We start from the raw sequence: 56,843 nt of genomic DNA on the forward strand, positions 1-56,843 counted from the left end.
GGCCGCGGGCTGGCGATGGGCGCTTCGCTGGCGGCCGGGCCGGCGGCCCCCAGGTCGGTGGCAATGGCCTCGCCCTGCTCCTGCCAGAGTTGCCGTTCCTCCTCGCTGGCCCGGGGCGAGAACAGGCCGGTCTGCGCATAGACCAGGCCGATCACCGGGGACAGCCAGCAGGCGAAGGCCAGCGGGATGTACAGCAGGTTCTCGACATTGCCGTCGGCGATGCCGAGCGCCAGGGCGCTGATCACGAAGGCCCCGCCGGCGTTCCACGGAATCAGCGGCGAGATGAGGGTCCCGCCTTCCTCGATGGCGCGGGACAGGTTGAGGGTCGAATAGCCCATGCCGCGGTAGGTGGGGGCGTACATGCGGCCGGGCAGGGCGATGGAGAGGTAGGGGTCGCCGGCGACCAGGTTGGTGGACACCGAGGTCAGCACCGCCGAGGTCTGCAGCCCGGCGAAGCTACGCACCTTGGTCATGATCGCGCGGATGATCGCCTCCAGGCAGCCGGTCTTCTCCAGTGCGCCGCCGAAGCCCAGCGCGATGAGCACCAGCGAGATGGTCCACATCATCGACTGGATGCCGCCGCGGTTGAGCAGGCTGTCGATGGCGGCGACGCCGGTGTCGATGGAATAGCCGCTGTTGGCATAGGTCAGCACATCGTGCACGCCGACCCCCTGCACGAGCATGGCGGTGACCGCCCCGGCCAGGGCGCCGGCGAACAGCGACGGGATGGGTGGCATGCGCTTGACCGCGAGCGCGATCACCAGCACCGCCGGCAGCAGCAGCCAGGCCGAGATGGTGAAGTTCGCCTGCAGCGCGGCGGTGATGGCATCGATCCGCTCGAAGGAGGCGTTATCGTCGTCGATCAGGGTGAAGCCCGCCACCAGGTAGATGACGAAGGCGATCAGCATCGCCGGGATCGTCGTCGGCATCATGTTCTTGATATGCGAGAAGACGTCCGTGCCGGTGACCGCCGGAGCGAGGTTCGTGGTGTCGGAGAGCGGCGAGATCTTGTCGCCGAAGAAGGCGCCCGACACCACCGCGCCGGCGGTCCAGTACATCGGGATATCGAAGCCCGCGCCGATGCCCATCAGCGCCAGGCCCACCGTGCCGACCGTGCCCCAGGAGGTGCCCAGCGCCAGCGAGACGACCGAGCAGAGCAGCATGGCCGCCGCCAGGAAGATGGCCGGCGAGAGGATCGTCAGGCCGTAGTAGATCAGGGTCGGCACGGTGCCGCTGGCGATCCACACGCCGATGATCATGCCGACGCAGATCAACACCGAGACGGAGGGCAGGGACACGTGGATGACGTGAAAGATGCCCTCTTCGATCTGTTTCCAGCGGAAACCGAGTTTGACGCCGACCAGGGCCGTGATCGCCAGGCCGATGGCCAGGGGAATGTGGGGAGTGAAGTCGCCGAAATAGAACAGTTGTACCGCCAGTACCAGCAACGTCAGGACGACGGGCGTGAGCGCCAGCAACAGGCCTGGCTTTTGATAGTCGATCGGACCTTCTGGAGTTGTCATGTCGATTACCTTGGGGTTGGTATGTATTGTTTTTGTGGCTGGGCCAGACTCAACTCAGTACGCGAAGGCACTGGCCCGTGTGGTAGAGCGTGAAGCCACTTTCGTAGCTCGAGCTCCGGAGGGACTTGGCCCGTATCGGCCGGGGGGAGCGTATCGGCAAGGGCAGCGAGGCGTCATCGCCGGTCGCCAAGTATCTGGCAAAACCCTTGCCCACCACGGTGCCGGTGGTGACGCCGCGTCCGTTGTAGCCCGAGACTCCCAATACGCCGGGCGCGACCTCGAAGAGACGCAGCGTATGGTCGGGTGTGAAGGCAATCCGTCCCGTCCAGGTGCATTCCCAATCGACCCTGCCCAGTTGGGGGAAGTAATGACGCTGGATGCGGTTGGCCCAGCAGCGGAGATAGGACATCGGCCTGCCATCTCCACGGCCCAGGCTGCCGAGTATCAGGCGCCCTTCGGCATCGCGTCGCATGCTGCTCAGCACCAGGCGGGTATCCCAGGCACCCTGACGCTCGGGCAGGATGTCTCCGGCGAGTTCCGCGGGTAGCGGCCGGGAGGCGACCTGGAAGAAGTGGCCGGGAAAGAAGTGATGGCGGACTTCGTTCCAGCGATCCTCGGTATAGGCGTTCGTGGCGAGCACCAGGCGCTGGACCTTGACGCTGCCGTTGTCGGTCGTCACCCGCCAGTCATCCCCCTCTCTGGTGACGGCGGTGGCGGCACTGTGGGTATGCAGGTGTGCGCCGGCCTCCTTGGCGGCACGCGCCAGGCCCCGAGTGTAGGCGGTGGGGTTCAGGGTGCCGGCCCGGTGGTCGAGCAGGGCGCGGCGGATGCGCCGGGTGCCCACGCGTTGTCGGCAGGCGTCTTCCTCGAGCAGCTCCACGGGGGCGCCGCGTCGCAGCCACTGCTCGGCGCGGCGCACGAGTTCCTGCTCGCCCTTGCCATTGTGGGCCAGGTGCAGGGAACCGGTGCGGGTCGCCTGGCAATCGATGCCGTGGCGCTCGATCAGCGAAAAGACTTCCGCGGGCGCGCCGCCGAGCACCGCGTTGGCGCGCTCGCCGATCTCCTCGCCCAGTGCCTCGAGGATGTCATCAGGCGGAATCCACAGTCCCGCGTTGACCAGGCCGACGTTGCGTCCCGAGGCACCGGTGGGGATGTCGCCTGCCTCGATCAGGGTCACACCGACGCCCATCTCGGCGAGGTGCAGCGCGGTACTGAGCCCGGTGATGCCGCCACCGATGACCGCCACCTCGGCGGTGTGGTCGCCCAGCAGCGGGGCCAGGTTCAAGGGGGGTTCCGGCGACGTGTCATACCAAAGACAACGCTCCTTCATGATGACTCCCGTGCCTGGACCGGTTGCCGAAGGCCTCGGCGAGCGGCGACTCCATTGCTCTCTTGCCAGCGGCTCTGACATTGTTCTTTTCCCCGAGAGGATGTGTGTCCGCCAATAGGCCGCCGCCAGGGCGGCGGCCTGTTCGCCCCGGTGGTATCAGTCGAACTTGATGCCCTGGGCCAGGGGCAGCTCGCGGGAGTAGTTGACGGTGTTGGTCTGGCGACGCATGTAGGTCTTCCACACATCGGAGCCCGACTCGCGGCCGCCACCGGTCTCCTTCTCGCCACCGAAGGCGCCGCCGATCTCGGCGCCACTGGGGCCGATGTTGACGTTGGCGATGCCGCAGTCGCTGCCGACGGCGGAGACGAAGGTCTCGGCCTCGCGGACGTCGGTGGTGAAGATGCACGACGACAGCCCCTGGGGCACGTCGTTGTTCAGGGCGATGGCCTCATCGAGGTCGCTGTAGCCGAGCACGTAGAGGATCGGCGCGAAGGTCTCGTTCCTGACCAGCTCGTCCTGGGCCTCGACTTCGACGATGGCCGGTGCCACGTAATACCCCTCGGGGTGTTGCTCGCCCAGCCGGCGCTCGCCGCCGAACACCCTGGCGCCCTGCTCGCGGGCCTGGGTCAGCACCGCCTGCATGGCATCGAAGGCCTGGCGGTCGATCAGCGGGCCGATCAGGCTGCCCTCCAGGGGGTTGCCGATGGAGATGCCGGCGTAGGCCTGCTTCAGGCGCTCGACGACCTCCGCCCGAATGGACTCATGAACCACCAGTCGGCGCAGGGTGGTGCAGCGCTGGCCGGCGGTGCCCACCGCCGAGAACAGGATGGCACGCACCGCCATGTCGAGGTCGGCGCTGGGCGTCAGGATCATGGCGTTGTTGCCGCCCAGCTCGAGGATGCTGCGCCCGAAGCGCGCGGCGACACGGGGACCGATTTCGCGGCCCATGCGGGTGCTGCCGGTGGCGCTGATCAGGGGCACGCGGGGGTCGTTGACCAGCCGTTCACCCGGCTCACGCTCGCCGATGATCACCTGGCTGAGATGCGCGGGGGCGTCATCGCCGAACTCGGCCATGGCGCGCTCCAGCAGCGCCTGGCAGGCCAGCGCGGTGAGCGGGGTCTTCTCGGAAGGCTTCCACAGCAGGCTGTCGCCGCAGACCAGCGCCAGGGCCGCGTTCCAGGCCCAGGGGGCGACCGGGAAGTTGAAGGCGGTGATCAGGCCGACCGGGCCCAGCGGATGCCAGGACTCGCGCATGTGGTGGCCGGGGCGCTCGGAGGCGATGGTCAAGCCGAAGAGCTGACGCGACTGGCCCACGGCCAGGTCGCAGATGTCGATCATCTCCTGAACTTCGCCGAGGCCCTCCTGGAGGATCTTGCCGCACTCCCAGGTGACCAGCGCCCCGAGGTCCTCCTTGTGGCGGCGCAGTTGGTCGCCGAATAGCCGGACCAGCTCGCCGCGGCGCGGGGCGGGGACCTCGCGCCAAGCCAGGAAGGCCTGCTGGGCGGCGTCGATGGCGGCATCGACCTGGTCGGGGGTGGCGGGCGTGAGGCGGCCGATGACGCTGCCGTCGATGGGAGTGGTGACCACCAGGTCGCCCTGCTGATACTGCTCGGCGGCAACGCCGAGGCGCTGCATGATAGCGTTAATCATTCTTTCTCCTATCGTTGTCGTCAGTGGATCATATGAACGCAGTATCACCAGGGTGGTGAAGCGCCAGCAAACGATGTTTAATCCAAACATCATTCCTTATTTTCGTGACCCAGGGTGGCCAGCATGAGTCGACCGCACCTTCCTTCCCTTGCCGGGCTGCAGTGTTTCGAAGCGGCCGCCAGGCACCTGAGCTTCACGCGGGCCGCCGACGAGCTGAGCCTGACCCAGAGCGCGGTGAGCAAGCAGGTCGCCCAGCTGGAGTCGATGCTCCAGCATCCGCTCTTCAGGCGCATACGGCGGCGCCTGCAGCTGACGCCGGAAGGGGCGGTGTATCTCAACGAGGCGCGCAAGATCCTCGCCCATGTGGAGATGTCGACGCGCTACATGCAGTCCTATGGTGGCAAGTCCGATGTCCTGAACGTGGCCACCCTGCCGACCTTCGGGGCCCGCTGGCTGATTCCGCGTCTCAATGGCTTTCGCTATCGCCATCCCGATATCAACCTGAACATCATCAATCGCTCCGAGCCCTTCGACATGGAGGAAGAGCGGGTCGAGGTGGTGTTCTTCTTCGGTCATGGCGCCTGGCCGAGAACGGAGTGCATCAAGATACGCGATGAGGAGATGGTGCCGGTCTGCGCTCCCGCCATCCTGGATGGGTTGGCGATCGATGAGCCGCTGGACCTGACCCGGCTGGTGCTGCTGCAGAGCGCGACTCGCCCGGAGGCCTGGCATGACTGGTTCGAGGCCCAGCAGCAGTATACCGAGCACAGCTACCATGGCCCGCGGTTCGATTCGTTCTACATGGCCTTGCGCGCCGCCCAGGCCGGTTGTGGCGTCGCCTTGCTGCCGCACTTTCTCGCCCAGGAGGAGCTCGAGGAGGGCAAGCTGGTCATTCCCTGGGGCTTCCGCTTGAGGAGCCGCGACGCCTATTACATGGCCTACCCGGAGCACATGGCGGAAGTGGGCAAGGTCCGCTCATTCGTGGATTGGATCCATGATAAAATTCAAGGGGTTCAGTGACGATCCAGGGAGTCGAGGATGCGCATCACCCAGCTCAACATCTATCCGGTCAAGTCGCTGCGCGGCATCGCCCTCGAGCAGGCGACGCTGGGCCCACGCGGGCTCGCCTTCGATCGTCACTGGATGGTCGTCGACGATGTCGGCCGCTTCGTCACCCAGCGCCAGCTGCCGCGCATGGCCCAGGTGGCGGTGCGCCTCGACGCCGAGGCGCTGGTGCTGGAACACCCCGAGGTCCCGCCGCTGCGGATCGCGCTGGCGCGGGACGACCAGCCGCGGGTCACCACCCATGTCTGGGAGGACCAGTGCCAGGGGCTCGATGAGGGCGCCGAGGCCGCCGACTGGCTGGGCCGGGTGCTGGGCGACTGGAAGGGCAGCGGCCTGCGGCTGGTGCGCTTCGCGCCGGATCAGCAGCGTCGCGTGGACCCGCGCTACCAGCAGGGCGAGCAGGCGCATACCGCCTACGCCGATGGTTTCCCGTTCCTGGTGACGGCCGAGTCGTCGCTGGCGGTCCTCAACGAGGTGCTCGTGGCCAAGGGGGAGGACGCGGTCCCCATGGCCCGCTTCCGGCCCAACATCGTCGTCGAGGGCAGCGCTCCCTTCGCCGAGCACGGCTGGGACGCCCTGGCCGGCGATGGTTATCGGCTGGGCATGCGCAAGCCCTGCCAGCGCTGCAAGATCATCACCCTCGACCAGCAGACCGGCGAGGCCCCGGCACCGAAGGAGCCGCTACGGACCCTGGCCGGCATGAGCCTGGCGACGGGGGCCTATTTCGGCCACAACGCCACCCTGCTGGACGGCGAGGACCGGACGATCCGGGTGGGCGATACGCTGGAAGCGGAAACCTCGGCCGGTTGAGGTCGACCCGGCGATGGATTACCGGCGCTGGGAGGCCCTGAGGAACTCCCAGGATTCTTGCTGGAAACATCAGTATGTTGAGGGTGTTTTGGCGGTGGACTGCCAGCGCTGCCGGTGCCTATGGGGTCAGACCCCGGCGGCGTCGAATCCGCTCGCAAGGCGCACCATGACGGGCTTCGTGACCTGGTTGGGGTCTGACCCCATAGGGGCAGCCTCGGCGCCTTTTCCGGCGGATATGCCGCCATCGTCGAGAAGTTTGTGAGGAGACCCCAGGAGGTACGCCAGTGAGCATCCTGCTGAAACGCACCGTCGATGCGTGACCGGCTCGAGAAGTACCAGGTCTTCCTCTACCTGGCGGCGGTCCTCGCCGGCCTGGCGGTGGGCACTCACTCACCCGGCAGGGTCGGCGTGCTCGAGGCCCTGCTCTGGCCGCTGCTGGGTCTGCTGCTCTATGCGACCTTCACCCAGGTGCCCCTGGTGGGGCTGCATCGGCGGTTGGCGAATGCGCGCTTTCTGGCCGCGGCGGTGCTCGGCAACTTCGTGGTGATTCCGCCGGTCGTGTGGGGCCTGGTGCAGTGGCTGCCGGCGGACCCGGCGCTGCGGCTCGGGGTGCTGCTGGTACTGCTGGTGCCCTGTACCGACTGGTTTCTCTCCTTCACCCACCTCGGCGGGGGCGACACCCCGACCGCCATCGCCTTCACCCCGCTGAGCCTGCTGCTGCAGCTCGTCCTGCTGCCGCTCTACCTCTGGCTGTTCCTGGGCCAGGCGGGGCTGGCCGGCCTGATCCAGCGGGAGCTGCTGCTGGCCTTCGGCGGACTGATCCTGCTGCCGCTGGCGGCGGCCTTCATCTCCGAGCACTGGGCCGGCCGGGCGCCGAGGCGCCGGCGGCTGATCGAGGGGCTGGGCTGGCTGCCGATCCCGCTGCTGGCGCTGGTGCTGTTCGCGGTGGCGGCAGGGCAGGTCGATCAGGTGGTCGGTGCCCCGGGGCTGATCGGCTGGCTGCTGCCGGTGTTCGTGGCCTTCCTGATCATCGCGGCGCTGCTGGCGCGTCTCATGGCCTGGGCCTTCCGGCTGCCGGCCGCCCAGGGCCGGGTGCTGGCCTTCAGCTTCGGCTCGCGCAACTCCTTCGTGGTGTTGCCGCTGGCCCTGGCGCTACCGGCCGGCCTCGAGGCGGCGGTGATCGTGGTGGTCGTTCAGTCGCTGGTGGAGCTGTTCGGCATGCTGCTCTTCCTGTGGCTGGTGCCGAGGCGGCTGTTTCCAATGCTGGACGGGCGAGACCATTGAGCCAGGGCTTGATACTTCGCTCGACGGGTTCGCCCTGCCTTCCGGATCAAATGCGTGAGGGAAGCCAGGTGACCAGGGCCGGGAAGCTGTAGGTCAGGACCATCGTCAAGACGATCAGGCCGATGAACGGCCAGGCCGCGGCATAGATGTCCTTCAGACTCACCTCGCGTGGGCTCGAGGCGCTGAGGGCGAACAGGGCGTAGCCGAAGGGCGGCGTGATTGCACCGAGGGTGAGGTTCAGGAGGAAAAGCGTCCAGAAGACCAGTGGGTCGAACCCGAAGATGGCAAGCAACGGCTTGTAGATCGGGATGAGGATCAACATCAGCGCGATCTGATCCAGGAACATGCACAGCACGAAGGGAATCAGCATCAGCAGGATCAGGACCGCCAGCGTCGAGAGGTCCAGGGCCGTGAGGAAGGCCACCAGCTCGTGAGTGAATCCCGAGAACGCCATCAGCTGAGTGAGAATCTTCGAGGCCGCCATGATCAGCAGGATCATCGATGACATCAGCATGGCCCCCTTCAGGGCTTCGACCACCATCTTCACCGTGAGCTTGCGATAGATCGCGGCGATGACCAGGGCACCCACGACGCCACTGGCGGCGGACTCGCTGGGGGTGGCGATGCCGAGCAGGATCAGCCCCAGGACCGAGAAGATCACGATGGAAAACGGCATCAGCGATATCACGGCCATCCAGATGGGCCGCCGTGACCGGGTCTCCGGGCGCTCGAGGTCCCGGGTGGGATCGAGGTGGAGCGTTATCTGGACATAGAGAAAGAAGAGTGCCCCCGCGACGAGGCCTGGTAGCACGCCGGCCGCGAGCAGTGCCGAAATCGAGGTGCCCGAGAGCATGCCGATCAGCACGACGAGGAAACTCGGCGGGATGATCGGGGCGAGGCAGGAGCCCCCGAGAATGAGACCCGCGAGCAGCTTGCGATCACCGCCGCGCTTGATACCTTCGACCATGACGGTGCGGCCGAGCATGGCGGCCACGGCGACGGCCGAGCCAGAGAGCGCGCCCAGGAGAACCGAGATCACCACGACGATGACATATTGCCGGCCGCGGATGCGGCCAATGATGTCGTCGACAGCGTCGAACAGGATCGCAATGCAGCCCGAGCGGAAGAGCAGCTCCCCCATGAGAATGAACAGCGGCACCGTGACCAGCTCCGCGGTGGTGACCGTATCGAGGATCGAGGCCGAGAAGATCGACAGCATCTGCGGCCCCATCAGCAGGACGGCGGCGATGATGTTGAAGCCGAAGAAGGCAGCAAAGACGGGGACGCCAAGCAGGAAGAGCCCGGCCAGAGTGAGGAAACCGGCATAGATCGCCATGGGTCAGGCTCCTTCGCTAGGCCCGGAGGCATAGACGGCGGGATCGACGAAGAGGGCGGCGAGGCCTGCCCGCAGGACGTGGAGTCCCGAGGAGGCGAAGCCGTACAGTAGGACCGCGAGCAGCCACCAGCGCGGGATCGGGTAGGCGGCAGCGGTGGTCGTGCCGGAGGCCCAGGCGTCGGTGAGGCTACGCAGCAGGAGCCAGCTCATCACGGCGAGAATCGCGAAGGTAAAGGCCGCGGCAATGGCGGTCACCACCTTGCGCAGGATGGACGCCTCCAGGAGCGAAGGCAGCATGTCCATGCTGACATGCAGCCCGCGTTTGGTGACCGCGGGGGCGGTGACGAAGATGGATCCCGCCAGCAGGTAGGTCGACCAGTCCGGTATCCATCCGATCGGTGCGCCGATGAAATAACGCGACATCGTGCCGATGAAGGTGAGCAGGGCGATCAGGGCCAGGGCGAGCAGCCCGGTATAGAGCCCGAGTTCGCTGGTGGCGTCGTGGGCTTTCGTGAGCAGGGGTAGCATGTGTTGTCCTCCCGTTGACATGCCGGGTCATTCTTCTTGGGCGGAACGATCCCGGCACATCATCGCTTCAGTTGCTGAGCAGCCCGGCCGCTTCGACGATGGCGCGAAGTTCTTCGGCGGCATCCGGGTTGCGGCTCGCGGCGAAGCTCCAGGCACCGCTGACGATGGCCTCGGACAGCGTGTCGGCGACCTCGCCGTTGAGCGTCAGTCGTTCCATGCCGGCGGCGGCCATCTTGTCGTGCTCCTCGGCATTCAGGCGGTCATAGGTCGCGGGAACCTCGTGCTCGAGCACTTCCGCCTGCGCTTCGAAGATCGCCCGCACCTCCTCGGGCAAGGCGTTCCAGAAGGCGGCATTGGCCACGATGATATGGGGGGCGGTAGCTCCAGCATCGAAGTATTGGTGGGTGACCTCGGCGAAGCCGTAACCCGCCGCTCCCGCGGCCGGAAAGAGCGCGCCGTCCACCACACCACGTTCCAGCGCACTGAACATCTCGGCCGGGGACATCACCACTGGCGTGCCACCGATCGCGCTGATGTAGGGGTGCTGCGGAGGAAGCGCGCGTATCTGCAGCCCGCTCAGGTCGTCGCGGCTCGACAGGTCGCGGTTGAGATAGATCCAGTAGCCATGTCCCAGCGGTACCGAGATGGCGTGCACGCCGAGGCTGGCATAGGTCTCCTGGATCACGTCCATCGCCCCGCTTTCACGGAAGGCCTCGGCGTCGGGGCGGATGCTCTCCAGTCCGGTCAACAGGGTGGCGGAGCCGGTGTGAAACCCGGGATAGGTGCAGAGGACCTGGAAGAGGCCGTTGCGCGTGGGTTCCAGTTGCTCGAGTGGCGGGATGGTCTCGGGGCCCATCATCTGGACCTTGATCTCGCCATTCGAGGCTTCCTCGAGCAGTTCGGCGTAGCGATCGCAGATCACCGTTGAGCCGGGATAGCGATCGTCCCAGGTCTTGAGCATCCGGACCTGGGTCATGGCCTGAACCGTGCCCGCGGAAAGCGTGAGCAGCGCGGCGGCGAGAACTGTTGTGATTGTTTTCATGGGGGCTTTCCTCTGAGTTGGCAGCCGGGACGACCGGCTGCGGGTAGTGATACGGGGCTTGTCGACCGGTCAGTGGGTCGGTGCCAAGGCGCCGGACAACAGGGCGCCTGCCTTGGGGGCCACCGGCTCCAGGCGCATGGCCTTGAGCATCGAACGGACCGTGCAGGCCGCGGCCGAGGTCACTGGGATGCCCAGCCGCGCCTCGACCGGTGCCAGTGCCGCCAGCGACGGCATCTGCACGCAGGCCGAGAGGACCACGGCGTCGACGCCCTTGGTGTTGAGCCGTTTCACGTCTTCGGTGAGGGCCATCGGGTCGCGCGCGGCCACAGCGAGGTTGTCTTCGATCTCCAGTGCCAGGCTGTCCTGGATCTCGAATCCCTCGCTCTCGATGTACTCGGTGACCTTGGCGGCCAGCGGCTTCATGTAGGGCATGAGCAGGCTGACCCGCTTGATGCCCAGCTCCTTGAGTCCTTCCACCAGCGCACCGGCCGAGGAGATGACGGGAATCGATTTCCCCTCTTCGGCGACCGCGCCTTCCAGGTTCGCTCTGGCGGTGCGGTGATAGCCGAGCCCCTGGCTCATGATCGCCACCAGACAGGCGTAACCCATCACGTCGACGTCGGCATCCGCCAGCTCGCGCGCGCAGCGCAGGGAGTCGCGGTCCATCGCGGCCAGTTCCTCCGGCGTCACCTTCTTCATGCGCATCCGGCTGGAATGAAAGGTGAAGCGCTCCGGGCGGATGGCCTCCCGCTGCCGGAGCATGGCGGGGATCTCGGTCTCCATGGTGATGTTGGAGGAGGGCACGATCTGCCCGATCCGGTAGGTCTTCATAGCGATGTCTCCGGGTGCAGGGGGTAGGCGTCGGCATAGGCCGCGATCCGGGATCTCAGCGCGTTCGGCAGGGGCACGGCGGTCCAGCTGGCGCCATCCACGGTGACCGGGCTGATGCGGGCGAGGAAGGCGACCGGCCCCTGGTGCGCTGGCTCGGCGGCGACCCTTGTGGCCGTGACGTGGAGGTCGAAGGTGTGCGAGCGGATCTCGCCCACCCGAACCTCCATGTCGAACTGGGTGTCGACCGGCAGCGGTGAGCGAAAGTCGAGCTCGACGCCCCGCACCGGGAAGTTCACCCCGAGGTTCGCCTTGGTACTGTGGAGCGGCCCGCCCAGCATCAGACCGATGAAGGCTTCGTGGGCCGAGATCGTGTAGTCGAGGAAGCGCGGCGTGTAGACGATGCCGGCGGGATCGCAGTCACCCCAGCGCACCACGCGCCGGATGATCAGCGGGGCCTCGCCGATGACGGCCTCCGTCGAGGGGAAGAAGGCACAGGGCGTCATTGGGTCATCCTCACGCGTTCGGCCGCGAGGGCTTTCATGAAGGCGGGGTAGTCGGACGCGACGCGCGTCGAATCGACCCGGCTGGTGCGGGTCAGGTAATCGAGGGCGAAGGCGTGGGGGCTGTCGGCTTGCATATGCTGGCCCATGTCCTCGTACCAGGCGTAGCTCTCCTGGGCCGCGCCGATCAGCTTGTCGGCGGCCGGCTTGCGGGTGGCCACATAGGTGGCGAGTGCCGTCGGGATGTCGCGCTTCGCCGCCAGGGCCTTGACCAGGGCGATGGAGTCCTCCATCGCGATCCGTGTGCCCGAGCCGATGGAGAAGTGCGCCCGCCGGACGGCGTCGCCGATCAGCACCCGGTGGCCGTAGGTCCAGTGATCGTTCCAGACCGGCTGGAAGTTCCGCCATTCGGACTTGTTGGAGATGAGCGGGGCACCCTGCAGCTCTTCCGCATAGAGTTCTTCGACGAAGGCTTGCCGTTGCTCCTCGGTCATCTCGCCGAAGCCACAGCCTTCCCAGGCGGCGCGATCGCACTCCATGACGAAGGTGCACCGGCGATCCGTGTAGGGGTAGTAATGCGCACAGAAGGCGCCTCCTCCGGCGTTGCGGAAGCTGAGTGTCGGGCAGTCGTGCACTCGCTCGGCGCCGTACCAGGCGAAGGCGTTGGAGAGCTGGCTGCCATGGGTGCCGAAGGCGTGGGAATAGGTGCGGCGCAGGGTCGAGTTAGCGCCGTCCGCGCCGACCAGCAGGTCGGCATCCTCCAGTGCCTCGATGTCGGTGATGTCGTCATGGTGGGTGACATGCACGCCGACCTCGGCGCAGAGTTCCTGCAGCACCTTCAGCAATTGCAGCCTTTCGACCGCACCGCCGTACTCCTCCCCCTCGATGGAGACGGCCTGCCCGTTCAGGATGATCTCCTGGTTGCCGAGCCGCTTGGTGATGCTGCGCAGCCGGGCGAAACTCTCGGCATCCGCCTTCTCCAGCCGGGCCAGGCCCGCGCCGGCCAGGACAACGCCGAAGCCGAAGGTGGCGTCGGGCGCATTACGCTCGTGGACGTGGATGTCCACCTCGCCGAGGCGCTTGCGGGCGAGATAGGCGAAGTAGAGACCCGCGGGGCCGCCACCGAGAACGTTGATCTTCATATTGATACCTCGTCAATTTTTGGCAATGCTTGAGCCGTTTACATCGACTCGGGGGTCAGGTGTTCTCGGGTGCCGCGGCGTCCTCGGCATTCAAAGTCGTTTCGATGCGCTGGCGCAGGATGGCCTTGTCGAGCTTGCCGACCTTGGTCAGGGGCAGCGCGTCGATCAGCTCGATGCGTTCGGGCCATTTGAAGACTGCAAGGCCCGCTTGCTTGAGAAAGGCACCGAGTTCCTCGACGCTGGGCGGGGTCTCGCCGGGTTCCGCCACGGCGTAGAGGCAGATGCGCTCCCCGTGGGTGGGCGAGGGCATGCCCACTACCGCCACGTCGGTGAAGGCAGGGTGGGCCATGACGGCGCGCTCGACTTCTTCGCAGTTCACTTTCTCGCCGGCACGGTCCACCACGTCCTTGATGCGGCCTTCGAAGGAGTAGTAGTCCTGGCCATCGATCCGATGCCGCCGCATCAGATCGCCGGAGCGGTAGAAGCCGTCGCGGGTGAAGGCCTCCGCATTGCGCTCCGGGGCATGGTAATAACCACGGATCGTGTAGGGACCGCGCACGGCCAGCTCACCGATCTGGCCCTCGGCGACCTCGTCCTCGGTACCGGGCTCGAGCAGCCTGACTTCGTCGTGCTCCGATATCGGGCGCCCGCAGGTGCCGAAGCGAATCGTTTCGCTGTCGCCTCGTCGGGTAAACATGATGGTGCCCTCGGTCATCCCGAAGATGTGATGACCCTCCACCCCCATCGTGCGGGTGACGATCTCGGCGGCGTCGGTAGAGAAGATCTCGCGCAGGGTCTCCGTGGGGAGGTGCCCCTGGGCGATCTCCGCCTTCATGCGCATGATGATCGGCTTGGCGGCGCCCATGATCGTGGGCCGCAGGACGTTGTGCACCTCGCGCATCGCCTCCTGGTCGACCCGAGGCGTGGCGATGACCGTGCCGCCGTTCATGAGGAAGGGCCCCCAGCCGCAGCCCATGTTGAGGTTGTGCGCAAAGGGCATCGGGATGAACAGCCGGTCTGACGTGTTCCAGCCCTTGAAGGTCCAGACCTGGCGCATGTTGTAGAGGTATTCCGCATGTATCCGCGGGATGATCTTGGGCACCCCGGTCGTGCCGCCCGAGAGCTGAAAGGCGGCGACCTGCCAGGGATCCTGGGGCACGGCCTCGAGGGCTGCGCGCGCCTCGTCCGGGTCGCTCGCCATCAGCGCGGCCAGGTCGACGGCGCCTTCCCTGGGGGTGCCGCGGGTCGAGACGATCAGCTCGAGCCCGGGCACCTCGCCCTGCATCTTCCTGGCGAAGGCATGGAAGTCGAACCTGGTCTCGTCGCTCTCGATGAAGTGGGCCTTGGCGCCACCGAACGCCGCGAGATAGCCGATCTCCGCCTCGCGGTGGGCGGCCAGGGTGCAGATCGGAATGATCCCGGCCTTCCAGCAGGCGAGGAAGACAATGAGCGTCTCCGGCTTGTTGGTGAGCTGAAAGATCACTCGGTCGAGCGGCTTCAGCCCGAGTGTCAGGAGCCCGTGCGCGACCCTGTCGGTCATCGCATCCAGCTCGGCGTAGCGGTACTGGCCGTCTAGCCAGAGGATGGCGGGCCGCTCGGCATGCCGCCGGGCCGTGGCGCGGAAGCCGTCGGCCAGTGTCTCGGCAGTGAGGGCTCCGGCCTCGTGCCAGCGCTCGATGTCGGCGGCGGGCGGATAGACGACACCGGCGATGGGGTATTGCGGTTGGTAGGTCATGATCTCTTCCTCCGGGGCGACTCAGATGACGAGCCGGCCGTTCAGCCAGCCGCGGATCGCCTCGCCGGCGAGGGTCTGGCCACTGGGCTCGCCAGCCGCGAGGGGCTGGCCGTGGTGAGTGCCGCGGATCGATACCTGGTTCTTGTCCGGGGTGCCGAGGGCGTCGAAGATCGCGGCGATCTCCCCGGGGAAGACGCAGGCATCCGCGGTGTAGCGCACGACGAGGGTCGGCTGGTCGATCACCGGTGCGCAGCGCAGCATGCCAGCCTTCGAGGAGAGCCCCGACCAGGTCGAGAGCCAGCTCTCCGGCGTGCAGACCTTGCCGAAGCCGACCCCGTTCATGTTGGTCTTGAAGGGGTCGCGACCCCAGAGCGATCCGAGCGTGCGGTCGGTCGGGTCGAGCGAGAGATCCCAGTTGCGAAGATCGGCATCCGTGCGCGGTACCTCGAAGATGTGTTGCCAGCCCGCCATCAACCGCTCCTGGTCGGAGGCCTCGCCGGCCTTCACCCGCCGGCGTGCCTCCATGCGCCGGCTGACCAGCTCCCGGGCGATCCCATCGATCCGGGCGACACGGGCTCGCTGGGCCGCCCGATAGCGATCGATGAACTCGGGGGAATAGTTCGCCCCATCGCGGGAGAAGCCGTTCCTGGTGGCGAAGGGGAAGAGGGTGGGATCCAGGGAGAGCGGATCACGCTCATCGGTGACGGAGGGATCCAACGAGTTCATGAGCAGCATGCCCTGGCCGGGGTGCGGGGCCACCAGCACCAGCAGATCGGGCCTTGCCATCGAGGCCTCGGCGAGCTTTACCGGTCGCCCGGCAGGCGTGCGTGTCTCACGCTGTGCCGGGGGCAGATTGGCTTGCTCGGTGTAGTAGGCATAGAGCCCGCCGCCGCCCGAGTTGCCGACGAGCACGAGCTGATCAAAGCCACGCTCCTTCAGGAAGGTCGTCCCGGCATCCACGTCCAGCAGTGCCAGCTCGTGCTCGAGCCGCAGGTCGTTGCCCGGGTTGCGGGAGCCCTGGACCCATACCGCGGCGCCGGCTTCGAGCAGCTCCGGAACGAGGTAGTGGGTAGCCAGGATCTCTCGTGGATGCATCAGGCAGCAGACGGCCTTCTCATCACCGCGACGATAGAGATAGCCGGTGACGTTGGCACCGTCGACGGTCGTGAGGGTGTGGACCGAGGCGATCATGTCGGCCGGCAGCCGCGCCGGGTCCCACTGCGCGCCCCGCAGTCCGGCCAGTGGCGTGAAGTCTACCGATGGCATCGTGGCCTCCTTGTACTTGTTCTCTTCGAGAGTAGTCTCATATTGATACCCAATCAATAAATGGCCAGAAGATGACCCCTGTACAGGGGAGTGTCTCTGGAGGGCTTCTCATGCCCCACGAGCTGTTAACAATTACTAGCGCGGCGGGACGGGTCAGAGCGGCCGGCTGGTCCCTACGATGCGCACCTCGTCGCGCCCCCAGTGGGCGATCTCGCCGTTGAGACCGCCGGTGAAGATGCCGTACCAGACCGCGGGCTTCATCTTCATCGCCCTGCGGTCGAAGGTCAGTTCGTCCGGTGCGGAGATCGTCCAGTAGCCCTTCACGGGACCGGTGATGGTCACGGCGGGCTGGCCGCGCATGGTGTCGACCATCGGCCGGAACTCCGGAACATCGATGACATGTACCTCGATCATTGGGCGTCCTCCTTGTAGGCGTCGACCAGTTTCGCCTTGCGGCGCCAGACGGCATCGATGTCCTCCATCAGCCGACCCGCGGCGCGCGCCTCGGACTCCACGTCCATCGCGGCCTGCAGGGTCAGGCGGGCGTCCACCTCGTCGATCGACTCGATGTCGCGGAGGCGGCGGGTGATTTCCACCGGATAGCCGTTCGGGTCGGTGAAATAGATCGACTCCAGGATCTCGTGCCGGGTATAGGGCGAGACCTGGATGCCGCGCTTCTCCAGCGTCTCCTTCCACGTGACCAGCTCTTCCTCGCTGTCCACGGCCCAGGCGGTATGGGTGGCGAAGTAGAAGTGATGCTCCTCGGGGGCGTACTTCTCGGGGCGCTCGCTGCCGATATAGTAGAAGAAGGCGATGGTGGCACCTTTCCCCGCGTCGAAGAAGAAGTGCAGGAAGTCGTGGTGGCCCGGAGGGCCCCAGCCGCGCGCCGTGATCGCATGCACCAGCGGCAGGCCGAGCACATCGCGGTAGAACTCCACCGTCTCGTTCAATTTCCAGGTCGGGCGGGCGGTGTGGTCGACGCCGTGCAGGGCCAGCCGGATGCCATCCTCCGCGGCATGCTTCACGCCGGTGAGATCGCCCGTGCCGATGCCCATCGCCTCGTTGAAGCTCTTCGCCGAGGAGGCGTCGTCACGCGTTCCAAGCTTCTCGGTCATTGCAGTCGCTCCTTTCGAATCTTAGCTGTCAGAGGGGTGCTGCTCAATTATTGATGCTATATCAATAAAAAGACGCTTGCAAGCTGATTTGATAGTGTGGCAATTTTAAGGCATGGAACAGACAGAGAAAAAGCAGCGGCGAGGCCGCGGGCGGCCGCGGCTGGACGGTGGCACCGGGGAGGGAGTCGTCAGCCGGGAGGCGGTGATCGAACTGGCCTACGAGCTGGCGCGGAGCGAGCCCCTCGAAGACGTCTCCTTCGTCAGGCTTGCCAAGACGCTGGGGGTGGTTCCCGGTGCCCTGCACTACCACATCGGCACCAAGGACGATCTGACCTCCGCGATCCTCAACCGCTTCTACAAGCAGTTACTGGCGCGGCTGAGAGCGATCCCCGAGGACCTGCCCTGGCGGGATCGTCTACGCCGGTTCGCCTGCATCCTGATGGCCTGCGAGCGCGATCATCGCGGGGCGGCGGAGTATATCCAGACGAAGGCCAAGTTCCGGGTATTCCAGAAGGTGCGCTCAGGGGAGACCGACTACGGGGCGGCCTACCTGGATCACGCCTTCGGCATGTTCCGGGAAGCGGGCTTCGACGCCGAGCAGAGCGCGATGTTCTACCATGTGCTCGCCCTGCATTGCCTGGCCGCCGCCAACTCCCACGTGGCGCATCTGGAGCCGGCGGAGCATGAGCGCTTCCTGCTGAAGCAGGCGGGCACCTTCCCCACAGGGACGATGCCCGGCCTCGATTTCGCCCTGAAGGCCTTTTCCCGCATCCGGGCGGACGATGCCTTCGAGTTCGGACTGGAGGCGCTGCTGGATCGCTTCGCCGCCGCCCGGCGGCAGGAGGAATGAGGAATGCCTATCCTCGAGGGTCCCTCCTCGCGGGGTAGGCTATTCTGAACCATGAAGCGCTGATCCATTAAGCCCCGGGGCTCCGGGCTTGCGATGTGTCGGACAGGGGGCCCGCTTCGGGAGGTCCCATGGCGATCACCCTGAACGCTGGCCTGCGCCGCGAGTATGAGCAGCTGTTCGAGAGCTGCCGCATTCGCCCCGAGCGCATGGCCGAGGTCGAGCGCACCATCGACAAGCTGGTCCAGCACCGCGCCCGCTACGACACCGTGACGGCGCGCCGGGGCGTGCCCTGGAGCTTCGTCGCCCTGGTCCACAACATGGAGTCCGGGGGCAATTTCTCCTGCCACCTGCACAACGGCGACCCGCTCACCGCCCGCACCGTCCAGGTGCCCGCCGGGCGGCCGAAGCAGGGCTCACCGCCCTTCACCTGGGAGGAGAGCGCCGCCGACGCCATGGCGCTCAAGCAGCTGGGCGAGCGCACCGACTGGAGCCTGGCGGGCCTGCTCTTCCAGCTCGAGCGTTACAACGGCTGGGGATATCGCCGCTACCACCCGCATGTTCTGTCGCCCTATCTCTGGAGCTTCTCCGAGCACTACCACAGCGGACGCTACGTGGCCGACGGTCGCTGGTCCGAAACCGCGGTGTCGAAGCAGTGCGGCGCGGCGGTGGTGCTGCGGCGCCTGGCCGAGAAGGGGCTGGTGGATTTTACCGACCGGCCCCGCGTCACCCTCTACGCCGCCACGGATGCCGAGCCCGCCGCACGCGAACCGCTGGTGCCGCGCCACACCACCCGCCGCACGGCCGATGCCGAGCGGGCCGAACACCTGCAGCGCTGGCTGAACACCTTCCCCGGCATCTTCCTGAAGGTCGACGGCATCCCCGGTGACAACACCTCCGGGGCCTATCGCACCGCGACCGGTCACTACCTGCCGGGCGACCCCCGGGCGGGTCAGGACCCACCGTGCACGCAGGCCATCTCGTCGTAACGCCCGGTGACCAACGACTGAAAGCAGGGCGAGCGCTCCAGCAGGACGCCGCCGATCCGGCGAAGGTCATCCACCTGCTCGGCGGGCAGGTCGAAGGTCGTCGGCAGGCTCAGGTAACGCTTCCGTTCCGTTTCATCCTCCAGTTGGTCGAAGCCGACATAGATGCGGTACAGCTCGACCTGGTGCATCGCCTCCCCGGGGGGCGCCTGTTCCCGCGACGCGCGCTGGGCGTCGGCCCGGGTCCTCATGGCCTGCCTGAGCAGCTCGACCGTATCGAAGGAGTAGTTGACCATCGGCGTCGTCGAGATGGTGCTCACCACCTTGGTCAGCCCTGGCGCCCGGGGCGAGGTGTCGAAGTCCGGCGCCTGCTGGGTCTTGGCATCGACGACGATGACGACGAGCTTGTCGATCTGCTCCAGGTTCATCCTGGTCAGCACGCTCCAGGGCAGGTCGCTCGAGCGCAGGGCGGTCAAGGGCAAGCGCAGGCCGATATTGTCCGAGACACCGCCGTCCAGGAGATGCACGTAGCGCCGTTCGGGCGCCTGGTAGGTCCTCAGGCTGCGTGCCCGGTAGTAGCGCCGTGGATTCGAATCGAGATCCCGCAATCCGCTCGAGACCCAGGTCGGCTCCCGGTAGTCGCACCGGCCGGGATAGCTGTTCAGGGTCAGGGGCGTGAAGGCGATCGGGAAGTTCGACGACGCCGCCACGGCGCGGGAGAGGGTCACGCCGTTCAGGTCGGCGCACAGGGGGTCGAACTGGGACTGGATGAAGGTGAAGGTCGCGCCCTTGGCCATGTCGGTGGCGTTGATCAACAGGAAGGGCTTGCGGCCACGCGCGGCCAGGTCGCCGAAGTCGGCGTCGTCGAACAGCAGGTCCTGGTAGACCTCGTCGGCGATGTCGATGCGGCCGAAGGTCGGCGAGAGCAATCGCGCCCAGTTGTAGGGGTTGAACAGCTGGCCTTTCAGCCTGGCCTCGACGTTCTTGTAGAGGAAGTTCGCCTGGAAGCGGCCACCGGGTTCGAAGATCTCATCCCCCTGCAGGGCGTAATAGGCCGACGTGAAGCTGCCCCCGGACACCGAGGAGATGACGTCGACCTCCTGCAGCAGGTTGCGGCGCTCGCCGTCGATCTCGACCCAGGAATCCCGCAACGTTTCCAGCACGCCGTAGGAGAGCGCCGCGGCACGGGTGCCGCCGCCGGAGAAGGTCAGGATCACGAACAGGTCCTCGCCGCTGCCGGCGTCCTCCAGGTTGGCGTAGCGATAGCCCGACGCGGCATCGACACGCTCGAGCTTGGGGGTCTCCGGGAAGGAGGCGCAGCCCCCGAGCGACATCAGCGGCATGGCCGCCACCAGCATCCAGGCGAGGGCGGTGTGTCTCATGCGTCCGTGTCCCTGCGGGTGAATTCGATGATCAAGGGGGCCGTGGGCAGCGTGCCGGTCACGTGGAGGTCGAAGTGGTCGGGCTCGAAGTTCTTCATCGAGGGCCCCAGGGTCACGATGTGATGGCCCGTCTCGACCTGGAACACCCGATTCGTCCAGGCCGCCGCCACGCCGTCGATCCAGACGAGCCGCCGGGTGGGAAATACGACCTTGAGGTACTGGTCCATGGCGTCCCTCCCTGCCGGGGCAGATGGTGTCCGGCAGTTGCTGCGCTGCAGGGCACTGTCTGAAAAGTCGGCGAGCGCAGACAGTTTTCGGACAATGCCTAGGCCTTGTACTCCAGGGCGAAGTCCAGGATGCGGGTCCTGCCCAGCCACACCTTGCCCAGGTAGACCCCCGGCTCGACCTCGCGGATCTCGTCGCGCACGGCCCGGAAGAAGAAGGAGGTGCTCGAGTAGTCGATGACGATGGTCTCGCGGTCGTCCATCCAGCTCGGCGCCCGATAGACCTTGGCGACCACGAAGGAGAGGCTCAGCGGGGTGACCTTGTTGACCAGCACCCCGGCCGAGCCGTCCTCGGCGAACATGTCGAACACCTTGCCCTGCCAGGCGAACAGGCGGGCGAAGTGGGCGTAGGCCCGGGCGAGGGCGCTGCCGGTGACGATGGGCGTGCCGCGGGTATCGCCGTTGGGGATCGCGCCCGGCTCGGCCCGCCGGTAGAGCTCGTCGAGCTGGTCCCGGGGCATGTCCAGCCATTGCTGCACGGTGGTGCTCATCGCGGGGTCTCCTCTGTCCGTCAGGGCGTCTCGTCGACCGAGAGCGTGGCGTTGTGGGTGGTACGCAGCTCGCCCGCGGCCTGGTAGAGGTCGCGCCGCATGCGGTTGATGCCGCCCAGGGGGCGGTGGGCCGGGTGGGTGTTCCAGGGGTTGAAGACCAGCGACTCGCAGCGCGCGAGGGCATCCGGGGTGTCGATCTCCTGGCGCGGCAGGCTGAGCCGCGCCACCGGCCGGAAGGGCGAGGCGTCCTCGTCCCAGGCCACCGAGGCGTCCTCGATGGGCATCGCTTCCGGGTCGGTCTGGAACTGCACCATGAAGGTCAGGCAGGCCTCGCCCCCGCCCAGCTGCGCGGCCATGGCGTTGCGCAGGTAGTCGGGGTCGTCGCCGTCCGCGCCATCGCCGTTCGGCGCCGCCTCGCCGTCACAGGGGCGCACGGCATACTTCACCGCCGAGGTCTCGTCGTCGCCGTAGCGGTAGGGGGTGGTGCTGTAGTAGCCGATGGCGAGGGGGCTGTCGGGCCGGCTGCGGGCGCGCAGCGCGATCCACAGCGACTTCGGCTGCGGGGCCAGGGGGTTGAGGAAGTACCACCACAGGCGGTCGTCGGCCACCGCCGAGACGAAGCGCTGGAAGTCCTCGGGGGTGCCGGCGAACAGCGCCGGGTGGCTGTTGAACAGGAAGTCCTGGTGGCCGCGCGAGCCGTCGACGCCCTCGGCGCCCGCCACACCGAAGAGCCGCACCGACAGGCCGCGCAGGTCCTTCACGCGGTCGTCCTGCTGGGTGGCATTGGCGAAGCGCAGCAGGGCCGCGTACTCGCCGGGCTCGGCGAACAGCCCGCGGGCCAGCTCGCCGGTGTGGGGCGGGACCTCGAAGGTGGCGCGGGCGCAGGCCACCGTCTTGGGCTGGTTGAAGCGCGGAATGGGCGTGCCCGCCGCCCGGTGGCGCTGGCCGATCTCGAGGATCCGCACCGTCATGGCCCGCTCGAGGGTCGCCTCGTCGGGGGCGATGCGCTCCTCGCCCAGGGCGAGCTCGGGGTCGTCGCTGCAGCCGGCGACCAGCCCCAGCCCCATGGACAGTGCCAGGGCCAGCGTGCCGACGGCGTGCTTACCGGGCGAAGGCATCATCGTTCTCGGCCCCCGGGCGGGGCGTCCACTCCAGCGAATAGTAGTCGCCGCGCGCCCGCGCCCAGGGGTCGAAGACGTTGACCACCGGGTCGAGCTCAGCGGCGAGTTCCGGCACCGTGCGCTGCAGCACCCGCTTCATCGGCGAGACCGGCTGGCGGTGGCCGTTGCTGGTGGCCGTCTCCATCACCACGCCGTCGGGGCCGTTGTGCATCACCCAGTCGTGGCCCAGTTGGGTGTAGAACTCGGGGCGGAAGCTCGAGGTGAAGAAGCGGTCGCTGAACAGGCGGCGCGAGGCGTTGAGGATGAACACCACGAACTGGGTCTCGGAGATGGCGAAGCCGTGGGGGCGCACCGGCTCGGCGAGCCAGCCGACCACGGCGTCGACGTCCTCGATGTTGTCGACCAGGGTGCCGTCGGGGTGGCCCAGGCAGTCGTCGGGGTAGTGTCCCGCGGCGTCGCGCTGGGCGTGGGAGATGACCTTGCCGGCATCGCAGACGTGCTGGCCGTAGACCTCGCGCATCTTCGCCACCAGCGCCTCCTGGCGGCGGCGCTCGGCGGAGTCTTCCGGCAGGCGGGCGTCGATGAAGTCGTCGAAGCCGGTCAGCTGCTTGAGGCCGTACTGGCGGCGGAACTCGTTGAAGCGCGGCACGCCGCGTTCGCGGTCGCGAATGATGTCCAGCGCGGCGATATCCAGCTTGCCGGTGTCGGTGCCGAGGTGCGGCATGTCCAGGTTCTGCAGGAACTGGCCGTGGTTGCCCAGGGTCAGCAGGCCCAGGCGCTGGCGCCCCATGCTCAGCGCCCAGTCGGCGAGGCCGTGCTCGTGCAGCAGGTCGCTGGCGCCGGCGCGGAACCCCTCCAGCGCCGGCACCTTGCTGTGGATCCGATCCGGCGCGCCGAGGTCGCGCACCTCCAGCAGGTCGGGCACCAGCGGGTGGAGGCGATAGACGGTGATGAACTCCTCGGGGAAGTTGAACGGCGAGCCGAAGTGGTTGATGCCGCCGTTGACGTGGTCCGGGTTCTCCAGCGACCAGATGTCATCGCGCCGCCCCCGCAGCTTCGCGAACAGCGAGCCATCCGCGTAGCGCTCGCTGCCCAGGCCGAAGATCCCCGGGCCGGCCGCCAGCACCGAGTACCAGGCGTTGGCGTGGCGCTCGTCGTCGGAGGCGCGCAGCCGGTCGAGCACCCGCGACAGGGCGCTCTCCATGAACGCATGCTCGTGGAAGAGCCCGCTCCAGTTGGAGTTCATGCCGCGGTAGAGCGGCTCGTCGTAGAGCAGCTGGGGGGTCCACTCGATGGTGTGGATCTTGGCGATCATCGCCGCGACCACCAGGCGTGCGGCCTCGAACAACTCGTCGTCGGTCACATCCCGGTAGCGGATCACCCGCGCCGGCTCGGCCGGGTCGCGCAGCCCCGAGTCGGCGTCCGGGGTGGCGGCGGCCTGCTCGCGGAAGGCCGCGACGAAGGCGTTGTGCTCGCGGGCGAAGACGTTGTGGTAGAAGGCCATGCCGACGGTCCAGTTGTCGGGGAAGGCGGCGGCCTCCTGGCCGGCCCAGGCGGGGTGGATGCGCTCGCACGCCGCGTCGTCGGGGGCGACGTCGCAGCCGGGGCCGAAGCGCGGCAGGTAACCCGGGCCGTGGCCGTCGTTCGCCACCAGTTGCAGGCGGGCCGGGTCCTCGGGATCGCGCTTGACGCGGCTGGCGCTGACCTCGTCGTAGCCGTAGAGCTGCGAGGCGTCCCACCAGGCGGTGACGTGGTTGTTGAAGGTGCGGTGGGCCCGTGTCAGGTACTGCTTGCCCTGGTGATCGAAGGCCTCGGGGGCATCGGCCTGGGCGACCAGGCTGGGCTGGAAGGCGTCACCGGGGCGGCAGCCCAGGGCGGCGGCCGCGTCGTCGGGCAGGCGGCAGCCCGCCGATTGCAGGCCCGTGCGATCGTTCTCGCCCTCGTTCAGGTGCGAGAACCAGTCGTGGGTCATGAACTGGATCCAGAAGGCCGCCAGCACGTTGAAGAAGGGCGCCTGGTGATAGTCGCAGTGCGCCTCGGCCGCGTGGCCGGGCAGCCCGCGGCCCTGGTTGCACAGCTCGGGCCGCGACTGCTCGCGGGTGAACAGCTCCCGGCTGATGCGCTGGGGGTCCGGGGTCATCGGGCCGAGCCGGTCGCCGTGGCGGGCCCGGGTCAGGTCGGTGTGCCCCGCGTCGGGGAAGGTTTCCGCGAACTCGACGTTGCGGGCGAACAGGGTACCGGTGGCGCCCATCAGGGGGTTGCGCAGGTCGTTGCAGATGCCGGTCAGGGTGCGGTGGCGGATCAGCTCGCCCCGGCACAGCTGCTCGGCGTCGCCGCCCACGGCTTGGTACTCGGGGTGCTCCGGCGGCAGGCGCATGGCAGCCCAGCGGGTCAGGGTGCTGCCCGGGGCGCCGTCGCGGCCCTGCACGTAGTCGCGGTAGGTGGCGTTGTCGAAGAGGTTGAACTTGATCAGCTCGACCCGCTGGTACTCCAGGTCGATCAGGGCGCCGTCGATGCCGCGGTCGTTGGGGTTGAGGTGCACCCGCTCGCTGAGCCCGCCGACCAGGGGGCGCAGCCAGCCGTCGTCGTAGTTGGCGTTGCGCGAGGCGCCGGCGCCGGTGGCCCAGTAGTGCTGCCAGTCGACCCAGGGGGTGTCGCGGCCCAGGGCCTCCACGGCGCGCTTGCCGCCCCGGCACAGGGCGGTGTCCTCCTGCACCTTGCCCAGGAAGCGGTCGGCCCGGTCGTCGGGCACCTCGCGCAGGCCGCCGGCCACCAGGCGCTTGCAGGCGCGCAGCGATGACCAGGTGGCCAGCCAGGAGGGCTTGTCGGCCTCGGGGTGGAGCGCGAGTGCCTCGTCGGCGGCGAGCCCGGCGCCGGGGGCCGCCAGCCATGCCAGCAGGGCCGTGGCGGCGAGGCCGTGCCGATGGCGGCGGAGAGGCGAGGGGCGAGAAGGGGTTCCCACGGCGGGGGAGCCCGGAAGCGAAGGTGACATGCCGCAATCCTCCCTGGGGAAGCGCACCGGGGAGCGGGGCTCCGGGGGCGATTCCGTCTAGATCGGCGATGAGACGCAGGAAGTATAGTCAACGCTTTTCTTACGCTGCCATGTTGAAGTCTGACTAGACTGCGGGAAGAAAGGGTTATGCCGGTATAGGACGAGCGGGGGACCGGGGTGTGGGTGACCGGGGCACCGGCGCAGGCAGTTTCCGGGCATGGCCCGGACTCTAGTTCGAAAAGTCGGCGAGCGATGGCAGTCCTCGGACAGCGTCTAAGGATGGAGCGATGATCACCCAATCAGCCCTCAACCTGGTCATGACCGTGCGCCCCGGGCACGAGGCCCCGCTGCGGGCCCTGCTCGACCGCCTGCACGAAGACCCCGACGGCAACGCCGTCTTGCCCTTCGCCCGCCTCGCAGGGGTGCATTTCGCCCGGCTGGTACTGCTCCCCGAGGCCCACCGCCGCGGCGGGCGCCGCTACCCGCCCCAACTGGTGCTGACCACCAATGTCGACGGCGACCTCGATGCCCACCTGGACGAGCTCGTCGCGGTGGGCGGTGAGGGGCTGCGCGAGTTGCTTTCCCACTGCCGTGACTTTCCCGACGACGCCTCCGAGGCGCAGGTTCGCGCCTATCTCGCCGACCACCGCCAGCGGGTGGGCGCCTTCTACGTCAATACGCTGGGCCGCAGCCTGGCCCAGATCAGCCTGGAGGCCCGCCTGCACGAGGCCCTGCAGCGCCACCTGGACGCGGGCGACTGGCAGGACAGCACCCCCGCGACGGTGCGCCGGGCGTTGATCCGCTTCGTCGGCGAGCGTGACGACCTGCGCGAGGCGCTGACCCCGGCCCCCGGTCCCGATCGCTGGCGCTGGCTCGGGGGCTGGCTGCTGCTGGGCGCCATCGCCCTGGCCGGGCTGGTGGTGGCCGTGCTGCTGTTGCCGCTGACCCTGCTGGCGCTGCTGCTGCTGCGCCTGCACGAGATGGCCAACGCCCCCCACAACCGCCGCCCGCGGGATACCCATATCCGCCGGCTCGAGGCCGACGAGGATCGCGGCGTGCACAACCAGCTCTCCGCCGTGGGCCATATCCAGGCGGGGCCCTTCCGGCGCCTGGTGCTGCACATTGCGCTGTGGCTGCTGCAGCTCGCCGCCTCGCGGGTCTTCTACCGCGGCAAGCTCGCCGAGATCGACACCATCCACTTCGCCCGCTGGGTGATCATCGACGAGGGCCGGCGGGTGTACTTCTTCAGCAACTTCGACGGCAGCCCCGAGAGCTACCAGGACGACTTCATCGAGCGCGTCGCCTTCGGCCTCAACCTGGTGTTCAGTAACGGCGAGGGCTGGCCGCGCAGCCGCTGGCTGCTGTTCGGCGGCGCCTCCGACGAGCAGGCCTTCAAGGCCTACTACCGCGACCACCAGGTGCCCACCGCGGTGTGGTACCGGGCGCCGGCGCTGGCCGGGCTGACGGCGGTCAACCTGGCCAACAACGCGGCCATCCGCGCCGGGCTCTCCGGCTCCATGAGCGAGGCGCAGTGCCGCGCCTGGTTGCAACGGTTCTGACGCCATGCCTGCATCCGATACCCCTCTCGACCTCGACGATATCCAGGGCATCGTGCTCAGCGGCTACGGCGAGCTGCCCCAGGCCGGCTTCCTGATGCTGGCCTTCGGCGAGCCGGGGCGCGCCCGCGACTGGGTGGGCGAGGTGGCGGCGGGTATCGAGAGCGCCGCGGCGGGCCGCCCCGGGGGTGGCCAGCGCCTGCACCTGGCCTTCACCTGGGCGGGCCTCGAGCACCTGGAGCTTTCGTGGCAGGCGCTCAAGGGCTTCTCCCGGGAGTTCCGCGAGGGCATCGCCGGTTCCCCCCGGCGGCGGCGCATTCTCGGCGACGAGGGCGACAGCGCCCCCGAGCGCTGGCAGTGGGGCGGGCCGGCGAGGGCGACGATCCATGCCGTGCTGATGGGCTACGCCGCCACCCCCGAGGCCCTCGACGGCCTGCTGGCCGACCAGCGCCAGGCCCTGGCTGCGGCCGGCATCGAGGTGGTCGCGGCGCTGGAGAGCCAGCCGCTGGCCGACGGCCGCGAGCATTTCGGCTTCCGCGACGGCATCTCCCAGCCCAAGCTGGCCGGGGTCAGCACGAGCGACGACCCGCGGCAGTTGGTCGCCCCGGGGGAGTTCATCCTCGGCTACCCCAACGCCCGCGACCAGCTCACCATGCGCCCGCTGGTCGACCCCATCGAGGACCCTGACAACCTGCTGCCGGAGGTGGCCGAGGACAGCGACCTGCACGACCTGGGGCGCAACGGCAGCTACCTGGTGTTCCGCCAGCTCGGCCAGGACGTGCACCGCTTCTGGTCCTGGCTCTATGCCGCCACGCCCGACCGCGAGGCGCGGCTGGCGCTGGCGGCCAGGATGGTCGGCCGCTGGCCCGACGGCGAGCCGCTGGTCAAGGCGCCCCAGCGCCCGGCGGGCGAGGGCACCGACAACGATTTCGGCTACCACCACGAGGACGCCGACGGGCTCAAGTGCCCCCTGGGCGCGCATATCCGGCGCACCAACCCCCGCGACATGCTGCCGCCCAAGCCCGGCACCGAGGACTCCCTGGCGATCAACCGCCGCCACCGCCTGCTGCGGCGCGGACGCGCCTACGGGCCGCCGCTGGCGGAGAGCCTGGCCCCGGACGACCTGCTCGCCGCCGACGACGATGGCATCGAGCGCGGCCTGCACTTCCTGTGCCTGAACGCCGATATCAGCCGCCAGTTCGAGTTCGTCCAGCAGACCTGGATCGACAACCCCAACTTCGCCGGCCTGCACGCCGACACCGACCCGCTGGTCGGCGCCCGGGGCGAGGGGCGGGCTACCTTCACCGTGCCGGGCGAGCCGGTGCGCCGCCGCCATCACGACCTGCCGCGCTTCGTGCGGGTGCATGGTGGCGCCTACTTCTTCGTGCCTGGCCTGCGCGCGCTGCGCTACCTGGCTGCGCCGCCGCGGCGGCTGACCTCCGAGATCAGCGCCCCGGCCGCGCCGGCCATCCTGCTGCCGGATACCTGGTGGCTGCGCACCGGGCGCACGCTCAACCGCGCCCTGGAGACCGGCGTCTCGCTGTCGCGGCGCGCCACCCGGCTGCGCAACGGCGTCGACCGGCTGCTCCAGCAACCGGCCACCGACGCCTTGCAGGGGTGGATCCTGAGGCGCCGGCGCAAGTACGCCATCGACGCCGACTTAGCCATCGCCGAGGAGCGCCGCCTGGCCGGCGAGGGGGAGGTGACCCGGCGCATCACCGAGCAGATGAGCGACTTCCTGCTGCGCACCTACCGCCAGGGCACCGCCGAGCGCGCCGGCAACACCAAGACCTACGGCCTGCTCGCCGCCGAGTTCGAGGTGCTGGAGCTGCCCGACGAGCTGCGCTGCGGGCTGTTCGCCGAACCGCGCCGCTACGAGGCCTGGGTGCGCTTCGGCGGCCCGGGGCCGCGGGTGACCCCGGACATCCGCAACAACGGCGTGCTCAGCCTCGGCGTCAAGGTGCTCGGCGTGCCCGGCGAGACGCTGCTCGACGACGAGGCCCACACCCAGGACTTCTCGGGCATCAGCGCGCCGACCTTCACCACCCCCGACGTCTACGAGAACGCCAAGCTGCAGCGGCTGATCGGCGCCGGCCTGCCGATCTGGTACTTCCTCAACCCCTTCGACTCCCACTACCTCGACATGCTGCTCCAGGCGCTCTACGCCAAGGCCCACGGCAGCCCCTTCGAGGCGAACTACTGGAGCTGCGTGCCCTACCTGTTCGGCAAGGGCAGGGCGATCAAGTACCGCTTCGTGCCGCTGCTCGAGCGCCGCTCGCAGGTGCCGCTGCCGGCCCCGGACGACTACCTGCGCCGGGCCATGGTGCGCACCCTGGGCGAGGTCGACGAGGTGGTGTTCGAGCTGCGCATCCAGTTCCAGGAAGACCCGGTGACCATGCCCATCGAGGACGCCTCGGTGATCTGGACCTCGCCGGAAATCCCCGTGGCCCGCCTGCGCATCCCCCGCCAGGCATTCGACACCCCGGAGCGCGACCGCCTGGCCCGCGAGCTGACCATCAACCCCTGGCACGCCCTGCCCGAGCACCGCCCCCTGGGCAACCAGAACCGCGCCCGCAAGCTGATCTACTACGAGACCTCGCGGGTGCGCCAGCGCATCAACGGCGAGCAGCACTTCGAGCCCTGAGCGGCGCTCAGCCGAAGGTGCCAGCCCCCTACGACTTTTTTCTCAAGATTCGGCTACGCATGCCGAAGCATCCTTTAGTAAGCTTGTTGTAAATGAATGTTTCCAATCGGATTCTAATGTTACCCCGTTGGAGACGCCGGCGGCCTGCGACCGCCAACAGGGGAGGGGGCTGGTGAGCGGCACCCCTGGGCGGTAGCGTGCCTGGTCGAAAATTTCGCCCTCGATTGGCAAGGCACCGGTTTCTCTGGGAGCCAGGCTCCGCCGGGCGATCGGCGCCGCAGGCACCCCGACGCGGCCGTCCCGCAACATGCTACCGGCACGTATCCCACGGTATTTGTGCCGGCTCACTGATCACCAATCAAGCCACTGGTTTCTGTAGGAGCCAGGCTCCGCCGGGCGATCGGCGCCGCAGGCGCCCCGACGCGGGCCGTTCCGCAACATGCTGCCGCCACGTATCCCACAATATTTGTACCTGCGGATTAATCATTGTATAGGCGTCAAGAGCCATGGATTCGTCACTAATCATCAATGAAGCCACTAGGGTGCTGTGGTGGCTGATTCCCCTACTCATTCTAATCGGCGTCTTCAAGTCCCCATGGTTCAAGGGGATTGTCGGAGAAACCTTGGTCAAGATGGTGGCCAAGTTCCGGTTGTCAGCGGAGACATACCATAGAGTCCATAACGTCACGCTTCTAACACCTGACGGTACAACCCAGATCGACCATATCTTTGTCTCCCGATTCGGTATCTTCGTCGTGGAAACAAAAAACATGAAGGGGTGGATCTTCGGTGGTGAGAAGCAGGCGCAATGGACTCAGAAGCTGTATCGAAAATCATTCAAGTTTCAGAATCCACTGCGTCAGAACTACAAGCACGTCAAGGCCTTGGAAGCCGCGCTTGATGTTCCCTCGGACGCCATCCATTCGGTTGTGGTATTTACTGGTAACTCGACATTCAAGTCCAAGATGCCAGCGAACGTCACAGTCGGTGGCGGTTACGTCAATTATATAAAATCGTTCCGTGAGGTAGTGCTGTCGGAGGCTCAGGTTCAGGATGCGTTGAAAAAGATCCAGACGGGTCGGCTGTCACCTTCTCGCGAGACGCATCGTCAACATGTGGTACAGCTCAAGGCTCGCTCTGACCCGAGTGCTGATCGGAAATGTCCGAAGTGCGGTAGCAGCATGGTGTTGCGCACAGCCAAACGAGGTACAAGTGCTGGAAAGAAGTTCTGGGGGTGCTCAGCGTATCCCCAATGTAGGATGATGCAGAATGTCATCTGACATGGGAGTGGATGGAAGGCTCGGCTGCTCTCGACCCGAAGCGGTCATTCCGACAAAGGCAGCAAGCTCGTTCATCCGTGTTATGCAGCATGCGTGGTGATCGGTGTTATGTAGCCGAGCTATACTTAATTTTGCGTATTTTCAGTAGATTAGGAAGCAGGCGACGTGCGGTATAACATTGTTGAACGCGCAGGCGCGTTAATCCGATATCAGAGTGTGCAGTCTAATCACTGTTAGGCGTCATGACGCAATAGAGGAGACCTTCCAACGATGCGGGACGTGGCAATCAAGGAAGAGGCCAGCATCAGTAGAATCAACAACCACTCCTTTATATTGCAAAAATTTCCAACAGCAACATAGGTATTGTCAGCGATGGCAAAATTTGCCGAATTTTTGTCTTGGGGCTTTAATGCTTTGGCAGATATTAACGAAGTGTCGAAGTCAAATGAAAAGAAGCCCGCGAGGCCCAAAGATCCAGAGTGGATTATTGACATACGAAGAGAGCTAGAAAGATTTTTCGAGGAGCATGAAAACGAAACAATCGGAGATCGCAGAGATGAAATAAGATCTTTGATAAACTACTGTAATGACAAGGCTTATCAGAATGGCGGGAAAGACATGTTTGAAGGTATCAAGAGGAATAATCCCGATATCAGCTGGGAGTGAGATTGATTCTCCAGAACTGGCGTGAAACCTGTTTCAGTCCAGAATTTTCGTCAATGAAAGGTTTGTTTGGTGCTGATCTAAATAAATAAGGTAGTCCCCCGGCTTTGCCGGGGGACTACCCGAGGTTTGACCGTGTGCTGCGGTTAAAGGGAACCTCCAGTCTCCGCCAAGAGATAGGACGTTCCCAATGAGAGAGTACCAGAGTCTTGCCCATACAACATGGAATTGCAGGTATCATGTTGTTTTTATCCCGAAAAAGCGAAAGAAAGTGATTTTCGGTGGGATACGCAAGCACCTTGGTGAGGTTTTCCATGAGCTGGCTAGGCAGAAGGAGTGCCAGATCGTAGAGTGGGCCACCTGATGCGAGACCATGTTCACATGTGCATCAGCATTCCGCCAAAGCATTCTGTGTCGCATGTGGTTGGTTACATCAAGGGGAAGAGCGCCATTTCGATAGCCAGGAACTTCATGGGAAGAACTCGTAACTTCACAGGTGAGAGCTTTTGGGCAAGAGGATATTTTGTCTCAACAGTCGGGCTTGATGAGGCGATGGTCAGAGCCTACATCCGTAATCAGGAAAGAACTTACGAGCATTATGACCAACTTAAGTTCGGCATGTGAGGCTGCCGCCTTCAGGCGGCTCAGGTTTATGCCCCTTTGAGGGGCTAACAAAATAAAGCCCCCGGCTTTGCCGGGGGATATTTACTAGTCGCCGAAGCTGCACTATCCATCGAGCATGCCTGCCACTGCGAAGGTGCGGGGCAGGATCTTTTGGTCGTCCAGAAGAAAATCGAGGGCACTTCCGGTCTCGCTCCCTTTAAGCACTCAGATGGCGCAGGCGTACGAAATTCCGAATCATTGTTAAAGATAAACGGAGAGCCTAACCACGCAGTGAAGCCGACAGCAAAAACGCTGCGCGTTTTCGCTGCGGCTTACCGCTAGCCGTTCAATTTAGGAGTATCGATGAAAGATCTATTTCCCGGGCATTTTAGAGAGTCCCAAGAAAATCTTAGAGAAGCATGGGATTCATGTGTTTTTGTATTCGATGCCAACATACTGCTAAATTTATATCGCTACTCAGATTCCACAAGAAGCGAATTTTTACGCTTGTTAGAAAAAATAAAAGATAGAGTCTGGTTGCCGCATCGTGCAGCTGAGGAGTTCTTGAATAACCGGTTGTCAGTAATAGGTCAGCAAGAACAATCATATGATTCTACGATAAAATCAATTAACAGCCTGAAAAGTGATTTAGAGAACGCTAGGCAACACCCATTTGTTAGTGCACAAACAATGCGAAGAGTTGATAGTGTGTTTAAAAGCTTGTGCGAGGAACTGTTGCGAAACAAAGAAGTTCATACAATGCGGATATCGAATGATGAGATAAAAGATTCAATTTCAGGAATATTTGAAAATAGAGTGGGCCATCCCTTCGAGAAAGAAAAGCTAGAAAAGTTAATAATTGAAGGAGAGGAGCGCTACAGGCAAAAAATTCCTCCAGGCTTTAAGGATGGATCAAAGTCTAAAGATACAGAGGTCTTTGCTGAGAAGTGCCGGGAATTTGGTGATTTGATAGTGTGGAAGCAAGTTCTTGAGCACTCCATTAATGTAGATAAAGGTATAGTTCTTGTAACAGATGATAAGAAGGAAGATTGGTGGGAGAAATTCAAAGGGAAAACAATTGGCCCTCGTCCTGAGTTGGTTAAGGAGTTCAAGGATAACGCTAATAATAGCTTTCATATGTATCAAGCAGATAGATTCCTTGAGCTGGCAAGGGAAAATCTTGGCGAGCAGGTTAGCCCAGAGATTCTAGAAGAAATCCGTGAAGTAAGGCGTCGAGATAAGATGGCAATTAGGAAAAAGCAAGAATATGAGCTGCTTAATCGCCAAAAATCTAAGATTAGTCACATGATGCAAGAACTCGAACACACTCGCCATCAGATGATGAAGCATGAAAGCGAGATGGCTTTGCTGCAGGAGAAACGCCATATTTTGGATTCCGAAAGGATGGAGTTGAGGAAGTATAGAGAAAGCTACCCAGATGGTGACCGTGAAATCGACATGGAGCCATTTATGCACCATTATGCAGATATAAATGAGAGCTATCACTTAGTAAGAAGCAAGCTTGAAGAATCAAAAGCCCGATATCAGGAGCTGCAGAATCGCACGATGCAGCTTGAGCATGATCTGGCCCGACATATGAAATACATTGAACAAGAAAATTCAGCAGACTCGTAAACTCGCTCCTGATTTGGGCGTTATAGCGCTCAAGGTGCATAGAAGTTATCAGCTTTATTTTGAAGAGTGACGATGCTTGTAAATTTAATTGAGAAAATAAAGTTCAACAGAAAGCATGGAAAAAATCCAACTGTTGAGCAGTTTATCGAGGAATGGTCAAAGTCACCTGAAACGCATTTTTACGGGTATTTTGATCAAAAGTTAAAATGGTCAACATGTTATGGGTTGGCTCCTCTTGAAGGCCTCCCAGATACTCATGGTTATAGCACGCTCCCGGACATTCGCTGCCAATATAATGAGTATAAATACTCTCTTAAAATTGGGAATATAGAGGGAGTTTCAATGCACTCAGGTGGAGTTGTGCGCATCAAGCATTTCGCGCTAAATACATCGCTAACGAGAGCCAAAATTGGTGAAAAGTTTTTCTATGCTATCCTGCAATTCTTTAAATCAAAGAATGCAGTGGCTATAGAGTTCCATGAGAATCACAGTTCAAAAATTGATCATTACAGACATTTTTTTGAGAAAGTCGGCGTTAAGGAAATTGCAGATAGGGTATGGCGAGTAGAGTTATACAATGACAATGAGATCCCCGATCATGTATTGGCTTTCCATGAAGAACTTAAGAGCCGGTAGCGCTATAACAATGCCAATCACGGCGACAGCTTTTTCGTTGCGGCTTCGCCTTCACTACAAAGCTGCGCGTGTTGGCGGCGTTATATCAACTCTCGCTGAAGGACGGCTTCTGGCCGTTAGCTGGCGTACATAATGTGGTCGTTTTCTTTACGCATGCTGACCGCCCCTCCAGGAGGCCCTGGAAGGGCGGTTTCTCGTAAAGAAATTGCGTAAACATTTCTACGTACAGGAATGGTATGTTTTTTTGCCCATCCTGGGACGGGGCTGCCCCTGCGGGAGGGGGGCCGTGCGGCTCCTGGGCCGGGGGTGGCCCAGGGTGTCGTTCAGGGCATTATGTGAGGGTGCTAATGTTAAGCCAGCTTGCCCCTGCGTAGCATTGGCACTGCGCTTCTGGCCAAGAGGCGCTTCCCTGAACTGTGTATGCACCCTGCTTGCCCCTGGTGTTGCCTTGTCCCTGGCACCAGGGACGTTTTTCGTAGGGCTCCGGGAGTCGCAGAGCAGGCCGTAGCCTTCGTTATCCGCGTGAAGCACACTGGCACGCATGGGGCACTGCAAAGGGAACTGACGATGCGCTTGAGGATACTGTCGGACCTGCATCTGGAGCACTTCGACGAACCGCGAGCATTGCCACAGGCCGATGCCGATGCCGTCATTCTGGCCGGCGACATTCACGCAGGCGTCCAGGGCCTCGGCTGGGCGGTAGAGCAGTTTGCCGGCACGCCTATTCTCTACGTCCCCGGCAATCATGAGTTCTACGGCACTGCCATGCCGGCGCTGCGTCGGCAACTGGAGGATGAGGCCGCACGGCTCGGCATCCATCTGCTGGACAATCGCACGCTGACCCTGAACGGCGTGCGCTTTCATGGCACCACGCTGTGGACCGACTTTGCCCTCTATGCCGGTCAGCCCGACCATGATCCGTCACTCACCGAGGCCAGGGCACTGGACCTGATGCCGGACTTCCGAATCATCGAGCAGCCGGACGGGGAGGTGTTCACCCCAGCGGGGAGTCGACGCCTGCATGCCGAGGCGCTGGCCTGGCTGGAAGGGGAGCTGTCACGGCCGTTCAATGGTCCGAGAGTGGTGATTAGCCACCATGCGCCCCTATCCGCCTGTATCCCATCACGCTACCGCGGCGATTCGCTCTCCCCGGCTTTTGCCTCCCATCTCCCGCAGCTGATGGGCCGCATGGATCTATGGATTCATGGACATGTGCACGAGCCGGTGGATCTCGATGCAGGCGGAACACGTGTCATCGCCAACCCCGGTGGCTATCCCGACGAGTTCGATCCGCCCCTGTTCACGCCTGACCTGATTGTCGAGGTCAACCACTCTTGATATGAGATGTCTCCGCCGATGAGCTCCTTGCCTCTAGCCTAGCCTCGACGCTCAGAACATAATGTAAAGAAAACCAAGGTTTCTTTTCAGTGGAGTGGAGGTGGCGAGGTAGGGCAAGCAGCCATGCCCAGATCCAGGGGGGGCGCCGACGACAAAGTCTGCTCCTGGCCGACAGGAGAGCTTTAGTCCCTGCTGATAGATGCTTTTCTGCAGATACCACCCCAAAATCGGACATTATATAAAATGCAGCCAGCTGTTCATCTATGCTATTTAGAAAGCTATGCTTAGTTTCAATGGTTTTCATAACGTTATCCTTTAAATGACGTGATGCGCAATCAGAATGATCGTGCAGGCGCGTTAATTTAATCATAAAATGGGTGGTCTCTTTATTGTTATCTTGCAAAGGAGAAAGTGATGGCTAATGAAACAAAATTTACATGCAGCGCATGTGATAAAGCAGAGTGGCATGATCCATCAAAAGGACATATCCCATTTGGCTGGTGCAATCGAGATATTGAAGGAACTATTTACTTGCTATGTAACTCATGCGGTATAGAGGGGCGAAATGCACCGGATATTTCCCCTATATTATGTGAGATATTTGCATCAAAAGGTGTTTTCTTTGAGGGGTGCAAAAAGTGGGAGCATAGAACCTAATCTAACAAATACTTTGATTTTTTATTCGTCGCAGGGAACTTGCTACTGCTCGGCGCCTCAGCTAATTGCGTTACATCGGTTTTTTCGTTAAGTCCGCTTCTGGCCCAGGCTGTGTGAAAACTCCTCGGCTCTCCTGAAGATGGTGCTTGTACGCGAAATCTAGAGAGAATTTGCCTTGCAACTACCTCAGAATGCGCGAGAGAGCACCATTTTTGATCAATTTTTGACCGGCCCGAGACGCTCCAAGCGTTTTCACACAGCCTCGGCCGATAGGTGCCGTACCGTATACATTTAACCGTTGAGGCTTTATGGGGGCTGTGATGAGAAATATTTTTTTTGCTACTTTACTTTTTATGTTATTTTTTGGGGTTGCTTATGCTCAGATTCAAGCAACAACAAAAAAATATATGACTTATGAGTATCCAGAAGTTAAAGATACGCCAGAATTCGAGGCTTATTTAAGTGGTTATATCGATGCGCTATATCAAGTAAAAAGAACTAATGAGCAATTAGGTGTTGAGGTGTTGTACTGCCCGCCTGACTACTCTGGGATTAGCATAAGCATTATAAAAGGATTATTGGAGAGGGAGCTTTATTCTCAGAGAGTCACGGAGGATCCGAGAATGCAGCTCGTTGATATTGGAAGCATGTTGAGTTATTCTATTTACAATAATTATCCTTGCGATAAGTGATGATTGTAAATTGATATGATTACCACCTCTTCTTGCAGTCCTCCCTTAAAATGCTGCCGGCACGTTTATCTATGCCATACGGAAAGATATATTTGTTTTTCATCAAGTTCAAAGGGTTACGAACGAAGTTGTGCACGTGTTTTGAATATAATGGGCCGGCTCGATAACCCAGTGACGGAGCATTAAACCTATGAGCGATGACGCGAGAAGAATGTTTCAGGAGGCATCGGACCGGATCAATGATGCCGAAATTCTTACTCGATCTGCCGAGACGAGATCGGATTCCAGTGCCTTGCTCATGATCTTGGGATTTGAAGAACTTCTGAAATGCGCGATCTTGCTGAGTAGTCAAACGCCGAAGCAAACCCACGACTACGAGAAATTATGGTCACAACTCCCCTGCGACGCATCCTCAGAGATACTTAGGATCGCCGAGGACAGGTCTCCTGGGTTCACTGACTTCTCGAACGTTTCCAACCTGCTGAAGTGGTATCGATATATTTTCACGAAAGCGCGATACTTCTACGAACTCTACAACGGCTGGACCCTAGATGAGCAGAAGGAACTTGGAAATCTGTGGAAGGAACTCGGGGCTCCAGCAGAGGAAGCTGAGGTTCAGTATTATCCCGAAGAGCTGTTAGGTCTCATCGAGGGGCTGAAAGTGCACATCCAAGCAAGACTTTCTAACAAAACCATCTAGAGACGTGCGAGGATGCACGCGTCTGATGCTTGGCTTTACATGAAGGATTTCTCAACGTCCTCTCCTGGCTGGCTGCCACCGACGTTGTTTTATGGATTCCTCCTCTCTCCGTTGCCGTGGTACATTCGGCTTGTGTCAAGCTGTGCAATCGTCTTCTAATAATGACACCTCCAGAGTCCCCCCTGGGGGGCAGAGCAAACAAACTTCCTGCTCCAATACAGGAGAGGACCGGCATCAAAGTCGGCTTTTGACCGTAAGCGGCTATGTGTCGGATTTCGGATGATCAAGTTAGCTATGGGAGCTATCTTCTGCTGACAGCACAGGCGCCAGGTAAACCCTCTTCATTTAGCCGGCCGGGAGGCCCGCGTGGTAGGTCGTGAGGTAACACACAAGAATAGCGCTATAATTTTGCATGACGTGTCAGCGTAACCTTGACTTTTAAGTATTTTTAGCCATTAGCCCTAGAATATAAGAGGTCATGAAACTATGTGTTCCATAGGTAAGCTAGGGGCCGCTCTGGCCTTTGTAGGACTGCCCTTGATGGCATCAGCGGACTTCACGGAGGAGGAGGCACAGCGGATGGTAGCGGGGATCAATGATGAATGCCATGACTATGCTCGGGTGCGGGTTGATGCTGAATGGGTTGCGATAGAGAGAGGTGGCCGTGCCGGGGACTTCTCAAGCGGCTTCAAGGAATCGCTTTTCCAGATGGAGAAAGGCCAATGTGTTCTGACCCAGCAAATATTGGTTCTTGAAATGCTCCGGGAGGAATCCACTGAGGAGGAGTGGGTCTCTCTTGGGGGGCGAGAGTCCCTGCAAGCTTTACGAGAAAAGCTGATCAGCTCTTTCCCTTACTGACCCTATGTGGGCACCCGACGTAGCTCATGTCTCCCCAACTGCTCCTGGGGGGGCGTGGCCGGTGCCACTTACTGGCTCTACAAGCATCGTGAGTGAATCAGAATAAGCTCGTTACGGCCCACTGGAGGGCATATCCCAGACCGTAGCTGATGAGCATACCGATGAACGCTTGAAGTGGACCCACACTGACAACAGCAACAGAAAATGACAACCACTTTCTTGCTACGTAATATCAGCATGTGATGAAGGGCCGCTCTTGGCCGAGTGACGCATTTTAGTCAGTGCTGATGTGATGGCTGAGGCAGATGACGACCCTAAACGGACATGCCGGCAAAGGCTGCAAGTACGCTCGTCGGTGCTAAACAAATGCTTAACAGTTCGATGTACAAGCTTAACGACTGGTATCACTAGGTATGGAAGCAATATAAACATGAATAATACGGAAAGCACCCTGACCAAATGGTTTTCAGAGCGTCCCCAGTGGCTCCAGGTTGCGGCAACGCGGCTTCTCCAGCAGTCTGAGCTTGCTGCTCAAGACATCTCTGAACTCGCAACCCTATGTCGACAGGAAGCGGACGGGAAGTTGGCTAAGCCGAGTTGTTCCTTTCCCGCTTCTGCTTTCTCCCAGGGCGTTGCAGGTACCTTGCGCTTGTGTTCAATCAGTGATGTTGAAGGAGTAAACGCCCTTGCTCCCAAAAAACCACTTGAGTTTGGTAATGGCAATATCACGATTGTTTATGGCAACAACGGGTCAGGTAAATCTGGCTACGTCAGGCTCCTCAAGCATATATGCGGTGCCCGCGAGACTGGTACCCTTCACCCCAATGTCTATAAGCCTGGCTCTCCCGTACAGAAGGCCTGCATAACCTTTGAACAGGACGGCATACAGAAGAGCCATACGTGGTCAGGCCAAGGAATCTGCGATGAACTCAATAGCGTTGATGTTTTCGACACCTCGTTTGGCAAGGTCTTTGTAGGCAGCGAAGACGAGGTAAGCTATGAGCCGCCGGTGTTATCATTTTTCAGCTCGTTAATAATTGCATGTGAAAAGGTTGCATCGGCCCTGGACTCCGAGGCCACTCAGCTGAAGTCAAAAAAGCCGAATATCCCGGCTGACAAGAAAGTAACTCCAGAAGGCATCTGGTTCGAATCCCTGAGTGCTAAGGTAACCACCCAGGATATCGAAAAATATTGCACATTTAGCACTAGTGACGATGCCGAGATGCAAACACTTCAGCAGCGTCTTGCCGAACAGGCACCGGCGGAAAAAGCGAGGCAGCTCAGGAAGCAGAAACAACACATGGAAATCCTATTACAAGATGCCCAGAAGTATCTTGAGCAACTATCAGAGGAAAACTTCAAACGGATCATTGCTGCCAAGAAAAAGTCCATCCTCAAGAAGACAGCGGCAGACGCTTCAGCTGAGAAGGTGTTTTCCGGCAGCGAGCTTGAAGGCATTGGGTCTGACGTCTGGAAAGAGCTTTGGGAGGCTGCCCGGAACTACTCCGTATCTATTGCCTATCAAGGGGTCGATTATCCGAACGTTTCCGGCGGTTCCCGTTGTGTCCTATGCCATCAGACCTTGACCGATGAGTCCAAGAATCGACTGATTTCCTTCGAAAGTTTCGTGAAGGGTGAAATGCAGAAAGCCGCAACGGATGCCGCCAAGGATTATGAGACGGCCAGCCAGTCTATCGAGTTGTTACCGACATCGGAAACGCTGAAAACGAGGATTGATGCGGCAGGCATTGCACAAGATGAATTTGCCAACCAGGTGACGGAATTCTTCACTCAATTGCAGGCCAGGAAAGATCAGCTCTCAGTGGTCGATTCCGAGGAAGCCACTCCTGATCCTCTGCAAACACCACAATGGATCGAACAAGTTCAGTGTCAATCGAATAACCTTGGTGAGTTGGCGGCAAAATATGATGAAGACGCCAAAGGCGACAATCGGGAAGATATCAAGAAAAAGCTGAATAGCTTACAGGCTAGAAAGTGGCTGTCTGAGCATCGCGCCGCCATTAATGAAGAACTGAAACGGTTGAAGATACTGAACCAAATCCAGAAAGCCAAGAAATCGACCAACACCAGAGCATTGTCTCAGAAAAAGGGTGAATTGGCAGAAGCTTTGATAACCGACGCGTTCGTGCAGAGGTTTAACTCTGAGCTCAGGGCTCTTGGCGCCTCTCAAGTGAAGGTTGAGCTCGTTAAATCAAAAGTCTCCAAGGGGCGAGTGCTTCATAAACTCCAGCTTCAAGGTGCCTCTCAGAACGGACTCTCTGAAGTCCTGAGCGAGGGAGAAAGCCGGATCGTTTCAATTGCAGCATTTCTGGCCGATGTCACAGGTAAGACCAACCAAGCACCTTTTGTCTTCGACGATCCAATATCATCGCTTGACCAAACCTATGAGGAAGCGGTAGTCCAAAGGTTGATCGAGCTCTCTGAGGACAAGCAGGTGATTGTTTTTACTCACCGCCTGTCCTTACTAGGAACTATCAAGCATTTTGCAGAAAAGAAATCCATCAAGATCGATGTTGTTAGTATTCGCTCCGCAGGCTGGGGTACTGGTGAGCCGGCTCCCATTCCGCTATCGCAAAGTGATATCAAATCCGCCCTGAATACTCTCATGAATCAGCGGTACCAAGACGCGAAGAAGGCTAGCGAGAACGGCGAATTTGAGCATGCCGAAATCTTGTTGAAGTCGATGTGTAGCGACTTCCGGACATTGGTGGAGCGATCTATTGAAAATGATCTGCTTTGCGGCGTGGTTCAACGATTCCAACGTCCAGTCCATACCTTGAAGATCAAGGATTTGGTAAAGTTGAAGGATACAGACTGCAATCTTCTTGATTCGCTTATGACGAAATACTCAGGATTTGAACATTCTCAACCAGCAGAGTCTCCCTTGGAGCTGCCGGAGCCAGGCGACCTTATGGCTGACATGACTTCTCTAAAAAGCTGGCGTGAAGAGTACGTGAAGCGTTTGGCATAAAACATCGAACAAGCCGCTGCACCGGAAGCCTCCGGCTCCGGTGAGCTTGGCGTTATGGCGGCGTTACTCATAGCAAACATATTTGAGGCTATTTTCATGAAAAAAGCTTCGCTGATTGGTTTTGCTACACTGGTTGGGTTGCCGGGTCTCGCTTTGTCTTATCCGCTAGACGACACTGGGTTCCTAAAGTCAGCATACTGTTTCCATATGGCGCAAGCTCCCCGTTTGGAGATGGATTTATCTGCAGAAGAAAAAGAAGAAGGGCTCAGATTTTTTTTCTCAGAGCTGCATAGTCGAAACTTAGAGTTTCCTTCGGATACTGAGCACGATGAGATTCAGAAAAAATACATCCAATGGGTTGTTCCACGATTCCGTAACGAGCCAACCAGTGAGGTGCTGAAGTGGTATAAAGAAAGCTGCCTAAACATTGCGGAATAGGTGTGCCGCTGCCTAACAATATCAGAAATGTTGCATGTAAGCTTCTGGTCGAGCGAGGAACTTTAGTCAACGCTAATGGGATGGCTGAGACAGTTGACGACCCAAAGCGGAAGTCCCGAGAAATGCTGCCGACATGATAATCCAATAATAGGGCATACAGTCTAAGCACTATACGAAAGTGGAGCGAGCCGATGTTTATGAATGTAAGGTACGACGGTAGCTTTGTTGCTCATGACAACGAAGGAAACCAGTATGTCATCAATATCTATACTGATATTATTGATGCTGGCACTTTCGAGGATCCAAATGCAACCAGAGAGGGCCTCAAGAGATTGATTTCCGAGAACGGTAGTAATGTTAACCACCTTGAGAGGGAGAAATATCAGATTGTGCAAACCGGGGTAGTGGTGCGCTCCGATGATCCAGATGCGCCGTAATCTTTCTAACTAGGCGCTTCAGCCGGCCGAGAATCCTCTGCGCGGCTTGCCAGCGGCTGAACTTGGGCGTTAGGACTTGTCTGCATCCGGGAGATTCTGATGAAGGACTTAGATGAACACAAGAAAATTGCTGTTCTGATCGATGCAGATAATGCTCAGTGCTCAAAGATGAAGTCGATCCTCGATGAGGTGTCGGCACATGGGCATGTCGTCATCAAGCGAGCCTATGGAGATTGGTCTAGCGACTACTTAAAGAACTGGAAGACCACCCTAAACGAACTGGCGATACAGCCCGTCCAGCAGTTTTCATACACTACAGGAAAGAACTCGACTGATGCCTCAATGATCATAGATGCAATGGACCTTCTCTATTCAACAAAGTACGATGCGTTCGCTTTGGTTTCCAGTGATAGCGATTTCACAAAGCTTGCTTCACGGTTACGTGAGTCCGAAATCTTCGTCTTCGGTGTTGGAGAAAAGAAAACCCCAGTGTCTTTTCGAAACGCTTGCGATGACTTCGTGTACACTGAAAACTTGGGAAGCGAACCTGTCGCGGAGGTAAAAGTGTCCATAAGTGCGGATAAGCCCGCAGCAGTCGATCCAAAGGAGCTTGTTCCTGTGCTTACTAAGGCATGGGAGCAATATCAAGATGAAGATGGTTGGGCCAATGTTGCGCCGGCAGGAAGCTTCGTCAAGCGGGCTGCGCCTGATTTTGATCCGCGCACATACGGTGCAACCAAACTTCCTGAGATCATCAAAATATTAAGTAAAAACTTTGAGATGACGAAATTCAAAGGAAAAGGTACGGTAAATATTGTTGCCTATCGACCCAAGGAGTCCTAACAATTTCGTCAATGGGATTGGTTTTCCGCTGCCACTCTAAACTAACCCGTTACCTTGGCGTTAACGAAAAAGGAAAGATTACTGGTGCTTCGACAACTCGCCATTATCCATCTCGCTCTAGCCCTCGTTGGAGCCTCTCCGGGGTTGACTGCCGCCGACTGGAGCTTCGAAGAAGCCTTTCGTCTCTATCAGGAAGTGCTTTCCGGAAAGACGCAGCTTGACCAACTCTCACCAGAAGAGAGGCGTCTTGTCCTCATGGTCCACGAAGCGATGTCGGCCTCCGAAGAAATCGAAGGACATGATTTCTCACTCCGGGACGTTGAGCGGCGCTGCGAAGTGTACAAGTACGACGAGTTTTATGGTGAAGTTGAGTGTTCCGGCTCGGCGCTACGGCCCCTAGAGAGGGCGTGCGAAGCCTACTTCTATGACGGCCAGAACGGAGAACTGGAGTGCAGAGGCAGCGACTTTCGAGTAGTGGAGCGCAAGTGCACCATAAGCATGTATAGCGAAGACTACGGGGAGATAGACTGTTGATGATCGCCGCTTGCTGTCTGGCTGTTCAGCATTTATTCGCCGTGCGGAGCATGGCGAATAAATGCTGAACAGTTAGGCATTAATTGAGAGAGCCGTTAATTTTCTAGGTTAATCAATATCGTAGGAGTTGATATGGGCATTGAGGAAAAAATCTTCGAAACTCAATTGGAGAACGGCGTTTTTGATGCCGCAGAAGTTGATTTCGCTGAAGGACTGGCTCGATTGGCAGTAGACAAAGGATACGATTCACTATCGCCGAAACAAAAGGCCGTTTTGGAGCCATATTTGTCCGCTTACTGCTCTGGCGTTACTGATCCCGGCGGGCATCACAATGAATGTGACGCTTTGCTGGAGGGAGAGGATCTTCTAGAGGCTTATCAGTTAAGCGAGGACAGCCAGTCTCTGATGTGTGAGAGCTGTAGGAGTGATCAGGGGTACTACCAGCATCAATGGCAACGAATATCTGAGGAGTGAGCCCAGTCTATAGCTCCTCTTCATCACACAGCCTAACAAGGCCAGGCACGGCGACGCCTACTGCATTGCGGCTTCGCTCCGTTCCGTAGCCGCGCATGCTGGCTGGCGTTAGGGCACAGGGATAGATCGAAGGGGGCCGGATGCTTGACGTCGTAACCACATCGTTTTTCATCAAGTCGCCGACCTTCGATAAGGCCGCATTTGAGTATCACTCGTCGGAGCTTTTCGACCAGTGGGATGCTCAGGTAGAAGCTCATCTGCAGCTGCCGGACTATGCGCTTACCCTTGTCCTTGAAGAAGGTTCGATCAAGGGTAAAGGAAGGGTCGCCGCTGCCGCTGCGGCCTTCTACTTTGGAATCGGGGCATACGGCGACTTCATGTCTGGGCTCGGTACAGTTCGGGATCAGGCAGCCTACATAAGTAACGTGCTGTTCGAGCAAGCAAAAGGCGAATTTGCGTGCAGTAGCGAACGCGGTAATACGAAGCGGACAGGCGGCGAGATCATCTACTTGCAACGTCTTTTCGAACGTGTCCAGCACGGGGCTCTAACACCAGAACAGGCGATACGAGAGGTGAAGAGCCGCTGGGGCGAGGAAGCGGCATCATCACCAGGCTTTATGCGTGAGCTGGCGGCGAACTTGGAAGAAGCGCCCAGATTTCCTGAGCAGCTCTCCTTGATGGATGAGTCATGGCCAGACTGTCTAGACCTCGAGCCACTAGACAAAGAGCCCGGGCCGAGAACGCCTCGCTCACCCGACTTTCCAATCCCTCAACACTATCGAATTGAGATATCGCGACCGAGCAAAGGCGACAAGAGGAAGGTCAAGCTCACAAAGGTACGCTAGCCTTGAGCCCTAACCATTCGTCCAAGCCGACGCCGCTTCGCGGCGCGGCTTAACTCACGCGTTATATCCGCGCTCGCTGAAGGACCGCTTCTGGCCGATTCGAGAATTTTAGGCGATTCTGATGGAGTGGTTTCGTCTGCATATAAACTAAAGTTGGCCTGCTTGAAATTGTCGCTGGCACGTTCATCTGAGTCATGCTGCTGAGGCTTAATTGCAAAGGAAATTGGTGTGTTGCGATTGGCGGAGAAGGCGAGTATATTGACTGTAACATACTGAATGTTCATACAGCAACAGCCTGAGCTCTCTAATAACCATTAGGTTTTTTCATGATCTTAAGCTAATGATTATTTCTCATTCTCAAATCGATCATCGCTATCGTGATGCGAGCCCCAAGCCTCTCGTGCGGATCTCATTATTTAGGTCACGAATCAATGGAGCCCTAAAATATCATGAAGATGGGGTGCCTGAGTCACAGGTGGAAGACGCCCTCTATCTTGATGCTGAGCAGTACCGTAAACGTTACGGAACAAGAAAAACAAATGTCACTGTCGACGGTGAATTAATATCTCTATATGACGCATATCTAGCGTTTCCTGAACCAATCGTGGACTATCGAATCTTTTGGCAGCGAGTAAAACGGCTACAGCGAGATGGTCTACTCGACATCTCAACCATGGAGCAGGCTGCAAGTTTAACTACTGCCCATTGGATAACGATTTTTGGCGGTGGGCGCCGACGAAGTTTTAAATATGAGGGTGATGAGTTTCCTGAACATGTAGGGAGGATATTTTCTAGCGTTACTGCCTTTCTCTTGGAAATTAATAGATATGACGATCGTCACTCAATTTGGGCAAGGCTCAAAAGAGGCTGGGGTCTAGATGAAGCAGTAGTTGAACCGTTAGCGCCACTCGATGATAGGTCTGGCCAAATTTATGTCATTATTTGTTCGGAATCAAAGAAGAAATACATTGGTCTAACTCGAATGTCGCTGCAGCAACGTTGGCGTCATCACGTTCGTGTAGCGATGGAAGGTGACGCGAAGACGCCATTGGCAAAAGCGATTCGGAAATTCGGGGAAGATAATTTCTCGATGGAAGTCATAGAGTCGGAACTAAATCAGGATGAACTTCCCATTCGAGAAAAGTTCTGGATCGATAAGTTAAAAACGCTAGAACCTGGGGGGTTGAATGCGTCACCAGGTGGGCAGATGGGAGGGGGAAAAGGGCGTGCTGTGGAATATGAAGGGGAGTCGTTTAACTCGCTAGAATCTGCCGCAGCGGTGCTCTCGGAGCGCACAGGAATTGCCCGGCACGTAGTATTGCGTCGTCTGTCGCGCGGAGACTCTTTGCCTGAAAGTGCCAGAAAAATGAGCAAACATCCAGAGGCTGGTAGCAACCTTTGGAGGCGTTGGAAATCTCTAATAAATTCTATACGTGCCGGTCGTCGTGAGGGCGTAATTTGTGAGCGTTGGGAGAACTACGACAACTTTTCATCTGACGTGAGGGATGGTTACAAACCAGAGCTTCGACTGATTAGAAAGGACACTTTTAAACCGTGGTGCCAAGACAATTTTGAATGGGTATCAAAGCAAACCGCTGTGGAGATTGTCCACGGCAAGACATACCAAATAGGGGGGGGTCATTCGGTTCACTTGCTTCAGTTGCAAGGGCTCATGGACTTCGCACATCGACGCTTAAGTATCGGATCAATGAACAAGGGTTGTCACTTGAAGATGCCGTGAGGAAGCCGTTAAGTGCGAATTCGAAGTACGCCCGTAATGCCCCGATTGTGCTGGATGGAAAAGAGTTTTTATCCGAAAATCAAGCTGCAAAATACGCATCCGAACGCTACGGAATTACATTCCATCAAGCTCGAGACCGTATTCGAAGAAAAAGACCACTATCAGGAAAGGACCACGGAAATACATAATATGTGTGGAGCGGACGCTCAGTCTGCTGCGCGTTCTTGGCTCATGCTCCGGTGCTGCTGAACAAAGATGCTATCAACAAATAAGCATGTGCTAAAAGCCCGCTCTTGTCCGATTTCTGCCTGTTAGTAATTTCTTTAGTAGCTTGTGTTTCTCTGTTGCCGGTTCCTTGAAGAATCTTTCACCCCAATTGCTGGCCCCATCTATTGAACGAAGCTACAGCGGCTCTTGCAAGGTGGTTTCGGTCAGGATAATGCGACGAATCTTGGTCATTCTGCCCTCTTCAATCACGCAGAAAATCTTCGCTTCCATAACCCCATGTGCAGACTGTTCTGGCCGATTTGCAACTGTTCTAATTGTCTGCATTAGTTTGATTTCTCCTGTGATTGCCGGTTCATGAGCCACCAGGTTGCCTTCCTCAAGCGATAAAACGCCGAAGCGTCGGACCTCCCTAAAGGAGCTACAAGGCCGGTGTTCAGCGCTGGTGTCAAGCTCAGCGAAGCCGGCAATTCTCTCCCTCGATGTCCAGGGTAGTGGGCGGTGGGGCAGCCGATCCAGCATTGCCGTGGTACCTGATCCGTACGCCCGCTAATGTGGGAGGAGGAGCGCGGTGAGGCGCCGTGCTATCTCAGCCACCGTGGCAACGAAAGTCGCGAGGCGCTTGAACAGCGACGGGTCATGAACGAAAACCGCTACACGTTTGAACCCATTGGGGTGATACGTTCCCCGCTGACCAGTCGCAAGGAGGCGCCCCGCCAGGGAGATGAAGGGGCTCCGGAGGCGTGGCTGGAGCTTATCACTCCGGTGGCGGAAGGGCTTGAGGGCATCACGGCCGGCGACGAGCTTATCGTCCTGACCTGGCTTCACCGCGCGCCGCGATGTGCTCAAGGTGCATCCACGCCGGAGGCGCGAGGCGTCGTTGATTGGCGTCTTCGCGACGCGCTCGCCGGATCGCCCCAACCCCGTGGGGCTGCATCGGGTTGCGGTCCTGGAGGTCGCCGGGCAGAGGCTGAGGGTTGCACCCATGGAGGCAATCGACGGGACACCGATCATCGACATCAAGCCTGTGCTCAGAAATATCGAGGAAAGGTGAAGTACCTGCTACTGATCTACCAGAACGAGACCGTCATGCTGGCCCTGCGCAAGGAAGGGATGGGCCAGATGCACGCCGCCTACCTGGCCTACACCGAAGCAATGCACTGTATTGCTGACGGTGTTTGAGGGCTTTGCTGATGAAAAAAATTCTACTCCTCGTGGTTTCGCATGTGCTGGTTGGGGCGGTGGGGTTCGCCATTGGTATCTACACGCTACCCATCCTGATCGCGCCGCCGCCTCCGTCGCTGGAGGAGCTGGAGGCGCACAGCCAGCAGGCCGTATACACAGGGGAGTTCCAGCGTGACCTCGAGGGCAGCGATCTGCTGCACTGGGGGGAAGGTCGCGTGTCGGTTGGACCCCAAAGCATCGTCCTGGTTGGCAAGCTCGCCCCGGGGCCAGACTACAAGCTGTACCTCTCGCCCGAGTTCGTCGAAACCGGGGCAGAGTTCGAGCGTCTCAAGGAGCACATGGTGCGGGTTGGCGACGTCAGGACCTTCGAGAATTTCCTCGTCACCGTGCCCGAATCGGTGGATCCGGCGCGTTACAACACCGTCATCGTATGGTGCGAGTCGTTTGCACAGTTCATCACCGCCGCCCGCTATCGATAGTCGCTGGGCTTTCCCAGTCCGGTAGACACTCCGGCGCTCGAGCCAGTCGAATCCTGTCAGCGTTCGCGGTGTCCGCGAATCAACCGCACAAGACTCCTCTCGCCTGGCTGGAAGGTGCTGTTCACCACGGCAATGTCCCCGGCATCGCTCACGGCAAGCTTGCGCATCAGCATCCCCTGCAGGCTGCCGTTGAATCCCGGCTCCGACGCCCCGCTGTGCGGCACGAACTCCGGCGCAGCGAAGTGTTCACCGCCATCCGTTGAATGCGTCATGCCGAGCCCTCGGGACCGATGGCCCGGACGGGGGAACAACTCCCAGAGCACATACAGGTTAGCGCCTGACACCGCCAGCGACGGAAAGCCGACGCTGGCGAACCGTTCGGCATGCGCGCTGGAAATGTCCTCCGGCGCGCGGAAGCGCTCGCCGGCGCGTGCCCGGGTGTAGCGAATATGCGCCCGTTGCCAGGGGCCGTCCGGACTTTCGGCGTACACCAGGTGCACGATACCGTCGCCGTCCACCGCGAGTTTCGGCGCGTCCGCATGTCCACCGGTCGCGTCCACGGTACGGGGCGTCTCGAACGACTCGCCCCGGCTGTCGGAAACCGTGTAGCGAATATCGGCTGCCGGGTCCTCGCCGACGGTCCATGCCAGATGTACCCGTCCGTCGCCGTCCACGACGAGACTCGGCGCGCGGGCGGGGAGGTCGCCATCACCGGCGATATGCTTCGGCGCCGAGAAGGTGCGGCCGCCATCGCTGGAACGGCTGATCCGCAGCCTGCCTTCATACTCCGTCCAGGCCACCCAGACCTCCCCGTCGGGCCCTTCCGTCAGATCCAGGCTGCCGTTGTCCCAGCGCCGGGTGGTCAGCCGTCCCTTGCCTGCTCCGTGCTGCGTGTTGGAGAGATTGATCGGCGCGCTGAACGTTGCGCCGCCGTCTTGCGAACGGGCGAACAGGATCTCGCCGCCGTGCGTGCCACCAGAGAAGATGATCTCCTGCCAGAGCACGTAAACGCTGTCCGGTGTGTTGGCGGCCATGTGCACGCGCGGGAGCCAGGAGAACGTATCGGCGCTGCGCGATATGTTGGTCGGAGCATCGAGTTGCGGTTCGCCGTCGCGGTCGTAGCGCTGCAAGAACACCTCCTGCTGCGCCTGGTCGGCCCAGACGACCGCTGCCATGCCGTCCTCGTGCAACGCTACCGAAGCGTCATCCACGTAGCGGAAATCCGACGCGTTCATGCGCCAGGGGCCCCTGTGGGCCTCTCCGGTGGCCACCTCCAGGGCGGCGTGCCAGACGATCTCGGTGCTTTCCCCGGACTCGGCCACCGGCGACAGTAATGCAAGCACCAGCGCGATGACGGCGCCGGCGGTGGCCGGCGCTATGCCGCGGCCACGTGAAGACGACACCCTCGCCCGACACTGGTCCTGGTACTCCTGCATCGCTGCTTACCCGGTACGGAGTCAATGACAGCCTCGACGCGCTGCTGCCGTGGCAGTGGAAGGCGACCCTACCGATCTGAATCAGCCCCGAACAGCTGGGATTCGTGGATCGCTCATGCACATCGCTGCGTGGGTCGTGTCCTGGCTCACGCCATCAACGCCCTGTGGCTGTGCTCCAGCTGACGCTGGGCCTCGGCCAGCGTGTGGGTCTTGCCGCTCCAAGGCAGACGATCGCCTGCGCGGTAGATGTGGTACTCGTCCTGGCATCGGTCCTCGTCGTCCAGGATCTCGTAGCGGTGGATCTCGTCGCCGAACTCGTTGCACCACCAGTCGGCAGGGAACTTGGTCCAGTACATGACATCACCTCCATAGGCGCCTCAGCGCCAGGATGCTCCAGTTCACAACAGCGCGCTTGCACTCGGCTTTGATCTCGTGTGCTTGGCGGGCTTCACGCGCCGTCTCGAGCTCGTCGATCATGCTGATATCCCTTGCGCATTGCCGACGTCGCCATTCGGATACATACAGAGACCGTGTGGAAACAATCGGTAACATATAGTCTAGTAAAAATGCACCAGCTTGCCCACTAGAATCTTGAGCTTTCATACCTCACGGCTTGAAAGGCTGATCTACCACGAGACCTCGCGGGTGCGCCAGCGCATCAACGGCGAGGAGCACTTCACGCCCTAGGCGGCGCTCAGCCGAAGGTGCCAGCTTCCTACGACTTTTTTCTCAGGCTTCGGCTACGCAGGCCGATGCATCCTTTAGTAAGCTTTCTGTAAATGAATGTTTCCAATCGGATTCCCATGGCATTCCGATGGAGGCACGCCGGCGGCCTGCGACCGCCAATAGGGGAGGGGGCTGTTGAGCGGCACCCCTGGGCAGTAGCGTGCCCGAATTCCTCGATATTCCCTTATCCCAGAGGGCTGCGCACGCCGGCAAAGCGCGCAAGCGCGCGAATCCTGCATAGGTAGTCGAACCATACTTAGGTGTTAGCGAAATCAATAGGTTAGGGTAGAAGGGGCAAGCTCGCTAACCTTGTTGAACGCGCAGGCGTGTTCATCCAACATCAGAGCGTGCAGACTAATCACTGTTATAGGTACATTGATGCGTGACCCCGAAGAGTGTATAGAGCAAGCCGAACACAGCATGATGTTTCTCGCGACATTTTCGAGATCATACTATTCGTTCTATGCAATCTGGGAGCATTTGGATAGTCTTGATGAAGACGCGGGGTATCTTTTCCCTTTCAGGAGCATCTGCAACGCGCTCTTAGGGGATGCGGCACTATCGTGGTGCAAAGTGTTCGGGTCAAATGCGGAAGGCACCCACTGGAAAGCTGCGGCATTGAACCAAGATGATTTCCGTAAACAGTTATTCACACAGCTTGGAGTAACTGATTCTGATTTCACGGCGTACTGGCGACAGATAAAACGGTTCAGAGACGAGGCTATAGCGCACTTCAACGTAAAAAACTTCGAGTCAAACCATGTTCCGTCATTTGATCTCGCAATGGAGTCCGCAGCAGTTGCGCACAGATTGCTGCGCTTACAGTTCCCAGAAACCGTCAATTATACGGGCCCGTTGTGTTTGCACGAGTATGGAAGGCAAGTCGCAAGTCGGATCATCGAACGGCTGTTGCTATAACAATGCCAAGCACGGCGACGGCTTTTCCGTTGCGGCTTCGCCTCCACTACAATGCCGCGCGTGCTGCGGGCGTTATGCATCAAGGAGATAGCTTTGAATAAAATTACGGTTTCTGACAAGTTCGCGCTCTTTGACGAAGAATGGACTCCGAAAGTCATAGCGGAGTCAAATGGGCAATTGGTGAAGTTGGCGAAAGGCAGTGGTGAACTAGTTTGGCATTCTCACGAGAACGAAGATGAGTTATTTCTCGTATTCAAAGGCCAGCTTACGATCAGATTGAAAGACCGGGATGTTGTGCTTGGCCCTGGAGAAATGTTCGTCGTTCCAAAACGCGTAGAACATTGCCCCCTTGCGGAACCGGATACGCACTTTATGATGATTGAGCCCGCGAGTACACAACATACCGGATCACATCAAACGGAAGTCACCGTTGCGGCCGATGAGCAAGAGTGGATTTGATGCGTTAGGCAATCGTCACGATGAAATGGATCGCTATTCTTTTGCTGGTTACTCCTGCCATTGCACTATCAGAGACTGAGCTGGAGTTTCACCTGTGTTCGTCCTATGTGCAGCAGTCAGCGGTAGGGGAACAGGTAGACCGCGGCTGGCCGGTTTTCGTCAAGTTGACGGAACTTGGTGCCACGAGCTTTGAGAAATTTACGAAAACAAACAGTAGCAGAATGAGCCGCATTGTTGTCGGTGGTCGCGAGTTCTCTAGGGCGACAATATGGGCGCCAATTCTTGGTAGAAACTTACAAGTGACATTCAGTTCTCAAGAAGTTGCTACGGCATGGCAGCGAACTCTGGCAGGAAAATTACCGGCCGGTCCGTGCGGTGCGAGGAACTGAGAAATTGCTAACCAGGTGTTCCAGTTCGTTCTGCGGCCTCCACCGGACGCACCTGTCGGGCCGCCGCTTATTTTCGCGTTAGACCGCTACGAGGAACCCTTATGACGAATGGTACACGCAGTCTGGAGCTCTCATTTCATCACGAGGAAACTGTGATCCTGCCCGCGGACCCGGCAACGGTGTTCGCGTTCGCGGACGACCACCGCAACCTCGCAGGCCACATGAAAAAGAACAGCATCATGATGGCCGGCGGCAAGTTCACCACCGATGTTGACGACGCCCACGGAAAGGCCCTTGGTAGCCACATCCGCATGCGCGGACACGTCTTGGGCATCCGCCTCGAAGTGGACGAGGTAGTGACTGAGCGCGACCCGCCAACGCACAAGGCATGGGCAACGGTCGGCACCCCCAAGCTCATCGTTATTGGACACTACAAGATGGCATTCGACATCGAACCCGCAACGGAAGGCAGCGTCTTCAGGGTGAGCATCCACTACGAGCTTCCCGAGAGAAACAAGTGGATTGGAACGCGCCTCGGGAAAGGCTACGCGCGCTGGTGCGTGCGACAGGTAACCGGGGATGTCCAGCGGCACTTCACCGCTTCTTGAAGGCCGGTGGGCACGTCGAAGCCGGCTATAGTCGCGCGGCGCGGTCTAACGAGCGTTTGCACCTGACACGTCCGATTTCGCGGGCGCGCAGGTGAAACGCATGGCGTTAGGTGCTAATGCATCCGGTGCCTAGCCCAACAAAATAGCAGGATGCGGAGCGGTGATTATGAAAACAATTATTCTTGCATTAACGCTGCTGGTTTTTAGTAGCACAGCTCTTGCCCATGGAGGGGGGTGTCGCAAAAGCTCGCCCCCGGGGCAGTGTTGCCACATGGATAACAGAGCTGGCGCTGTTCACTGCCACTGAGCATGCAGATTGTATTCGTTCATCCTGCGGGCAATGCCCCACGAGTTTCTCGATGATGGCGTCATGTTCGCCGAAGAAAGGCGCCGAGGCCCGCCCCTATGGGGTCAGACCCCAGACTCATCGCCAGGCGTGTCATGGTGCCCGTGGCGAGCGGATTCGACGCCGCCGGGGTCTGACCCCCTAGGGCCTCCCGGCGCTGGCAGTCACCCTCAACATGCTGATTCTTCAGTAAGACTCCTGGGATTCGTCAGGCCGGTGACACCCGGTTGACGGAGACGATGCTGCCGCTCCAGATCATCTCATAGTGGGCGGTTTGCACGATGGACGTGACCGGCCTCGGGGGCATGAGGCCCCAGCAGGTCGCCCCGGGAGCGCGTACGGACGGGTAGCGCAGTCCCGGCCCTCCCTCCTCCTTGAGCGCCAGCCCCAGCTGGCGGGAAGCGCTGTAGTCCACCGGCGAGTAGATCGGATCCTCCCTGGGGATCGGCAGGCCATCCACCTTCCCGGCCTCCTCGAGATCACACGCCAGGCCGCGGAACACGAAGCGCTCGAAGCTCAGGTCGGGGACATTGCGCCAGTACGTCTCCTGGTGATGCCGAACCTCGGCCAGGGCCGTGTCGATGGTGTCTCCCAGGTACAGGACGCCGAAGCTACCGTCACTGAAGCGCGAGCCATCGAGGTTCACATGGGTGAACGGCGCCACCGCGTAGGAGCACCCCGAGATGCCGAAGGGGATCTCCTCGGTCGGGATCAAATTGAGCTTGCCGGCCTCGCTCTGCAGCCTAGGCCCGCTTCGACCGCACCAGCCAGTGCCTGGCGATGGCGAAGGCCACCACGTAACAGGCGGCCCCTGCCACCAGGGCCGCGCTCTGGCCGATATGGATGGAGAGCAGCGGCGCCAGTGACGCCCCCAGCACCGAGGTGAAGCCGTTGATGCCCCATGCCCAGGGAATCCAGCGGTCCTGCCCGGCGAGTTGACGCAACGCCCAGGGGAAGGGGCGGCCCATGGCCCAGGCCAGGGGCAGCAACAAGGCGACCAGCAGTGCCAGGCGCCACGCCAATGGCGGGGTACTCAGGGCATGTACGGCCATAAACGGCACCAGGGCCAGCGCCAGACCCACGGCTACGGCGAGATAGATCCGCCCCAGACTGGCGCGGCTGGCGTCTGCCGGCGTCATGGCGCTGCCGATGCCGGAGCCGATCAGGAAGGTGGCGAAGACCAGTGCCGCGGCAAGCACCGGCTCCCCCAGGTACAGGATCAAGCGCTGGAAGACCACCAGCTCCACGACGATGTAGCCCAGGCCGAGTGCGCTGAAATACCCAGCGACCGAGAGCCGGCCGAAGGGGCGCTGGATCGCCGGTAACCGCCCCAGCGGCACCAGGACCAGCAGGAACGCCAGCACGGCGACGACCACGGTGGTCACCACCGACAGGATCAGGGTCCAGTCGAGATAGCTCCAGCCGCGTCCGCCCAGTTCGCGGACCAGCCGCGGCGTCTCGCCCCAGGCCAGGGATCGCCATGGGTAGGGGCGGTCGAGCTCGGCCGGCGCGGCATGGAACAGGCGTGTGGCCGGCGGCAACGGTCGTCGCTCGAACAACGCGCGGGCGATGTCGTGGAACACGGGGGAGTCCAAGCGGTGATACCGATTGGCCTGCTCGCGGGCCTGGCCAGGCCACCAGGCGACGTCGAAGCGCCAGCGCTCGGCGAAGTCCCGCAGGGCGGCGATGTCCGCCTCGGCCAGTGGCCGCGGCGAGGCCAGGATCAGCAACGCCTGCAGGCCACGCAGCACGGCCACGTGGTCGCCCGGCGCCGCCGCCCCCTGCCGATGCAGGGCCCGCTCCAGGGTGGCCATCACGCGGGGGTAATAGCGGGGCGGGTCGTCGAGCGGCAGCGGAATGGCGAGCAGGCCGTCGGCCTCCAGCCGCGCCAGGGCGAGCGCCAGGCCGGCCACCGTGAGGACATAGTCCTCGGCGGCGGCGTCGCCTTCCTCCCAGGCCGCGTCGAAGGCGATGACCGAATAGGGGCCGTCGGGGGCGGTGACCAGATGCCGCCAGGCGCCATCCTCGACCAGCGTGATCCCGGCCTCGCTCGCGCCACGCGCCCGGGCGATCTCGAGCAGACGACCGTCGGCCTCCACCCAGGTGACCGCCCGGCCGCCGGCGGCGACCGGGGTCTGCCAGGCGCCGCTGCCCAGCACCAGTAGCCGCCCGTGGGGGCGCAATTGCCGGGGCAGCCCGGCCAGCGAGGCGCGCCTATGCGCCGCGTCGACCGGCCAGCGGCGCACCAGGGGCACCACCCGATCGCTGCCGACCACCGCCACGTCCACCGACGGCACGCTCTCGGTCCAGCCCAGGCTCAGGCCCGGCGCGTAGCGCAGGCTATCGGCCCGCAACAGGGTCAACCGGCCCGGCAGGCCGGAGTGGACCGCCAGGGTTTCCACCCCGGGCAGCTCGCCTATCCGCGACAAGGCCTTGAAATCCGAGACGGCGGGTTCCGGTGGACGCACGGCGGCGATCAGGGCCAGCGCCAGGCCCAGGACACACGCCGCCCCCGCCACCCGCTGCCCGCGAACCCATCCGATCACGCTCCCCAGGGCGAACAGCAGCACGGCGACCACCGCCAGCGCCATGGCCACCGGCACGGTCGCCAGCAGTAGCGCGGCCCCCAGGCTGCCAATGCCGCTGCCGAGCAGATTGGCCGCATACAGGCCCCGGGTGCGCTCGGGCCAGCGCAGGAACACCTGGCCGATCGCCAGGCCGGCCCCGTAGAAGGGCACGAAGGCCGCGAGGTCCACCAGCAGCAGGCGCACCAGCTCGCCCAGGTCCCAACCGGCGAACACCGGGCGCAAGGTGACCCGAGACTGCACCACGAGCAGCAGCAGGAAACCGGCGCCGGTCACCCCCAGCCCGGTGAGAAACCAGCCATCGCCGCGGCTGAAGGGGTAGCGCCCGGCCAGGGCCAGGGTGGTGCCCGCCGCCCCCAGGCCCAGCAACGCCAGGGCAATGGCCAGCCCGGCGAAGTGGTACCAGTGGCTGAACTCGAACAGCCGCAACAGCAGGACTTCAAGGGCCAGCAACGCCGCGGAGACGCCGGCCACGGCCACCAGGTCGAGTCGCCCCGGTGTCTCCCGCCCCACCATCAGTGGTCACCGGTCAGCGGTACGAAACGCACCGACGCCAGGTTGCGGGTGCTCACCTCACCGTCGGCATTCTTCTCCACCAGCAGCAGGTTCTGGATCCAGCCGGCGCGTCCCACCGGGATCACCATGCGCCCGCCGGGACGCA

At 61.3% G+C, this 56,843-nt stretch carries 53 protein-coding genes and 1 pseudogene (1 of these 54 running past the window's edge); 30 read left to right on the forward strand and 24 right to left on the reverse strand.

Annotated elements, in window-relative coordinates; genetic code table 11:
- From nhaC to amaB, 3 genes are all read right to left on the reverse strand, one after another.
- Positions 1-1,523: Na+/H+ antiporter NhaC (nhaC, locus tag C1H66_RS20510; RefSeq protein ID WP_102629730.1), on the reverse strand; the 1,523-nt coding region annotated here is incomplete at its 3' end.
- 49 nt (positions 1,524-1,572) lie between these two features.
- Complete coding sequence (amaA, locus tag C1H66_RS20515) at positions 1,573-2,853, reverse strand: L-pipecolate oxidase (protein ID WP_102629731.1); 1,281 nt, start codon at positions 2,851-2,853, stop codon at positions 1,573-1,575.
- A 156-nt stretch (positions 2,854-3,009) separates the two neighbouring features.
- Positions 3,010-4,503: an L-piperidine-6-carboxylate dehydrogenase gene (gene amaB / locus C1H66_RS20520; RefSeq protein WP_102629732.1), complete on the reverse strand. Its 1,494-nt coding sequence runs from the start codon at positions 4,501-4,503 to the stop codon at positions 3,010-3,012.
- Between the two features lie 123 nt (positions 4,504-4,626).
- Between amaB and gcvA the strand changes: the two genes are divergently transcribed.
- The 3 genes from gcvA to C1H66_RS20535 all read left to right on the forward strand — a co-directional run bounded on the left by gcvA (position 4,627) and on the right by C1H66_RS20535 (position 7,662).
- Positions 4,627-5,523: a transcriptional regulator GcvA gene (gcvA, locus tag C1H66_RS20525; RefSeq protein ID WP_102629733.1), complete on the forward strand. Its 897-nt coding sequence runs from the start codon at positions 4,627-4,629 to the stop codon at positions 5,521-5,523.
- 18 nt (positions 5,524-5,541) lie between these two features.
- Entirely contained in the window at positions 5,542-6,378 is an 837-nt protein-coding gene (locus tag C1H66_RS20530) for an MOSC domain-containing protein (RefSeq protein WP_102629734.1), read from the forward strand.
- A 312-nt stretch (positions 6,379-6,690) separates the two neighbouring features.
- Complete coding sequence (locus tag C1H66_RS20535) at positions 6,691-7,662, forward strand: arsenic resistance protein (RefSeq protein WP_102629735.1); 972 nt, start codon at positions 6,691-6,693, stop codon at positions 7,660-7,662.
- A 46-nt stretch (positions 7,663-7,708) separates the two neighbouring features.
- On the opposite strand, the gene C1H66_RS20540 is transcribed toward C1H66_RS20535, so the two are convergent.
- The 10 genes from C1H66_RS20540 to C1H66_RS20585 form a co-directional block, all read right to left on the reverse strand.
- Positions 7,709-8,998, reverse strand: a complete 1,290-nt coding sequence (locus tag C1H66_RS20540) for a TRAP transporter large permease (RefSeq protein WP_102629736.1) — start codon at positions 8,996-8,998, stop codon at positions 7,709-7,711.
- 3 nt (positions 8,999-9,001) lie between these two features.
- The gene (locus tag C1H66_RS20545) at positions 9,002-9,526 is read right to left on the reverse strand and encodes a TRAP transporter small permease (RefSeq protein ID WP_170064205.1); all 525 of its coding nucleotides are present in this window, start codon (positions 9,524-9,526) and stop codon (positions 9,002-9,004) included.
- Between the two features lie 67 nt (positions 9,527-9,593).
- Entirely contained in the window at positions 9,594-10,568 is a 975-nt protein-coding gene (dctP, locus tag C1H66_RS20550) for a TRAP transporter substrate-binding protein DctP (RefSeq protein WP_102629738.1), read from the reverse strand.
- Between the two features lie 69 nt (positions 10,569-10,637).
- Entirely contained in the window at positions 10,638-11,399 is a 762-nt protein-coding gene (locus C1H66_RS20555) for a maleate cis-trans isomerase family protein (RefSeq protein WP_102629739.1), read from the reverse strand.
- Complete coding sequence (locus C1H66_RS20560; RefSeq protein ID WP_102629740.1) at positions 11,396-11,902, reverse strand: acyl-CoA thioesterase; 507 nt, start codon at positions 11,900-11,902, stop codon at positions 11,396-11,398. The genes C1H66_RS20555 and C1H66_RS20560 overlap by 4 nt, the downstream gene beginning before the upstream one ends.
- Positions 11,899-13,041 carry an FAD-dependent monooxygenase gene (locus C1H66_RS20565; protein WP_102629741.1) on the reverse strand — a complete coding sequence of 381 codons (1,143 nt, stop codon included), beginning with the start codon at positions 13,039-13,041 and terminating at the stop codon, positions 11,899-11,901. The genes C1H66_RS20560 and C1H66_RS20565 overlap by 4 nt, the downstream gene beginning before the upstream one ends.
- A 55-nt stretch (positions 13,042-13,096) precedes the next feature.
- A complete protein-coding gene (locus C1H66_RS20570; RefSeq protein WP_102629742.1) occupies positions 13,097-14,776 on the reverse strand; it encodes an AMP-binding protein in 1,680 nt (559 codons plus the stop codon).
- Between the two features lie 21 nt (positions 14,777-14,797).
- Positions 14,798-16,042: an alpha/beta fold hydrolase gene (locus C1H66_RS20575; protein ID WP_102629743.1), complete on the reverse strand. Its 1,245-nt coding sequence runs from the start codon at positions 16,040-16,042 to the stop codon at positions 14,798-14,800.
- 153 nt (positions 16,043-16,195) lie between these two features.
- Positions 16,196-16,456 carry a hypothetical protein gene (locus C1H66_RS23085; RefSeq protein ID WP_102629744.1) on the reverse strand — a complete coding sequence of 87 codons (261 nt, stop codon included), beginning with the start codon at positions 16,454-16,456 and terminating at the stop codon, positions 16,196-16,198.
- Positions 16,453-17,157: a VOC family protein gene (locus tag C1H66_RS20585; protein ID WP_205738712.1), complete on the reverse strand. Its 705-nt coding sequence runs from the start codon at positions 17,155-17,157 to the stop codon at positions 16,453-16,455. Before C1H66_RS20585 ends, C1H66_RS23085 begins: the two co-directional genes overlap by 4 nt.
- 112 nt (positions 17,158-17,269) lie before the next feature.
- Between C1H66_RS20585 and C1H66_RS20590 the strand changes: the two genes are divergently transcribed.
- Entirely contained in the window at positions 17,270-18,007 is a 738-nt protein-coding gene (locus tag C1H66_RS20590) for a TetR/AcrR family transcriptional regulator (protein ID WP_102629745.1), read from the forward strand.
- Between the two features lie 128 nt (positions 18,008-18,135).
- Positions 18,136-18,993: a hypothetical protein gene (locus C1H66_RS20595; protein WP_102629746.1), complete on the forward strand. Its 858-nt coding sequence runs from the start codon at positions 18,136-18,138 to the stop codon at positions 18,991-18,993.
- On the opposite strand, the gene C1H66_RS20600 is transcribed toward C1H66_RS20595, so the two are convergent.
- The 5 genes from C1H66_RS20600 to C1H66_RS20620 all read right to left on the reverse strand — a co-directional run bounded on the left by C1H66_RS20600 (position 18,957) and on the right by C1H66_RS20620 (position 25,260).
- Complete coding sequence (locus C1H66_RS20600; protein WP_102629747.1) at positions 18,957-20,372, reverse strand: patatin-like phospholipase family protein; 1,416 nt, start codon at positions 20,370-20,372, stop codon at positions 18,957-18,959. The genes C1H66_RS20595 and C1H66_RS20600 overlap by 37 nt on opposite strands.
- Positions 20,369-20,599, reverse strand: coding sequence for a hypothetical protein (locus tag C1H66_RS20605; protein WP_102629748.1), 231 nt, complete (start codon positions 20,597-20,599; stop codon positions 20,369-20,371). The genes C1H66_RS20600 and C1H66_RS20605 overlap by 4 nt, the downstream gene beginning before the upstream one ends.
- A 98-nt stretch (positions 20,600-20,697) precedes the next feature.
- Positions 20,698-21,147 (reverse strand): hypothetical protein, encoded by a 450-nt coding sequence (locus C1H66_RS20610; RefSeq protein WP_102629749.1) that lies wholly within the window; start codon positions 21,145-21,147, stop codon positions 20,698-20,700.
- Positions 21,148-21,167: 20 nt separating this feature from the next.
- The gene (locus C1H66_RS20615; RefSeq protein WP_146010751.1) at positions 21,168-22,265 is read right to left on the reverse strand and encodes a catalase family protein; all 1,098 of its coding nucleotides are present in this window, start codon (positions 22,263-22,265) and stop codon (positions 21,168-21,170) included.
- Positions 22,249-25,260 (reverse strand): peroxidase family protein, encoded by a 3,012-nt coding sequence (locus tag C1H66_RS20620; protein ID WP_102629751.1) that lies wholly within the window; start codon positions 25,258-25,260, stop codon positions 22,249-22,251. Before C1H66_RS20620 ends, C1H66_RS20615 begins: the two co-directional genes overlap by 17 nt.
- Positions 25,261-25,547: 287 nt before the next feature.
- On the opposite strand from C1H66_RS20620, the gene C1H66_RS20625 reads away from it, so the two are divergent.
- The 20 genes and pseudogenes from C1H66_RS20625 to C1H66_RS20700 all read left to right on the forward strand — a co-directional run bounded on the left by C1H66_RS20625 (position 25,548) and on the right by C1H66_RS20700 (position 46,826).
- On the forward strand, positions 25,548-26,819 hold the full coding sequence (locus tag C1H66_RS20625; protein ID WP_102629752.1) for a hypothetical protein: 1,272 nt from the start codon (positions 25,548-25,550) through the stop codon (positions 26,817-26,819).
- A 4-nt stretch (positions 26,820-26,823) separates the two neighbouring features.
- Positions 26,824-29,460: a hypothetical protein gene (locus C1H66_RS23090; RefSeq protein ID WP_205738713.1), complete on the forward strand. Its 2,637-nt coding sequence runs from the start codon at positions 26,824-26,826 to the stop codon at positions 29,458-29,460.
- A 506-nt stretch (positions 29,461-29,966) separates the two neighbouring features.
- A complete protein-coding gene (locus C1H66_RS20640; RefSeq protein ID WP_102629753.1) occupies positions 29,967-30,740 on the forward strand; it encodes a nuclease-related domain-containing protein in 774 nt (257 codons plus the stop codon).
- Between the two features lie 372 nt (positions 30,741-31,112).
- Positions 31,113-31,406, forward strand: coding sequence for a hypothetical protein (locus C1H66_RS22675; RefSeq protein WP_146010752.1), 294 nt, complete (start codon positions 31,113-31,115; stop codon positions 31,404-31,406).
- A 187-nt stretch (positions 31,407-31,593) separates the two neighbouring features.
- Positions 31,594-32,027, forward strand: a pseudogene (gene tnpA / locus C1H66_RS20645) (IS200/IS605 family transposase).
- 342 nt (positions 32,028-32,369) lie between these two features.
- On the forward strand, positions 32,370-33,641 hold the full coding sequence (locus C1H66_RS20650; RefSeq protein WP_102629754.1) for a PIN domain-containing protein: 1,272 nt from the start codon (positions 32,370-32,372) through the stop codon (positions 33,639-33,641).
- 72 nt (positions 33,642-33,713) lie between these two features.
- A complete protein-coding gene (locus C1H66_RS22680) occupies positions 33,714-34,277 on the forward strand; it encodes a hypothetical protein (RefSeq protein WP_146010753.1) in 564 nt (187 codons plus the stop codon).
- Positions 34,278-34,799: 522 nt separating this feature from the next.
- Positions 34,800-35,615 (forward strand): metallophosphoesterase, encoded by an 816-nt coding sequence (locus tag C1H66_RS20660; RefSeq protein WP_338066472.1) that lies wholly within the window; start codon positions 34,800-34,802, stop codon positions 35,613-35,615.
- A gap of 414 nt (positions 35,616-36,029) precedes the next feature.
- Positions 36,030-36,272, forward strand: coding sequence for a hypothetical protein (locus C1H66_RS22685; RefSeq protein ID WP_146010754.1), 243 nt, complete (start codon positions 36,030-36,032; stop codon positions 36,270-36,272).
- Between the two features lie 320 nt (positions 36,273-36,592).
- Entirely contained in the window at positions 36,593-36,964 is a 372-nt protein-coding gene (locus tag C1H66_RS22690; protein ID WP_146010755.1) for a hypothetical protein, read from the forward strand.
- Positions 36,965-37,154: 190 nt separating this feature from the next.
- Entirely contained in the window at positions 37,155-37,664 is a 510-nt protein-coding gene (locus tag C1H66_RS20665) for a hypothetical protein (protein WP_102629757.1), read from the forward strand.
- 540 nt (positions 37,665-38,204) lie between these two features.
- On the forward strand, positions 38,205-38,522 hold the full coding sequence (locus C1H66_RS20670) for a hypothetical protein (protein ID WP_102629758.1): 318 nt from the start codon (positions 38,205-38,207) through the stop codon (positions 38,520-38,522).
- A 430-nt stretch (positions 38,523-38,952) separates the two neighbouring features.
- Positions 38,953-41,514 carry an AAA family ATPase gene (locus tag C1H66_RS20675; protein ID WP_102629759.1) on the forward strand — a complete coding sequence of 854 codons (2,562 nt, stop codon included), beginning with the start codon at positions 38,953-38,955 and terminating at the stop codon, positions 41,512-41,514.
- Between the two features lie 54 nt (positions 41,515-41,568).
- On the forward strand, positions 41,569-41,952 hold the full coding sequence (locus tag C1H66_RS22695) for a hypothetical protein (protein WP_146010756.1): 384 nt from the start codon (positions 41,569-41,571) through the stop codon (positions 41,950-41,952).
- Positions 41,953-42,143: 191 nt separating this feature from the next.
- Entirely contained in the window at positions 42,144-42,389 is a 246-nt protein-coding gene (locus C1H66_RS22700; protein ID WP_110286171.1) for a hypothetical protein, read from the forward strand.
- 99 nt (positions 42,390-42,488) lie between these two features.
- Positions 42,489-43,232 carry an NYN domain-containing protein gene (locus tag C1H66_RS20680; RefSeq protein WP_102629760.1) on the forward strand — a complete coding sequence of 248 codons (744 nt, stop codon included), beginning with the start codon at positions 42,489-42,491 and terminating at the stop codon, positions 43,230-43,232.
- An 84-nt stretch (positions 43,233-43,316) separates the two neighbouring features.
- The gene (locus tag C1H66_RS20685; RefSeq protein ID WP_102629761.1) at positions 43,317-43,766 is read left to right on the forward strand and encodes a hypothetical protein; all 450 of its coding nucleotides are present in this window, start codon (positions 43,317-43,319) and stop codon (positions 43,764-43,766) included.
- 132 nt (positions 43,767-43,898) lie between these two features.
- Positions 43,899-44,240: a hypothetical protein gene (locus C1H66_RS20690; protein ID WP_102629762.1), complete on the forward strand. Its 342-nt coding sequence runs from the start codon at positions 43,899-43,901 to the stop codon at positions 44,238-44,240.
- A 140-nt stretch (positions 44,241-44,380) separates the two neighbouring features.
- The gene (locus tag C1H66_RS20695; RefSeq protein WP_102629763.1) at positions 44,381-45,085 is read left to right on the forward strand and encodes a hypothetical protein; all 705 of its coding nucleotides are present in this window, start codon (positions 44,381-44,383) and stop codon (positions 45,083-45,085) included.
- Between the two features lie 340 nt (positions 45,086-45,425).
- The gene (locus C1H66_RS20700) at positions 45,426-46,826 is read left to right on the forward strand and encodes a GIY-YIG nuclease family protein (RefSeq protein WP_102629764.1); all 1,401 of its coding nucleotides are present in this window, start codon (positions 45,426-45,428) and stop codon (positions 46,824-46,826) included.
- A 402-nt stretch (positions 46,827-47,228) separates the two neighbouring features.
- On the opposite strand, the gene C1H66_RS22705 is transcribed toward C1H66_RS20700, so the two are convergent.
- Entirely contained in the window at positions 47,229-47,417 is a 189-nt protein-coding gene (locus C1H66_RS22705; protein WP_146010757.1) for a hypothetical protein, read from the reverse strand.
- Positions 47,418-47,690: 273 nt separating this feature from the next.
- On the opposite strand from C1H66_RS22705, the gene C1H66_RS23335 reads away from it, so the two are divergent.
- Entirely contained in the window at positions 47,691-48,233 is a 543-nt protein-coding gene (locus C1H66_RS23335; RefSeq protein ID WP_240618417.1) for an SAM-dependent methyltransferase, read from the forward strand.
- 11 nt (positions 48,234-48,244) lie between these two features.
- Positions 48,245-48,715, forward strand: a complete 471-nt coding sequence (locus C1H66_RS20710) for a DM13 domain-containing protein (protein ID WP_102629765.1) — start codon at positions 48,245-48,247, stop codon at positions 48,713-48,715.
- A gap of 56 nt (positions 48,716-48,771) precedes the next feature.
- On the opposite strand, the gene C1H66_RS20715 is transcribed toward C1H66_RS20710, so the two are convergent.
- Positions 48,772-50,151 (reverse strand): sialidase family protein, encoded by a 1,380-nt coding sequence (locus tag C1H66_RS20715; RefSeq protein WP_102629766.1) that lies wholly within the window; start codon positions 50,149-50,151, stop codon positions 48,772-48,774.
- A 146-nt stretch (positions 50,152-50,297) separates the two neighbouring features.
- Positions 50,298-50,507, reverse strand: a complete 210-nt coding sequence (locus C1H66_RS20720; RefSeq protein WP_102629767.1) for a hypothetical protein — start codon at positions 50,505-50,507, stop codon at positions 50,298-50,300.
- Between the two features lie 748 nt (positions 50,508-51,255).
- Between C1H66_RS20720 and C1H66_RS22710 the strand changes: the two genes are divergently transcribed.
- The 3 genes from C1H66_RS22710 to C1H66_RS20730 all read left to right on the forward strand — a co-directional run bounded on the left by C1H66_RS22710 (position 51,256) and on the right by C1H66_RS20730 (position 53,251).
- Positions 51,256-51,795: a hypothetical protein gene (locus C1H66_RS22710; RefSeq protein WP_146010758.1), complete on the forward strand. Its 540-nt coding sequence runs from the start codon at positions 51,256-51,258 to the stop codon at positions 51,793-51,795.
- 93 nt (positions 51,796-51,888) lie between these two features.
- Complete coding sequence (locus C1H66_RS20725; RefSeq protein WP_102629768.1) at positions 51,889-52,254, forward strand: cupin domain-containing protein; 366 nt, start codon at positions 51,889-51,891, stop codon at positions 52,252-52,254.
- Between the two features lie 490 nt (positions 52,255-52,744).
- Positions 52,745-53,251, forward strand: coding sequence for an SRPBCC family protein (locus C1H66_RS20730; protein WP_102629769.1), 507 nt, complete (start codon positions 52,745-52,747; stop codon positions 53,249-53,251).
- Between the two features lie 554 nt (positions 53,252-53,805).
- On the opposite strand, the gene C1H66_RS20735 is transcribed toward C1H66_RS20730, so the two are convergent.
- The 3 genes in view from C1H66_RS20735 to C1H66_RS20745 are tightly spaced (at most 28 nt apart) and all read right to left on the reverse strand, a layout consistent with a single transcriptional unit that may run on beyond the window.
- On the reverse strand, positions 53,806-54,312 hold the full coding sequence (locus tag C1H66_RS20735) for an RES family NAD+ phosphorylase (protein ID WP_240618418.1): 507 nt from the start codon (positions 54,310-54,312) through the stop codon (positions 53,806-53,808).
- Positions 54,313-54,340: 28 nt separating this feature from the next.
- Positions 54,341-56,698 (reverse strand): hypothetical protein, encoded by a 2,358-nt coding sequence (locus C1H66_RS20740; RefSeq protein WP_102629771.1) that lies wholly within the window; start codon positions 56,696-56,698, stop codon positions 54,341-54,343.
- A protein-coding gene (locus C1H66_RS20745) for a protein-L-isoaspartate(D-aspartate) O-methyltransferase (protein WP_102629772.1) crosses the window boundary here: on the reverse strand, positions 56,698-56,843 show its 3' end. 640 nt of this gene lie beyond the right edge of the window; 146 of the gene's 786 nt are visible here — the last part of the coding sequence; its start codon lies off the right edge, out of view; the stop codon is at positions 56,698-56,700. Before C1H66_RS20745 ends, C1H66_RS20740 begins: the two co-directional genes overlap by 1 nt.

Origin of the sequence: Halomonas heilongjiangensis, assembly GCF_002879645.1 — a bacterium.
GTDB classification, from domain to species: domain Bacteria; phylum Pseudomonadota; class Gammaproteobacteria; order Pseudomonadales; family Halomonadaceae; genus Halomonas; species Halomonas heilongjiangensis.

What these genes read in the sequence shown, in the direction of transcription:
- amaA (WP_102629731.1), bottom strand. Translation starts at nt 2,853, where the DNA reads ATGAAGGAGCGTTGTCTTTGGTATGACACGTCGCCGGAACCCCCCTTG.
- amaB (WP_102629732.1), bottom strand. Translation starts at nt 4,503, where the DNA reads ATGATTAACGCTATCATGCAGCGCCTCGGCGTTGCCGCCGAGCAGTAT.
- gcvA (WP_102629733.1), top strand. Translation starts at nt 4,627, where the DNA reads ATGAGTCGACCGCACCTTCCTTCCCTTGCCGGGCTGCAGTGTTTCGAA.
- C1H66_RS20530 (WP_102629734.1), top strand. Translation starts at nt 5,542, where the DNA reads ATGCGCATCACCCAGCTCAACATCTATCCGGTCAAGTCGCTGCGCGGC.
- C1H66_RS20535 (WP_102629735.1), top strand. Translation starts at nt 6,691, where the DNA reads ATGCGTGACCGGCTCGAGAAGTACCAGGTCTTCCTCTACCTGGCGGCG.
- C1H66_RS20540 (WP_102629736.1), bottom strand. Translation starts at nt 8,998, where the DNA reads ATGGCGATCTATGCCGGTTTCCTCACTCTGGCCGGGCTCTTCCTGCTT.
- C1H66_RS20545 (WP_170064205.1), bottom strand. Translation starts at nt 9,526, where the DNA reads ATGCTACCCCTGCTCACGAAAGCCCACGACGCCACCAGCGAACTCGGG.
- dctP (WP_102629738.1), bottom strand. Translation starts at nt 10,568, where the DNA reads ATGAAAACAATCACAACAGTTCTCGCCGCCGCGCTGCTCACGCTTTCC.
- C1H66_RS20555 (WP_102629739.1), bottom strand. Translation starts at nt 11,399, where the DNA reads ATGAAGACCTACCGGATCGGGCAGATCGTGCCCTCCTCCAACATCACC.
- C1H66_RS20560 (WP_102629740.1), bottom strand. Translation starts at nt 11,902, where the DNA reads ATGACGCCCTGTGCCTTCTTCCCCTCGACGGAGGCCGTCATCGGCGAG.
- C1H66_RS20565 (WP_102629741.1), bottom strand. Translation starts at nt 13,041, where the DNA reads ATGAAGATCAACGTTCTCGGTGGCGGCCCCGCGGGTCTCTACTTCGCC.
- C1H66_RS20570 (WP_102629742.1), bottom strand. Translation starts at nt 14,776, where the DNA reads ATGACCTACCAACCGCAATACCCCATCGCCGGTGTCGTCTATCCGCCC.
- C1H66_RS20575 (WP_102629743.1), bottom strand. Translation starts at nt 16,042, where the DNA reads ATGCCATCGGTAGACTTCACGCCACTGGCCGGACTGCGGGGCGCGCAG.
- C1H66_RS23085 (WP_102629744.1), bottom strand. Translation starts at nt 16,456, where the DNA reads ATGATCGAGGTACATGTCATCGATGTTCCGGAGTTCCGGCCGATGGTC.
- C1H66_RS20585 (WP_205738712.1), bottom strand. Translation starts at nt 17,157, where the DNA reads ATGACCGAGAAGCTTGGAACGCGTGACGACGCCTCCTCGGCGAAGAGC.
- C1H66_RS20590 (WP_102629745.1), top strand. Translation starts at nt 17,270, where the DNA reads ATGGAACAGACAGAGAAAAAGCAGCGGCGAGGCCGCGGGCGGCCGCGG.
- C1H66_RS20595 (WP_102629746.1), top strand. Translation starts at nt 18,136, where the DNA reads ATGGCGATCACCCTGAACGCTGGCCTGCGCCGCGAGTATGAGCAGCTG.
- C1H66_RS20600 (WP_102629747.1), bottom strand. Translation starts at nt 20,372, where the DNA reads ATGAGACACACCGCCCTCGCCTGGATGCTGGTGGCGGCCATGCCGCTG.
- C1H66_RS20605 (WP_102629748.1), bottom strand. Translation starts at nt 20,599, where the DNA reads ATGGACCAGTACCTCAAGGTCGTATTTCCCACCCGGCGGCTCGTCTGG.
- C1H66_RS20610 (WP_102629749.1), bottom strand. Translation starts at nt 21,147, where the DNA reads ATGAGCACCACCGTGCAGCAATGGCTGGACATGCCCCGGGACCAGCTC.
- C1H66_RS20615 (WP_146010751.1), bottom strand. Translation starts at nt 22,265, where the DNA reads ATGCCTTCGCCCGGTAAGCACGCCGTCGGCACGCTGGCCCTGGCACTG.
- C1H66_RS20620 (WP_102629751.1), bottom strand. Translation starts at nt 25,260, where the DNA reads ATGTCACCTTCGCTTCCGGGCTCCCCCGCCGTGGGAACCCCTTCTCGC.
- C1H66_RS20625 (WP_102629752.1), top strand. Translation starts at nt 25,548, where the DNA reads ATGATCACCCAATCAGCCCTCAACCTGGTCATGACCGTGCGCCCCGGG.
- C1H66_RS23090 (WP_205738713.1), top strand. Translation starts at nt 26,824, where the DNA reads ATGCCTGCATCCGATACCCCTCTCGACCTCGACGATATCCAGGGCATC.
- C1H66_RS20640 (WP_102629753.1), top strand. Translation starts at nt 29,967, where the DNA reads ATGGATTCGTCACTAATCATCAATGAAGCCACTAGGGTGCTGTGGTGG.
- C1H66_RS22675 (WP_146010752.1), top strand. Translation starts at nt 31,113, where the DNA reads ATGGCAAAATTTGCCGAATTTTTGTCTTGGGGCTTTAATGCTTTGGCA.
- C1H66_RS20650 (WP_102629754.1), top strand. Translation starts at nt 32,370, where the DNA reads ATGAAAGATCTATTTCCCGGGCATTTTAGAGAGTCCCAAGAAAATCTT.
- C1H66_RS22680 (WP_146010753.1), top strand. Translation starts at nt 33,714, where the DNA reads ATGCTTGTAAATTTAATTGAGAAAATAAAGTTCAACAGAAAGCATGGA.
- C1H66_RS22685 (WP_146010754.1), top strand. Translation starts at nt 36,030, where the DNA reads ATGGCTAATGAAACAAAATTTACATGCAGCGCATGTGATAAAGCAGAG.
- C1H66_RS22690 (WP_146010755.1), top strand. Translation starts at nt 36,593, where the DNA reads ATGAGAAATATTTTTTTTGCTACTTTACTTTTTATGTTATTTTTTGGG.
- C1H66_RS20665 (WP_102629757.1), top strand. Translation starts at nt 37,155, where the DNA reads ATGAGCGATGACGCGAGAAGAATGTTTCAGGAGGCATCGGACCGGATC.
- C1H66_RS20670 (WP_102629758.1), top strand. Translation starts at nt 38,205, where the DNA reads ATGGCATCAGCGGACTTCACGGAGGAGGAGGCACAGCGGATGGTAGCG.
- C1H66_RS20675 (WP_102629759.1), top strand. Translation starts at nt 38,953, where the DNA reads ATGAATAATACGGAAAGCACCCTGACCAAATGGTTTTCAGAGCGTCCC.
- C1H66_RS22695 (WP_146010756.1), top strand. Translation starts at nt 41,569, where the DNA reads ATGGCGGCGTTACTCATAGCAAACATATTTGAGGCTATTTTCATGAAA.
- C1H66_RS22700 (WP_110286171.1), top strand. Translation starts at nt 42,144, where the DNA reads ATGTTTATGAATGTAAGGTACGACGGTAGCTTTGTTGCTCATGACAAC.
- C1H66_RS20680 (WP_102629760.1), top strand. Translation starts at nt 42,489, where the DNA reads ATGAAGGACTTAGATGAACACAAGAAAATTGCTGTTCTGATCGATGCA.
- C1H66_RS20690 (WP_102629762.1), top strand. Translation starts at nt 43,899, where the DNA reads ATGGGCATTGAGGAAAAAATCTTCGAAACTCAATTGGAGAACGGCGTT.
- C1H66_RS20695 (WP_102629763.1), top strand. Translation starts at nt 44,381, where the DNA reads ATGCTTGACGTCGTAACCACATCGTTTTTCATCAAGTCGCCGACCTTC.
- C1H66_RS20700 (WP_102629764.1), top strand. Translation starts at nt 45,426, where the DNA reads ATGATTATTTCTCATTCTCAAATCGATCATCGCTATCGTGATGCGAGC.
- C1H66_RS23335 (WP_240618417.1), top strand. Translation starts at nt 47,691, where the DNA reads ATGAACGAAAACCGCTACACGTTTGAACCCATTGGGGTGATACGTTCC.
- C1H66_RS20710 (WP_102629765.1), top strand. Translation starts at nt 48,245, where the DNA reads ATGAAAAAAATTCTACTCCTCGTGGTTTCGCATGTGCTGGTTGGGGCG.
- C1H66_RS20715 (WP_102629766.1), bottom strand. Translation starts at nt 50,151, where the DNA reads ATGCAGGAGTACCAGGACCAGTGTCGGGCGAGGGTGTCGTCTTCACGT.
- C1H66_RS20720 (WP_102629767.1), bottom strand. Translation starts at nt 50,507, where the DNA reads ATGTACTGGACCAAGTTCCCTGCCGACTGGTGGTGCAACGAGTTCGGC.
- C1H66_RS22710 (WP_146010758.1), top strand. Translation starts at nt 51,256, where the DNA reads ATGCGTGACCCCGAAGAGTGTATAGAGCAAGCCGAACACAGCATGATG.
- C1H66_RS20730 (WP_102629769.1), top strand. Translation starts at nt 52,745, where the DNA reads ATGACGAATGGTACACGCAGTCTGGAGCTCTCATTTCATCACGAGGAA.
- C1H66_RS20740 (WP_102629771.1), bottom strand. Translation starts at nt 56,698, where the DNA reads ATGGTGGGGCGGGAGACACCGGGGCGACTCGACCTGGTGGCCGTGGCC.